This is a genomic window from Ferrovibrio sp. (assembly GCF_025869515.1).
GTDB lineage: Bacteria > Pseudomonadota > Alphaproteobacteria > Ferrovibrionales > Ferrovibrionaceae > Ferrovibrio.
Window position 1 is genome coordinate 56369 of sequence record NZ_JAOZVR010000010.1, and the last position, 41874, is coordinate 98242.

36 protein-coding genes and 1 pseudogene (1 of these 37 running past the window's edge) are annotated in these 41874 nt (G+C 65.8%); 21 read left to right on the plus strand and 16 right to left on the minus strand.

The features are described from left to right. The 3 genes from rpsA to OJJ21_RS01735 form a co-directional block, all read left to right on the plus strand. Window positions 1–852, plus strand: the final stretch of a protein-coding gene (gene rpsA / locus OJJ21_RS01725) for a 30S ribosomal protein S1 (protein ID WP_297682651.1). It extends 876 nt beyond the left edge of the window; only the last 852 of its 1728 coding nucleotides appear in the window; its start codon lies beyond the left edge, outside the window; the stop codon is at window positions 850–852. A 251-nt stretch (window positions 853–1103) separates the two neighbouring features. Continuing rightward, window positions 1104–1775 (plus strand): hypothetical protein, encoded by a 672-nt coding sequence (locus tag OJJ21_RS01730; protein ID WP_297682652.1) that lies wholly within the window; start codon window positions 1104–1106, stop codon window positions 1773–1775. A gap of 6 nt (window positions 1776–1781) precedes the next feature. Continuing rightward, window positions 1782–3734: an adenylate/guanylate cyclase domain-containing protein gene (locus tag OJJ21_RS01735; protein ID WP_297682653.1), complete on the plus strand. Its 1953-nt coding sequence runs from the start codon at window positions 1782–1784 to the stop codon at window positions 3732–3734. Between the two features lie 24 nt (window positions 3735–3758). Here OJJ21_RS01735 and OJJ21_RS01740 read toward each other — a convergent pair whose 3' ends face one another. The 3 genes from OJJ21_RS01740 to OJJ21_RS01750 form a co-directional block, all read right to left on the minus strand. After that, on the minus strand, window positions 3759–6899 hold the full coding sequence (locus tag OJJ21_RS01740; RefSeq protein ID WP_297682654.1) for a CHAT domain-containing protein: 3141 nt from the start codon (window positions 6897–6899) through the stop codon (window positions 3759–3761). 97 nt (window positions 6900–6996) lie between these two features. Next, a complete protein-coding gene (locus OJJ21_RS01745) occupies window positions 6997–8523 on the minus strand; it encodes a hypothetical protein (RefSeq protein WP_297682655.1) in 1527 nt (508 codons plus the stop codon). Window positions 8524–8669: 146 nt separating this feature from the next. Continuing rightward, on the minus strand, window positions 8670–9194 hold the full coding sequence (locus OJJ21_RS01750) for an RNA methyltransferase (protein WP_297682656.1): 525 nt from the start codon (window positions 9192–9194) through the stop codon (window positions 8670–8672). Between the two features lie 59 nt (window positions 9195–9253). Here OJJ21_RS01750 and OJJ21_RS01755 point away from each other — a divergent pair, with 59 nt between their 5' ends. Together OJJ21_RS01755 and OJJ21_RS01760 are read left to right on the plus strand one after the other, a co-directional pair. Further along, window positions 9254–10291 (plus strand): asparaginase, encoded by a 1038-nt coding sequence (locus OJJ21_RS01755; RefSeq protein WP_297682657.1) that lies wholly within the window; start codon window positions 9254–9256, stop codon window positions 10289–10291. 3 nt (window positions 10292–10294) lie between these two features. Beyond that, window positions 10295–10744, plus strand: a complete 450-nt coding sequence (locus tag OJJ21_RS01760; RefSeq protein WP_297682658.1) for a GNAT family N-acetyltransferase — start codon at window positions 10295–10297, stop codon at window positions 10742–10744. Between the two features lie 13 nt (window positions 10745–10757). On the opposite strand, the gene OJJ21_RS01765 is transcribed toward OJJ21_RS01760, so the two are convergent. The 4 genes from OJJ21_RS01765 to OJJ21_RS01780 form a co-directional block, all read right to left on the minus strand. Beyond that, the gene (locus tag OJJ21_RS01765) at window positions 10758–11567 is read right to left on the minus strand and encodes a hypothetical protein (RefSeq protein ID WP_297682659.1); all 810 of its coding nucleotides are present in this window, start codon (window positions 11565–11567) and stop codon (window positions 10758–10760) included. After that, complete coding sequence (locus tag OJJ21_RS01770) at window positions 11564–11974, minus strand: hypothetical protein (RefSeq protein WP_297682660.1); 411 nt, start codon at window positions 11972–11974, stop codon at window positions 11564–11566. The genes OJJ21_RS01765 and OJJ21_RS01770 overlap by 4 nt, the downstream gene beginning before the upstream one ends. A 5-nt stretch (window positions 11975–11979) precedes the next feature. Next, window positions 11980–13122, minus strand: coding sequence for a GTP-binding protein (locus tag OJJ21_RS01775; RefSeq protein ID WP_297682661.1), 1143 nt, complete (start codon window positions 13120–13122; stop codon window positions 11980–11982). Window positions 13123–13221: 99 nt separating this feature from the next. After that, complete coding sequence (locus tag OJJ21_RS01780) at window positions 13222–14511, minus strand: nucleotide sugar dehydrogenase (RefSeq protein ID WP_297682662.1); 1290 nt, start codon at window positions 14509–14511, stop codon at window positions 13222–13224. Between the two features lie 163 nt (window positions 14512–14674). On the opposite strand from OJJ21_RS01780, the gene OJJ21_RS01785 reads away from it, so the two are divergent. Genes OJJ21_RS01785 through OJJ21_RS01795 form a run of 3 tightly spaced genes read left to right on the plus strand, consistent with a single transcriptional unit; the run spans window position 14675 to window position 18829 of the window. After that, the gene (locus OJJ21_RS01785) at window positions 14675–15844 is read left to right on the plus strand and encodes a glycosyltransferase family 4 protein (protein WP_297682663.1); all 1170 of its coding nucleotides are present in this window, start codon (window positions 14675–14677) and stop codon (window positions 15842–15844) included. Continuing rightward, the gene (locus OJJ21_RS01790) at window positions 15841–16848 is read left to right on the plus strand and encodes a glycosyltransferase family 4 protein (protein ID WP_297682664.1); all 1008 of its coding nucleotides are present in this window, start codon (window positions 15841–15843) and stop codon (window positions 16846–16848) included. The genes OJJ21_RS01785 and OJJ21_RS01790 overlap by 4 nt, the downstream gene beginning before the upstream one ends. Window positions 16849–16873: 25 nt before the next feature. Then, complete coding sequence (locus OJJ21_RS01795; protein ID WP_297682665.1) at window positions 16874–18829, plus strand: nucleoside-diphosphate sugar epimerase/dehydratase; 1956 nt, start codon at window positions 16874–16876, stop codon at window positions 18827–18829. Window positions 18830–18836: 7 nt separating this feature from the next. On the opposite strand, the gene OJJ21_RS01800 is transcribed toward OJJ21_RS01795, so the two are convergent. The 4 genes from OJJ21_RS01800 to OJJ21_RS01815 all read right to left on the minus strand — a co-directional run bounded on the left by OJJ21_RS01800 (window position 18837) and on the right by OJJ21_RS01815 (window position 22903). Next, window positions 18837–19814, minus strand: a complete 978-nt coding sequence (locus OJJ21_RS01800; RefSeq protein WP_297682666.1) for a CoA ester lyase — start codon at window positions 19812–19814, stop codon at window positions 18837–18839. 95 nt (window positions 19815–19909) lie between these two features. Beyond that, complete coding sequence (locus OJJ21_RS01805; RefSeq protein ID WP_297682667.1) at window positions 19910–20821, minus strand: site-specific tyrosine recombinase XerD; 912 nt, start codon at window positions 20819–20821, stop codon at window positions 19910–19912. Window positions 20822–20833: 12 nt separating this feature from the next. Then, window positions 20834–22759 (minus strand): hypothetical protein, encoded by a 1926-nt coding sequence (locus OJJ21_RS01810; RefSeq protein ID WP_297682668.1) that lies wholly within the window; start codon window positions 22757–22759, stop codon window positions 20834–20836. Window positions 22760–22762: 3 nt separating this feature from the next. Beyond that, window positions 22763–22903, minus strand: a complete 141-nt coding sequence (locus OJJ21_RS01815) for a hypothetical protein (protein ID WP_297682669.1) — start codon at window positions 22901–22903, stop codon at window positions 22763–22765. 254 nt (window positions 22904–23157) lie between these two features. Here OJJ21_RS01815 and OJJ21_RS01820 point away from each other — a divergent pair, with 254 nt between their 5' ends. The 3 genes from OJJ21_RS01820 to OJJ21_RS01830 are packed head-to-tail and all read left to right on the plus strand — an operon-like array spanning window position 23158 to window position 25852. Then, window positions 23158–23817 (plus strand): shikimate kinase, encoded by a 660-nt coding sequence (locus tag OJJ21_RS01820; protein ID WP_297682670.1) that lies wholly within the window; start codon window positions 23158–23160, stop codon window positions 23815–23817. A gap of 11 nt (window positions 23818–23828) precedes the next feature. Further along, complete coding sequence (gene aroB, locus OJJ21_RS01825; RefSeq protein ID WP_297682671.1) at window positions 23829–24950, plus strand: 3-dehydroquinate synthase; 1122 nt, start codon at window positions 23829–23831, stop codon at window positions 24948–24950. Between the two features lie 11 nt (window positions 24951–24961). Next, the gene (locus tag OJJ21_RS01830; protein ID WP_297682672.1) at window positions 24962–25852 is read left to right on the plus strand and encodes an AEC family transporter; all 891 of its coding nucleotides are present in this window, start codon (window positions 24962–24964) and stop codon (window positions 25850–25852) included. On the opposite strand, the gene OJJ21_RS01835 is transcribed toward OJJ21_RS01830, so the two are convergent. Both OJJ21_RS01835 and OJJ21_RS01840 read right to left on the minus strand, forming a co-directional pair. Continuing rightward, window positions 25806–26156 (minus strand): ribbon-helix-helix domain-containing protein, encoded by a 351-nt coding sequence (locus OJJ21_RS01835; protein WP_297682673.1) that lies wholly within the window; start codon window positions 26154–26156, stop codon window positions 25806–25808. The genes OJJ21_RS01830 and OJJ21_RS01835 overlap by 47 nt on opposite strands. Before the next feature lie 141 nt (window positions 26157–26297). Next, window positions 26298–26570, minus strand: a complete 273-nt coding sequence (locus OJJ21_RS01840; protein ID WP_297682674.1) for a BolA family protein — start codon at window positions 26568–26570, stop codon at window positions 26298–26300. Window positions 26571–26675: 105 nt separating this feature from the next. On the opposite strand from OJJ21_RS01840, the gene OJJ21_RS01845 reads away from it, so the two are divergent. From OJJ21_RS01845 to cobT, 3 genes are read left to right on the plus strand one after another with little or no spacing between them, the layout of a single operon-like run. After that, window positions 26676–27287 (plus strand): DnaJ domain-containing protein, encoded by a 612-nt coding sequence (locus OJJ21_RS01845; protein ID WP_297682675.1) that lies wholly within the window; start codon window positions 26676–26678, stop codon window positions 27285–27287. Between the two features lie 53 nt (window positions 27288–27340). Next, the gene (gene cobS / locus OJJ21_RS01850; RefSeq protein WP_297682676.1) at window positions 27341–28342 is read left to right on the plus strand and encodes a cobaltochelatase subunit CobS; all 1002 of its coding nucleotides are present in this window, start codon (window positions 27341–27343) and stop codon (window positions 28340–28342) included. Window positions 28343–28384: 42 nt separating this feature from the next. After that, on the plus strand, window positions 28385–30277 hold the full coding sequence (gene cobT / locus OJJ21_RS01855; protein WP_297682677.1) for a cobaltochelatase subunit CobT: 1893 nt from the start codon (window positions 28385–28387) through the stop codon (window positions 30275–30277). A 9-nt stretch (window positions 30278–30286) separates the two neighbouring features. Here the strand turns inward: cobT and OJJ21_RS01860 are convergent, their stop codons facing one another. Next, window positions 30287–35560 carry a PAS-domain containing protein gene (locus OJJ21_RS01860; RefSeq protein ID WP_297682678.1) on the minus strand — a complete coding sequence of 1758 codons (5274 nt, stop codon included), beginning with the start codon at window positions 35558–35560 and terminating at the stop codon, window positions 30287–30289. 63 nt (window positions 35561–35623) lie between these two features. Between OJJ21_RS01860 and OJJ21_RS01865 the strand changes: the two genes are divergently transcribed. Further along, on the plus strand, window positions 35624–36595 hold the full coding sequence (locus OJJ21_RS01865) for an esterase-like activity of phytase family protein (protein ID WP_297682679.1): 972 nt from the start codon (window positions 35624–35626) through the stop codon (window positions 36593–36595). A gap of 95 nt (window positions 36596–36690) precedes the next feature. Here OJJ21_RS01865 and rpmB read toward each other — a convergent pair whose 3' ends face one another. Then, window positions 36691–36984 carry a 50S ribosomal protein L28 gene (rpmB, locus tag OJJ21_RS01870; RefSeq protein WP_297682680.1) on the minus strand — a complete coding sequence of 98 codons (294 nt, stop codon included), beginning with the start codon at window positions 36982–36984 and terminating at the stop codon, window positions 36691–36693. 316 nt (window positions 36985–37300) lie between these two features. On the opposite strand from rpmB, the gene rpmH reads away from it, so the two are divergent. The 6 genes from rpmH to argB are packed head-to-tail and all read left to right on the plus strand — an operon-like array spanning window position 37301 to window position 41587. Then, window positions 37301–37435 carry a 50S ribosomal protein L34 gene (gene rpmH / locus OJJ21_RS01875; protein ID WP_297682681.1) on the plus strand — a complete coding sequence of 45 codons (135 nt, stop codon included), beginning with the start codon at window positions 37301–37303 and terminating at the stop codon, window positions 37433–37435. 11 nt (window positions 37436–37446) lie between these two features. Next, window positions 37447–37836: a ribonuclease P protein component gene (gene rnpA, locus OJJ21_RS01880; protein WP_297682682.1), complete on the plus strand. Its 390-nt coding sequence runs from the start codon at window positions 37447–37449 to the stop codon at window positions 37834–37836. Then, complete coding sequence (gene yidD, locus OJJ21_RS01885) at window positions 37833–38120, plus strand: membrane protein insertion efficiency factor YidD (protein WP_297682683.1); 288 nt, start codon at window positions 37833–37835, stop codon at window positions 38118–38120. Before rnpA ends, yidD begins: the two co-directional genes overlap by 4 nt. Beyond that, on the plus strand, window positions 38120–39961 hold the full coding sequence (gene yidC, locus OJJ21_RS01890; protein ID WP_297682684.1) for a membrane protein insertase YidC: 1842 nt from the start codon (window positions 38120–38122) through the stop codon (window positions 39959–39961). Before yidD ends, yidC begins: the two co-directional genes overlap by 1 nt. 7 nt (window positions 39962–39968) lie before the next feature. Beyond that, window positions 39969–40619: a ribosome biogenesis GTP-binding protein YihA/YsxC gene (yihA, locus tag OJJ21_RS01895; protein ID WP_297682685.1), complete on the plus strand. Its 651-nt coding sequence runs from the start codon at window positions 39969–39971 to the stop codon at window positions 40617–40619. A gap of 53 nt (window positions 40620–40672) precedes the next feature. After that, a complete protein-coding gene (argB, locus tag OJJ21_RS01900; protein WP_297682686.1) occupies window positions 40673–41587 on the plus strand; it encodes an acetylglutamate kinase in 915 nt (304 codons plus the stop codon). A gap of 60 nt (window positions 41588–41647) precedes the next feature. Here the strand turns inward: argB and OJJ21_RS01905 are convergent. Then, window positions 41648–41874: pseudogene (locus tag OJJ21_RS01905) on the minus strand (hypothetical protein); the annotation flags it as partial.

Below are 41874 nucleotides of genomic sequence, written 5' to 3' on the forward strand. Positions count from 1 at the left end.
GCCCGCTTCATGGGTCGCGTCACCAACATCACCGACTACGGCGCCTTCGTGGAGCTGGAGCCGGGTGTGGAAGGCCTCGTCCACGTCTCCGAAATGAGCTGGACCAAGAAGAACGTCCATCCGGGCAAGATCGTTTCGACCTCGCAGGAAGTCGAAGTGATGGTGCTGGAAGTCGATCCGGCCAAGCGCCGCATCAGCCTCGGCCTGAAGCAGTGCATGTCGAATCCGTGGGATGCCTTCGCCGAGAAGCATCCGGTCGGTTCGAACATCGAAGGCGAGATCAAGAACATCACCGAATTCGGTCTGTTCATCGGTCTCGATGGCGGCGTCGACGGCATGGTCCATCTGTCGGATCTCGACTGGAACAAGCCGGGCGAGCAGGCCATCACCGAATACACCAAGGGCCAGGTGGTGCAGGCGCAGGTTCTCGACATCGACGTCGAGAAGGAGCGTATCAGCCTCGGCATCAAGCAGCTGGCGAACGATCCGTTCCAGTCGCTCGGTGACCTGAAGAAGGGCAGCGTCGTCACCTGCACGGTGACCGCGGTCGATCCGAAGGGCATCACCATCGCCGTCGGCGACGGTGTGCAGGGCTATATCCGCCGCACCGAGCTGAGCCGCGATCGCGACGAACAGCGCCCCGACCGCTTCTCGGTCGGCGACAAGCTGGACGCCAAGATCGTTACCATCGACGGCAAGGCGCGCAAGCTGACCCTGTCGGTCAAGGCGCTGGAAATGGAAGAGGACCGCAAGGCGATGGAACAGTTCGGTTCCACCGACAGTGGCGCGTCGCTCGGCGACATTCTCGGTGCCGCCATGCGCAAGAAGAAGGACGACGAGGCCGGCGAGTAAGCCGCCCCTCGTTTTCGGGACGACACGAACCCCGGCGGAGCGATCCGCCGGGGTTTTTCTTTGGGGACTGCCCCTGCAACCCGCACCGGATTGCGGCGGCCGTCACACCGGGGTTGCAGCCACCGTCACAGCCGGCACCCTGCGGCCGGGCCAGAATCGCTTGCGTCCGGCAAGGCGGCAGGGTCCGTGACGGGCCCTGTTGCCGACGCCGCGCCATGCTAGACTGCCGCGGGGGCGGCAAGGGGGGTATTATGAATCACGCGTTGAGAGTCATGCTGCTGGTCGCGGTCACGGTGCTGGCCGCCGGGGCCGTACAGGCGCAGGGCAGCAGGCAGGCCGCCGTGGTCGAGGATCTGGCCGGCAAGGTTGCCGGCGTCGAGGTCTTCGATTTCCTTGAACCGGGCAAAACCATCGCCCTGCCGGCCGGCGCCAGGCTGGTGCTCGGCTATATGCAATCCTGCATGCGCGAAACCATCACCGGAGCCGGCAGCGTCACCATCGGCGAAAGCGGCTCCAGGGTGACTGGCGCCAGGCTGCAGCAGGAACAGCTCAAATGCGCCGCCGCCAACCAGCTGGCGCAGGGCCAGGCCGGCAAGAGCGCCGCCATGGTGTTTCGCGGCCAGCCGGGCAGCGGCCGCAAAAAGGCGGAGATTCCGCAGCCCAGCGCCGTGCTGATGTATACCGCGCCGGTCTTCGCCGTGGCGCAGCCGGGCCAGCTCACCATCGAGCGGCTTGATGTCGCCGAGACCGTGCAGGTCTTCCAGGTCAGCGGCAAGTTGTTCGATTACGGCAAGACCGGCAAGAAACTGGATGCCGGCGGCTATTACCGCGTCGAGCTGAACGGCAGAACCGCCGTCTTCCACATTTCGCTGGATGCCGGCGAAGGCTCCGGCCCGCTGCTGCTGCGTCTGGTGCGTTTCTAGGCGGCAATGACCCAGGCAATGACCCCGGCGAAACTCCGCGATCTCGCGGTTGTCGCTGCGATCGCCCTGGCTGCCGCCGCCGGTTTCGCCAGCGGTCCGGCGGCGGCATGGCTGCGCGGTCCCTCGCTCGATCTGCTGATGCCGCTGCGCCATCTGCTGTTCGCCGCGCCGGCACCGTCCAGTCATGTCGCGGTGGTGGCGATCGATGAGGAAACCTATCGTCGCCCGCCCTTCAACCAGGCGCCGCAGGCGGCCTGGCCGCCGCTGCTGGCTCCGGTGCTGGCCGCGGTCGCCGGCGAGGCGCGGGTGATCGGCTTCGACGTCGTCTATTCCACCTCGCTGGACAGTATCCAGCGCGGCTTCGAGCGCGACTTCCTGATCGCCCTGCGCAATGCCGCCCGCGCCGACAAACTGGTGCTCGGCAAGGTGCAGCATTCGGCCTATCCGATCCTGCCGCATGCGGCGCAGCAGATTGCCGTCGGCGGCGCGGCCAATATCCGCCCGCTCAATGTTTTTGAGGATATCGATGGCGTGATCCGCCGTGTGCCGCTGTCGTTTGCCGCGGCAGACGACAGCCGCGAGGCAGGTTTCGCCGCCGAACTGGCGCAGCGGGCCGGCGCCAGGGCAGCACCGCCGCTCGATGCGGCGGGTAATCTGCAGCTCAATTTCAATACTGCGCCGGGCGCGATCCCGACCTATTCGCTGGCCGACCTTCATGCCTGTGCCCAGGCCGGCAATACCGACTATTTCCGTACACATTTCGCCGGCCGCACGGTGATCTTCGCCACGGTGCTGGATGTCGAGGACCGTCGCCTGACCAGCCGCCGGCTGGTTCCTGCCGTCGACGGCGCCAGGGCGCCGCCGCGCTGCGTGCATCCGGTGATGGAACTGGCCAGCGCCGCGCGCGACAGCATTGCCGGCGTCTATATCCACGCCGCCGCGATCGACAATCTCCTGGACGGCACGGCGCTGCGCGACTGGCCGCCGCCGGCCAATATTGCGGCGGCCATTGTGCTGGCGCTGCTGAGCGCGCTGGCCGCTTTCCATCTGCCGCTGGCTTTCGGTCTGGCCGGCATCGTCGCCGGCCTGCTGCTGCTGCCGCCTGTTGCCGCAGCGCTGCTGCAGGGCGGCAGCGTGGCACCCTGGCTCAGTTTCGTGGCGGCGATGGTGGCGACGGCGGCGGCCACGGTCGCTTATCGCTTTGCCGTGGCCGATCGCGACCGGCGCCTGATCGCCCGGCTGTTCTCGCTCTATCTGCCGCCCGTGGTGGTCGAGCGTATGGTGGCGGGCGGCCGCATGCCGGAACTGGGCGGCGAGGAACGCGATGTCACGGTGCTGTTCAGCGACATCGCCGGTTTCACCGCGATTTCGGAAGCCTGCGCTCCCGCCACGCTGGTGCAGGGACTGAACACCTATTTCAGTACCATGACCGGAATCATCGAGGATCATGGCGGCTTCGTCGACAAATACATCGGCGATGCCATCGTCGCCGTCTTCGGCGCCCCGGTGGAGGACAGCCGGCATGCCGAGCGGGCCATGCGCGCTGCCCTGAAAATGCAGGCCGCCCTGCGCGGCGATCCGCAGCGCTTCTCCGTTGCCGGCCATGCCATGAAAACCCGAATCGGGCTGAATACCGGCCGTGTCCTGATCGGCAATATCGGCTCGCCGCGCCGCTTCAACTACACGGCGATGGGCGATGCGGTGAATCTGGCCTCGCGGCTGGAAGGCGCCAACAAGGCTTATGGCACCTCGATCCTGGTGAGCGAGGACACGATGGCGGCGGCAGGCGATGCCATCGTCGCGCGACGGGTCGATGTCGTGCGCGTTGTCGGTCGTGCCCAGCCGGTGCGGCTGTACGAACCGCTGGCGCCGCGCGAGACGGCGGATGCGGAACAGCTGCGCCTTGCCGCCCAGCCGGACGATCCGGCGCAGGCCGTACGGAACCTGACCGAGAAGTGAGTCGGCGCCTGCTCAGGCCCGACCTTAGCCGCCGTCGCCCATCAGCGTGTAGGGCGCCCAGAAGATCGGGTGGCTGTAGCTGAACAGCGATTTGCCGTCCTCCTGGTAGCCGGGCCCGTCGAGCAGGGCGATCATCGCCTGGCGCAGGGCTTCGGCGCGGCCGAGCTTTGCATCGGTGGCCTGGCGGCGGAACAGATCGGTGACCAGGTCGCGGGCCGAGGCCGAATGCACCGACCAGTTGGTCAGCAGCAGGGCGCGTGTGCCGGCATAGAAGAAAGCGCGACCGAGGCCGGAGGCCGCTTCGGCACCCGCCCCGGCCCCGGTGCCGGTATTGCAGGCCGAGAGCACCACCCAGTCGGCATCCAGCTTGAGGCCGAGAATCTCGTCCATGGTCAGCAGTCCGTCACCATCGACATCGGCCACCAGCGGTGCGCTGAGCGCCAGTGCCGGCTGGGTCAGGCCGTTCAGCTCGCCCGGCACCAGGCCGTGGGTGGCAAAGGCAACAACCCTGTAGCCGTCGAGCTTTGCCTGCTTGACGACCGTCTCGTTGGCATTTTTGCCGAGGTAAAGCGATTTGCCGGCATCCGCCTGCATGGCGGCGGCAACCGAGCGCAGTTCGTCGGCGGTATCGGGCAGGCGCGGCAACTGGCCCAGCTCGGCGCTGTCGGCACCGTCGATCTGCGGCGCGTTGCGGCGTTTCAGCCTGGCGCCGCGCACCGCCACCGGATCGGCGGACGCAATGCGCAGCGGCGCCTCGCTGGCCGCTTCGGCGGCCTGTTCGGCATTGAAGAAGGGATCGCCGAAACCGATCAGCGGTGCGCGTTTGGCGCTGCCGGCCGGCAGGCTGCGCAACGTCTTCAGTGCGGCGGTGGATGGCAACTGGGTCACAGCATGGCTGCGCGCCAGCCAGGGCACGGATTTGTACCCCTCGAACAACGGCGCGGCCTTCAGGTCCACGGTCGCCGGCGCGGTGGGCAGCAGGGCGAGCGGCAGCAGGCCGAGCGCGCCGTTGCTCACCACGAACAGGTTCCTGGCCGGTTTCCAGCCGGCTTCCACCGGCTGCAGCAGCGTCTGGTACAGCTCATGCGCCAGCGCCAGGTCGAAGGCGGGAATATCGCCCAGTGTCTCCGCCTGCGGCTCCAGTGCGCGCCGCAAACTGTTGACCTTCTGCTCGATGGCGGCAGCACCGACCGGGCTGGCGGCAAAGGCCACCGGCCCGTCCTTCGGCACGACCCAGACGAAGCTGTTGTCCTGCGCCAGATAGAAGGAGACCAGAGCCTCGCCCGGGCGCAGCGCGCCGCGCACGTCGTCGGGCGTCGGCGGACGCGGATCGATCAGGCTGGCATATTCGGGGAACTGCTTTTCGATCTGCTGGCGCGTCCTGGCGCGGGCATCGCGCAGCTTGTCGACCTGGGTGCGTAGGCTGAGGATCGCCTTGTCATCGCGCTGTTCGGGCGGCAGCGTCAGCAGATTGCTCAGCAGGCCGAACTGGGCGGCGATCTGCTTGAGCACATCCTGCTCGTCGCGGATCAGGGTCGCCAGGGCCGGATCGCGCACGGCAGCGCGGGCAGCCGAGGCGGAGAGGGCGCGCTGCACGCTGCGGCCGCGGGCGACATCGGCCAGCCGGAAGCTCTCGATGCCGGCATCCAGTCCGCCTGCGGCCGGCGTACCCTGCACCTTGGCCAGCAGCACGATGTAGCTCTCGACGATGGTCTGGATATAGAAATCGCGCGAGGCCGAGGTGGATTCCTCGGTATCGGCCTGGCGCGAACTGCTGAGAATGACCGGCAGCGCGGCGCGGAAGGCGGCGACCGCCTCGGCATCATGGCCGGCGGCCGCCAGCGCGACGCCGGCGACGCCACGGGCCATCGCCGTGTCGAAATGGCGCTCGCCCAGTCGCGCCGTCGTTGCCGTCAGAACGGCATTGGCCACGTCCACGCTGCGGGCACCCTGGCCGGTACGGGCGAGGGCGAGAATGCGCCCGTTGGAAATGCGGCTTCCGGCGCGGGCGGGATCGCGATTGTTCTGCAGGCCGGCGAAGACTTCATCGTAAAGCGCGGCAGCTTCCTGCCAGCGCCGCTGCAGGATCAGAATACCGGCGAGCGCCCGCTTGGTGTTGATGATCTGCGCAGCGGTGTCATCGACGCCGATCTGGTGATGGATTTCCAGCACCGTGCGCGACAGCTTCTCGGCCTCGGCATAGCGGCCCTGCTCGACCAGAACGGTGGACAGGCTGGAGACAGCCTGGGCGGTCGGGCCGAAATACTTGCCGCCGCGGCGCAGGATGTTGAGCAGGGCCTGGCGGATATCGACCTCGGCCTCGACGATGCGGCCCTGCGCCAGCTTGGTTTCGCCGAGCTTGATCAGGGTCGCATCGTTACCGGTTTCCATGCCGCCGGCCGGCGGCGGATCCTGCCAATGCTTTGCCTTCTCGATCGCATCGCGGCCATTTACCAGGCTGCTGGCAAAATGCTGCTCGGCCTCGGCGTAACGTCCGCGCGTCAGTGCCACCTGCGCCTTGCCGAGATCGATATCGGCCTGCCAGCTGGTCAGGAACATGAAGACGTTGGCGTTGCGGGTATTGGTGGCGAGGTCGGTATAGGCCGACTGCGCATAGCCGACATATTTCTCGGCTACTTCCACCCTGCCCAGTTCCATCGCGACCATTGCGGCCGAGCGATAGGCGTTGATGGCGCGGCCGCGCAGGCGCGACTTGTCCATCCGTTCGGCATATCCGGCATAAATATCGAAGGCTCCCTGCAACTGGCCGGTGTTGCGGGTCATGCTGGCCTGCAGCTGAGCTATGCGATAGCTGTCGGCGCCGACCTGTTCCGCGAGGCGCACCGCCTCGGTGGCATCCTTCAGCGCCGCCTCGAGACGGCCGATCTGGGCCGCGGCCTGGGCGCGGTCGAACAGGAAGCGGCTGCGCTGGCGCGGGTCGAGTCCCGGCGGCTCGGCGATCTCGGCCTGGGCGATCAGCTGGGCGCGTTTCGCCGGATCGGGTTTTTCCTGGTCGAGGATGGCGACGATATCGGCGATGCTGCGCGGCGGCGCGGCGAGGGCAGGCGCAGCCGGGGCAGGTGCTGCTGTCTGCGCCACGGCGGACGAAACCGCGGCAACGGCACAAACCAGTCCGACAATGAATCCCGTAACGGCGCCGCGCATGACTTTCCCCCCACCCATTCTTGGTGGACAGCATAGTCCTGTATCCGGACCCGTCAAAGCAGCTTATGCGTGTGGAGCCGGTCGCGAAGGATTGGCGTCAGACCCGCGCGCCGGCCAGCGGATCGAAATACAGCGCCACCTTCTTGGCCATCTGGGCATCGAGGCAACGGTATTTCATCGCCACGAAACCGTCTTCGGTGTAGCGCACCACATCGCCCTCGGCATCGAAGGTGATCTGCAGCTTGGGATTCTTGATTTTCACTGTCAGTTTCAGCAACTCGCCTTCCAGGAAGGTCCCGGTGATCGGGCCGAACAGCAGGCCGATCGAGCTCCAGTTCTTCAACGGAATGCGGTTGCCTTCCAGCACGACATGGTCTTCCGGACCGCATTGCGTGCGGGTGGATTTGCGCTGGTCCTGACCGATGCGCTGGATCAGCGGATCGAGAATGCCGAGAAACTGCTCGCGGCGATGATCCGACAGGCCGGCGCTGATCAGCTTCTTGCGCAGCTCCTGGGCGATCTCGGTCTTTTCCTCGGTGGAATAGGCCGGATCGACGAATTCCTTTTCCAGGTCGCGATGCTCGAACAGGTAGGCGATGTATTTGAGCAGGATGTCCTTGGGGCCCTCGCCGATGCTTTCCTCAAACAGCTTGAGGCCCTGCATCAGTTTCGGCGCCGAGAAATGTCCGGGGATCAGGCGGTTCAGCTTTTCCGCCGTCACCAGCCGCACCATGCGTTTCTCGAACAGATCGGCGGCGCCGAGCTCGATGGCGAAGTCGCGGTCCTTGGTCAGCAGCGCATAGACTTCGCGCGTGGCCGGGAATTCCTCGGCCGGCTCTTCCGACAACAGCGGGACCGAGGACATCAGCAGGCGGCGCACCAGCTGGATGACGGCCTCGCGCAGGGACGGCATCGGATGCTTGGCGGCGACCGCATGCAGCCGGTTGGCGAAGTCGGTGGCATAGGCCTCGTCGTCGGCCGCGTAGCGGTTATCCAGCAGGGCCATCAGCTGGATGATGCGCAGGCGCGCATCGCGGAATTTGCCGAGCAGTTCGGGCACCGCGGTCTTGGCCTGCAGGATTTCCGCCAGGGCTTCGTCCAGCACCGCCACCGCCGGGGCCTCGATGCCGGTATCTACCAGGGCCAGCACCCGGCCGGCCTTTTCCGTCCAGGTCTTCGACAGGTTGAGATGGTGCGCGAGCGCGCAATAGGCGATGCGGGTGCCGTAAAGCGGGTCGGAGGCGGTCAGCTGGGTCAGCAGCCGGTGCGTCAGCGGTGTCGTGGGCAGCCGTTTTTCGAAGGCCTCGACCTGGGTGATCGCCGCCGTGGTGATGGCGTAGATCTTCTTCATCTTGTCGCGCACGGCGGTATTGGTCGCCTGGGCCTGTGCGATCGCGGCTTTCTGCACCAGGGCGGCGCAGAGATTCTCGGCGCCGTTCAGCAGTTTGGCATGGCCGCTGTGGTGCAGCAGTTCGAGCGGGGTGAGGATATTTTCATCGAGATAGTCGCGGCAGACCCGGCCGATCATGGCCAGCGCGCGGCGCTCCGACAGCGCATGCGCATCCTGACACAGGACAACACCGCTGCCGACTTCTGTTACCCCGGATGGTGCACTGACGTTCATTCTCGACTTCTGTCACTTCCCCACTGCCACCCACTATGACAGGAGCCTGTGGAAAAGTGAATGGCAGGTCATTGATTCTATTAGAAATCGGCCCAAATCGGGAGGCCCGTGAAACCCCAGATTGCCGGACAGTGCCGGCGGACGTGCTAAAGGCTGCGCTTGGGATGGCGGCCGCCGGGATTGGCCGGCGCCGTGGCGGCGCGGGCCAGCGGCGACAGCGGCCGTTCGGCAAATTTCCCCAGGGTAATCAGGCGGTCGTACATCACGATGGCGCCGGCGACGCCGACATTGACGCAGAAGCTGGTCGGAATCTTGATCACATGGTCGCAGCGTGCCACCAGCGCCGGACTGAGCGAGCCCATCTCGGGTCCCAGCACATAAGCCGCACGCAGCGGGTGGCGGAAGCTCGGCAGCTCAATGGCCTCGTCCAGCAGCTCGATGCCGACCAGCTGGCAGCCGGTGGGCAGGCTCAGCTCGGCCGGCGAGTCGTAGGTATACCAGGGCAGGTTATGTGGCGTCTTGCTGGTATCGGAGCGGGCGGCGTTCACCGAATAGGTGGCGGCGATGGTAAAGACGAAGCTGCCGCCGAAGGCATGTGCCGTGCGGAACAGGTTGCCGGCATTCATCGGCTTGCTCAGGCCCTCGACACCGATTCCGAAAAAGCCGCGCATCGCCAGTTCCATTCCTTACGTGTATAAGACCACCGGATTCTGGACAGGAGTATACCGCCATGGGCAAGCCTTTCGCTCCCCTGCCGGCGCCCGGTGCGCGGCCCTTTATCGTTGAAGTGAAGCGCGGCGCGCAAGTGGAAAGCCGCCACCCGGTGATCGCCACCATCGTCGATGGCGACGGCAAGACGCTGGCGGCCTGGGGCGATCCGCAGGCCTCGATTTTCCCGCGCTCCTCCAACAAGGCGATCCAGGCCCTGCCGCTGGTCGAAAGCGGCGCCGCCGATGCCTTCTCGCTCAGCCAGAGCGAACTGGCGATGGCCTGCGCCAGCCATGGCGGCGAGCTGCGCCATACCGAAACCGCCGGCGCCTGGCTCGCCCGCATCGGCCGCAGCGCCGACGACCTGGAATGCGGTGCGCACTGGCCTTATCACGACGAAACCGCGCGGCAGATCGCCCGCGACGGCAGGGCACCGACCAACCTGCACAACAACTGCTCGGGCAAGCATTCCGGCATGGTTTCGGTCGCCACGCATCTGGGCGAGGATATCCGCGGCTATGTGAAACCCGAGCATCCGGTGCAGCGCCGCGTGACGGCGGCGATCGAGGATGTCTGCGGGGTGAAAATTCCGGCGGAGCATTTCGCCACCGATGGCTGCTCGATGCCGACCATGGCGATTCCGCTGCACAATCTGGCCTGGGGCTTTGCCCGTTTCGTCACCGGCACCGGGCTGGCGCCGGAACGCGCCAGGGCGGCCAAACGGCTGGCCGCCGCCGTGGCGGCCGAACCTTTCTTCGTGGCCGGCAGCGGCCGCTTCTGCACCGTTGTCATGCAGGCGGGCAAGGGACGCTTCATCGCCAAGACCGGCGCGGAAGGCGTCTACACGGCGGCTTCGGCCGAACTCGGTCTCGGCATCGCGCTGAAGGTGCTGGATGGCACGGCGCGCGCGGCGCAGACCGCCCTGGGCGGCCTGCTGGAATATCTGAAGCTGCTGGATGAGGCCGGCCGCGAGCAGATCCGGCCGCTGGTGGAGCAGCCGTTGAACAACTGGCGCGGCATCCATGTCGGCAGCATCGGGCTCGAACCGCCCGCTTTCTGAACGATGATCGAGATCGCCCAGGAAAATCCGGACCAGCCGGATATCATCGCGCTGCTGCAGGCCGCCGATGCCTGGTATGCGACGCTCTATCCGGCCGAGAGCAATCACCTGCTCGATGTCGCCAGCTTGCGGCAGTCTGATACCGCCTTCTATGTCGCGCGGGAAAACGGCCTGCTGCTCGGTTTCGGCGCCGTGGTGGCGCGCGCGGGCTATGCCGAGATCAAGCGCATGTATCTGGCGCCGGCGGCGCGCGGCCGCCAACACGGCCGCCGCATTCTCGAAATCCTGGAAGCTCATGCAGTGCAGGCGGGCGCAGCCTGCTTCCGGCTCGAAACCGGGATTCACCAGCCCGAAGCCATCGCGCTGTACCGCAGCACCGGCTATCGCGATATCGCGCCGTTTGGCGATTACGCGCCAGATCCGCTCAGCCTGTTCATGGAAAAACGGCTCTAGTCCCGGCGCAGGTTTAGCCCAATACCGCGCGCAGGGCGTCGTCGGCTGCCACGGCCTGGCGCACGTCGCGGCCGGCATAAGGTGCGATCAGGCGGGCGAGCGCCAGCAGCCAGGCCATGCGGCGGCGCAGCCTGCGCAGGCTTGCATGCACATCGGGGCTTGCGGCGCCCAGCAGGCGCGCAGCGAGTGCCGGCAGGCGCGGTGCTTCCGGATTACGGTCGTAACGCGTGAGGGAATACAAAAACAGCAGCAGGTCGCGTGCCTGGCGCTCATGCAGGGTCATGCGGGGAAGGTCGTGGTCCTCGAAATCGAGCAGGCCGGGACCATTCTGCGTCCAGCTGAAATTGCGGATCTGCGCGCCGCCATGCCACAGTTCTGCGCCATGCAGACGGCTCAGCAGCGTGCCGGCTTCGGCGATCAGCCGCCAGCAGTCTTCCGGCTGGCGGTCGCGCAGCGAATTCAGGCGGCTTTCCAGCGCCTCGCCGGCATCGCCCAGCACCAGCCAGTCGGCGGTGCAGGCAATCACCGGCGGCACCGGAAAACCCGCAGCTGCTATTTTGCCGATCGCCGCCGCCTCGGCGGCCAGGCCTGCGGCGCCGCCGTGGTTCTGTGCCGGCTGCAGGATCGGCAGTCCGAACAGTTTTGCGATGACCTGCTGCAGCAGCACGGCCGAGCGCAGACGCGGACGCGCCACGGTCTTGATCCACAGCCGCTGCCCGCCATAGCTGGCCGAAAATACCCGGTTCCGCGCAGTGCTCTGCAGGCTGAGGATCAGAGTCTCGAGGCCGGCATCCAGCGCCGGCATGTCAGACAGCGCGTTCATAGGCGCGGCTTCAGCCTGCCGTCCTTGCCGTAGCCGGCCGCGGTGGACTGACGCTGCCGCTGCATCTGGCGCAGCATGTCCATCATCGCGGCGGCATGCAGTTGCTCGCCGGCAATCAGCTTGGCATTTTCCTGCAGGGCGGCTTCGCAATCGGCCGCCACCGCGAGCCAGCGCTCACGTTCCACCGCGCCGGCGCTGGCGCGCTGCGGCTCCAGCGCCGCGAGGCTCTGCTTGAGGCAATCGAGATATTCTGCCTTGCGTGCGGTCAGCGTCTCGAAACTGCTGCGTTCGCCCTGGCGCAAGGCGGCGGTTTCGGCGCGCACGAGCTGCGCGAAAGTGGTTCCCAGCGCGATCAGACCGGCGATGCTGGTTGCCGGGCTGGCGGATGGGAAATCACCCATACTCATGATGCTCAGCCGCCTTGTGCCGGCGGCTCGGCCTGCTGCAGGGCCTTCAGCGTCTGTTCGATCACTTCGCGGCCGAGATCGCGGGTGATGAAGACGATGCGGCTCTGGCGGCTGTCGTCCGGCCAGGCCGGGATTGTCGCCGGCGGGTGGAACAGGTGCTGCACGCCATGGATCACCACCGGCCGATCGACGCCGGTGACATTGACCAGTCCCTTCACGCGCAGCAGGTTATCGCCGCGATAGGCCGCCAGCAGGTCGAGCCAGGTCGCCAGCGTGTTCCATTCGAAAGGTTCGTCGAAGGTAAGGCAAAAGGACTGGATCGAGGCATCGTGCCGGTTGACGTCGAGTTTGCCGTCGGTGGTTTCGAAATGCTGGTGGCCGTGATCGTCATGATGATGGTGACCATGATCGCGGCCGTGGTCATGCCCATGGTCGTGCCCATGGTCGTGATGATGGTGATCCGCGCCATAGGCCTCGGCGCGCAGCCAGTTCTGCACATCGAAACTTTTGGTAGCCGGATCGTAGAGCCCGGCATTGAACAGCTGGTTGGGTGCGATATCACCGCCGATCGCAGTGAAGACCGGCGCGCCGGGATTGAGATGCTGCAGCCGGTGGCGCAGATGCTGCACCGCCTTCTGTTCGGCCAGATCGGTCTTGGTCAGCACCAGCCGATCGGCCACGGCGGCCTGTTTCACGGCCTCGGTGTGATGATCCAGTGTGCCGCTGCCGTTGACGGCATCCACCAGCGTCACCACACTTTCCAGCCGGCAGCGTTCGGCTACCACCGGATCGCTCATCAGGGTATGCAGCACCGGTGCCGGATCGGCCAGGCCGGTGGTTTCGATCACCACGCGCTTGAATGGTTTGATCTCGCCGGCATCGCGTTTCTGGGTCAGCTCGCGGAAGGTATTCACCAGATCCCCGCGTACCGTGCAGCACAGGCAGCCCGAACTGAGCAGGATGGTGTCTTCTTTGCTCGATGCGATCAGGGCGTGATCCAGGCCGATCTCGCCGAATTCATTGACGATCACCGCCGTCTCGCCCATGTCGGGGTGACGCAGCAGGCGATTGAGCAGGGTGCTCTTGCCAGCGCCAAGAAAGCCGGTGATGACGGAAACCGGAATGCGGCTGTCGATCTGTTCGGACATCATACGCTCCTGATGGGCAGGATATTTCGGTCAGCCCAGGAAATGAAGCCTGGGCGCGAAGTCCAGTGCGATAGGCCCCCCGAACCGAAGATGTTCGCCCTAAAGCGTCCAGTATTTCAGGCCGGCAGGCAGTTTGCGGGCCCGCCACATGCCCTTCAGGTCGGCGACCAGGCCGTCGGGCTTCACCAGCCGGGCCAGTTCGGCATCGGCCAAATTGCGGTAAACCTCGTGCGGCACGGCGCCCAGCACGGCATCGAAGCCGGACAACTGATCCAGCCGTGGCGCCAGCATCAGGCCATATTCGTGCTGGGCCTCGTTGGGATCGGCCAGCGGGTCATGGATCGTGACAGTGTGCCCCTGCCGTTTCAGATGCCCGACCAGATCGGCAACCTTCGAATTGCGCAGGTCCGGTACATCTTCCTTGAAGGTCATGCCGAGCAGCAGCACGTGGCCGCCGGGCGCGATACGGGCCGAAACGGCCTGGGCCACATGGGCGCTCATACCGTCGTTGATGGCGCGGCCGGACAGGATGATGCGGGCATGATGGCCCAGTTCCTCGGCGCGATGCGCCAGATAGTAGGGGTCGACGCCGATGCAGTGGCCGCCGACCAGGCCGGGCTGGAATTTCAGGAAGTTCCACTTGGTGCCGGCAGCTTCCAGCACATCGTAGGTCGAGATGTTCATCTTGCCGAAGATCATCGCGATCTCGTTGATGAATGCGATGTTGATGTCGCGCTGGGCATTTTCGATCACCTTGGCGGCTTCCGCCGTCTTGATCGTCGGTGCCAGATGGATACCGCCCGCGGTGACCTTGCCGTAAATGCCCGCCAGCGTCGCCGCCACATCGGGCGTCTGGCCAGCCACCACCTTGGTGATCTTGTCGACGGTATGCACCTTGTCGCCGGGATTGATGCGCTCGGGCGAGTAGCCGAGGAAGAAATCCCTGCCGCAGGTCAGGCCCGATATCTGCTCCAGCAGCGGGCCGCAGATATCCTCGGTGACGCCGGGATAGACCGTGCTTTCATAGACCACAATGGCGCCGGGCGCCGGCTTGCTCTTGAGCGCCTCGCCGACGGTCCGCGACGCTGATCGCACGGGGCCGAGATCGGGCGTGTTCTTGTCGTCCACCGGCGTCGGCACGGTGACGATGTAAACCGCATGGCCCGGCAGGTCGGCCGGGTCGGCGCTGAGCTTCAGGCTGGAGCTGCGCAGAATCTCGGGTTCGATTTCCCGGGTACGATCCTCGCCCCGGCCGAGCTCGTCCACCCGGCTGCGGTCGATATCGAAGCCCAGAACCGGGAAATGCTTGGCGAGTGCGATAGCAAGCGGCAAGCCGACATAGCCAAGTCCGAGGACGGCAATCGAGGGGGGCAAGGCGGGCTTGGACACGGCAGGGCTTTCACTGGAAAACTGCTAGAGGGGGGTACCCGGCCGGCCGGTCCCTGTCAATAAGCCGACCGGGAAAGCTGCAGGCGGCAGCCGGCTAGCCCCAAGGCGGGATTAAGGAATCCAGCGGCTTGACCCGCCTCCCGCCAGCCGGTAGAGCGCGGTAATGGCCCGCCGGTTACTGATCGTCGTCCAGGAAGCTTTGTTCTTCACCACCCACCGGCTGCCCGTCGGTCGGGCGATGCAGCGTCGTGGCTGGACCGTACATGTCGCTGCGCCTGACGACCCGGCCATTGCCGCCCGGCTGAAGGCCGAGGGCTTCATCTTCCATCCTATCCCGCTGACCCGCAGCCGGCAGAATCCCCTGGCCGAACTTAAATTGCTGCTGATGCTGTTCGGCCTGTTCCTGCGGTTGCGGCCGCACCTGGCGCATCTGGTTTCCATCAAGCCGGTGGTCTGGGGCGGGCTGGCGGCCCGGCTGACCAGGGTACCGGCTGTGGTGCATGCCATCACCGGCCTGGGTTATGTCTTCATCCAGGCCCAAGACCGCAAGGATGCCAGGGCGGGCCTGCTGCGTCGCCTGATCAAATCGCTCTATCGTCTGGCGTTGGCGCATTGCAACAGCATTGCCATCTTCCAGAATCCGGACGATCTCGCCGTGTTCGAGGCCCGCCAGCTGGTGCGCCCGGGCAAGTGGGTGATGATCAGAGGCTGCGGCGTCGACATGGATGTATTCGCGGCCCGGCCGGAACCTGCCATCGATGCAGCCCATCCGCCGGTGGTGATGTTTCCGGCGCGTCTGCTGGGCGACAAGGGCGTGCGCGAATTCGTCGCCGCTGCCGAGATGCTGCATGCGGAGAATGTGAAGGCGCGTTTCGTGCTGGTCGGCCGCCGCGATCCCGACAACAAGACCGATATCGGCGCCGAACAGCTGCAGCGCTGGATCGACAGCGGTGTCGTCGAATACTGGGGCTTTGCCGATGACATGCCCGCGATGCTGTCGCGGGCGCATATCATCGTGCTGCCGTCTTATCGCGAGGGCCTGCCGCGCGGCCTGATCGAGGCCGCCGCCATCGGCCGTGCTATCGTCACCACCGATGCGCCGGGCTGCCGCGAGGTGGTGCGGCATGAGGAGAACGGCCTGCTGGTGCCGGTCGGCGACAGCAAGGCCACGGCAGCGGCGATCCGCCGTCTGCTGGCCGACGAGTCCCTGCGTCATCGTCTGGCCGTGCGCGGCCGTACCGTCGCGGTCGACGAATTCTCGGTCGAGCAGTTCGTTGTGGCAAGCCTGCAGGCTTATGACCGCGTGCTGCAGATGCAGGGTAATAGACTGTGAGCGGGTTAACGCCGGACTGGCTGCTTGCCGGTGGTATTGCGGGGATCAGCGGACTTTTGGTTTTCGCGCTGTTACCACCGCTGATCGGCTGGCTCAGGCGCCGCGCCGTGCTCGACATTCCCAACCACCGCTCCAGCCACAGCGAGATCACGCCGCGTGGCGGCGGCATCGCCGTTAGTGCCTGCATCCTGCTCGGCCTGGCGGCCTGGCTGACTCTGCGCCCCGACCCGGTGATGCCGCTGGTGCTGCTTGGCATGGCGGCATTGGCGATTGTGTCCTGGCTCGACGATCGTCGCGGCGGCCTGCCGGTCGGCATCCGGCTTGGCGCGCAGATGCTGTCGGCCGGTCTCGTGCTGGCGGTGCTGCCATCCGATTACACGGTTGCTCAGGGGCTTGTCCCTGTCTGGCTGGAGCGCGTCGTGCTGTTCCTGGCCTGGATATGGTTCACCAATCTGTTCAACTTCATGGATGGCATCAACGGCATCACCGGTATCGAGATGACGAGCATCGGTGCCGGTTATACGCTGGTCTCGCTCGCACAGAATGCCGAAGGTGTTGCGCCGGCCGGCCTCATTGTTGCTGCGGCAGCGCTGGGCTTCCTGCCATGGAACTGGGGCCGGGCAAAGGTCTTTCTCGGCGATGTCGGCAGCGTCCCGGTCGGCTATCTGCTTGGTGCGCTGCTTCTGGCGCTGGCGCTTTCGGGCGCGTGGGCCGCAGCGCTGATCCTGCCGATGTATTATTGGATCGATGCCACCTATACCCTGCTGCGCCGCCTGTTGCGCGGCGAAAAGATCTGGCAGGCCCATCGCAGCCATTTCTACCAGCAGGGCGCGCGCAAGCTCGGCAGCCATGCGGCCGTCTCCGGCCGGATTGCCGCGCTGAACCTGGTGCTGATCGCTCTGGCACTGGCCAGCACCCAGTCCTGGCAGGTTGCGCTTGCAGCCCTGGTCGTCGCCCTGGCCGCTACGGCAGGCCTTTGCAGGTATTTCGCGGAGCCGGTCTAGCGGTTAAGATAGCGGTCATCCGACCATGATCGACAAGCCGCGATTCTCCCTTCCCATCCGCCTCAACCACCGCGTCCTGCTGGTGGCGCTGCATGACATTGTCATGGCGGCGGTTTCGCTGCCGCTGGCGATCTGGCTGCGCTTCTGGATCGTCGATATCGACTGGTCGCCGCTCGAAGCCTGGCAGCCGACCCTGATTTTTGCCGGCGTGGCCGGCGTGGTGTTCCAGTATACCGGGCTCTATCGCGGCATCTGGCACTTCGCCTCCCTGCGCGACATGCTGGCGATCCTGCGCGGCAGCCTGCTGTCGCTGCTGATCTTCGTGCCAATGCTGTTCGTCTTTACCCGCCTGGCAGATTATCCGCGCAGTGCCCTGGTGATGCAGTTCTTCATCCTGATGCTGCTGCTGGCCGGACCGCGTATCCTGTATCGCAGCTGGAAGGATGGCAGTCTCGCCACCGGGCTCTGGCGCGGCGAGGACAGGCGGATTCCGGTGGTGCTGATCGGCTCCAGTCTGGCGGCCGATACTTTCATCCGCGAAATGGAACGCAGCCAGGCCTCCTATCGCGTGGTCGGCATCATCGACGATTCGGCCGGCCGGCATGGCCGCGACCTGCGCGGCATTCGCGTACTCGGTCGCCTGGACGACCTGTCGACCATTGTGTCCGGCATGCGCGAAGCCGATCGGCCGCGCCGCATCATTGTGGCCGACGATCGCCTGGGGGGACGTACCATCCGCGACCTGGTCGATGTCGCCGCGCAGCTCGGCATCAGCGTGGCGCGTCTGCCGCGTATGACGGAATTCCGCAAGGAAGGCGAGGCATCGCAGGTGCAGTCGATCGACGTCGAGGACCTGCTCGGCCGGCCACAGCGCGTGCTCGACCGTGCCGCGGTGATGCGGCTGGTCGCCGGCCGGCGCATCTTGGTCACCGGCGCCGGTGGCACCATCGGCTCCGAACTGGTGCGCCAGGTGGCGGCGCTGGAGCCCGCTGCGATCGTGCTGTTCGAACAGAGCGAGCATGCGCTGTACCAGATCGACATGGAACTGTCGGAACGTTTTCCGGCCATTCCGCGCGTGCCGGTGCTCGGCGATGTACGCGACCCGGATTCGGTGGAATCGGTTTTCGCCATGCAGCGCCCGGATATCGTGCTGCATGCCGCCGCTTACAAGCATGTGCCGCTGGTTGAGGCCAATGTCGGCGAAGGTTTGCTGACCAATGTCTGCGGCACGCAGATCGTGGCGCAGGCGAGCCAGCGCCACGATGTGGCGGTCATGGTGATGATCTCGACCGACAAGGCGGTCAACCCCACCAACGTGATGGGGGCGACCAAGCGCATTGCCGAAATGATCTGCCAGAGTCTCGATCTGGAACGTGCCGCCGGGCGCAGGAACTCCACCCAGTACGTGACCGTGCGGTTCGGCAATGTGCTGGGTTCGTCAGGCTCTGTCGTGCCGCTGTTCCAGCGCCAGCTCAGCCAGGGCGGTCCGCTGACCGTGACGCATCCGGATGTGACGCGGTTCTTCATGACCACGCGCGAGGCGGTCGAGCTGATCCTGCAGGCAGCCGCCATGCCGAGCGACATGGTGCATGCCGAAGGCAAGATCTTCGTGCTCGACATGGGCGAACCGGTGCGGATCCAGGACCTGGCGCGGCAGATGATCCGCCTGGCCGGCCGGCAGCCCGACAAGGACGTCAAGATCGTCTTCACCGGGCTGCGGCCGGGCGAGAAGCTCTACGAGGAAGTGCTGCACAGCGCCGAGGCCACGGTGCCGACGCCGCAGGAAGGCGTCATGCTGGCGGCGCCGCGCACGATCGACCGCGCCGAACTCGACCGCGCCATTGCCGGCCTGATCGCTCATGCGCAGCACCGCGACACGGCGGCGCTGATCGCGGGTATCGCCGCGCTGGTGCCGGAATTCCGGCATGCACCCAACGGTCAGGCCTCCAGCCAGGCCGCCGCACCGGCCTCGGCGGCGTAAAGACGCATCAGCCCTTCGCGATCAGTTCGGCCTGTTTGACGATGCCTTCGGCCTGGCGGATCGAGGCGATGTCGATCAGCTTGCCGTCCAGCGCCACGGCGCCCTGGCCCTTGGCCTGGGCATCCTTCATCGCTTCCAGAATCCGCTTCGCCTTGGCCACTTCCGCTTCCGGCGGCGTGTAGACTTCGTTGGCGAGCGGAATCTGCGCCGGGTGGATCGCCCACTTTCCCTCGCAGCCGAGGATGGCGGCGCGATTGGCCTGCGCGCGGTAGCCTTCGTTATCCGAGAAATCGCCGAACGGGCCGTCGATCGGGCGCAGGCCGTTGGCGCGTGCCGCCACCACCATGCGCGAAATCGCGTAATGCCACATGTCGCCCCAGAAATAGTCGCGCGGCTTGTCGCCGTCCTTGTCGGTCAGCACGCCATAGAGCGCATTCGGTCCGCCGATCGAGGTGGTGCGCGCCCGCGTCGAGGCGGCGTAATCGGCCACGCCGAAATGCAGGCTCTCCATGCGCGGCGAGGCGGCGGCGATCTCGTGGATATTCTGCATGCCCAGCGCGGTCTCGATGATCGCCTCGATGCCGATGCGCTTCCTGAAGCCCTTGGCGGTCTCGATCTGCGTCAGCAGCATGTCGACGGCATAGATATCGGCGGCGGTGCCCACCTTGGGCACCATGATCAGGTCGAGCTTGTCGCCGGCACCCTCGATCACTTCGACGACGTCGCGATACATGTAATGGGTATCGAGGCCGTTGATGCGCACCGACATGGTCTTGCGGCCCCAGTCGATGTCATGCAGGGCCTGCACGATGTTCTTGCGCGCCTGCGGCTTGTCGTCCGGCGCCACGGCGTCTTCGAGGTCGAGGAAGATCATGTCGGCGGCGGATTTGGCCGCCTTCTCGAACAGCTTCACATTGCTGCCGGGCACCGCCAGTTCGCAGCGGTTCAGCCGGGCCGGGGCGGGTGTGATGGTCTTGAAGCTCATGACGCTGGCTCTCCCATGATATGCTGCATCTGCTAACTGGCCGGGAGGGGCTTGGCAAGTATGACGTTAGGGTAAGGAAATTACCTCAGCAAATACTAAGGCTTGGCCAGCGGATGATGCTGCCGCACCAGGGCCTGCTTCCGCGCTTCCAGCACATGGGTGTAGATCTGCGTCGTGCTGATATCGGCATGGCCGAGCATCTTCTGCACCGCGCGCAGGTCGGCGCCATGGGCCAGCAGGTGGCTGGCAAAGGCATGGCGCAGCACATGCGGCGAGACTTTCGACGGGCTGATGCCGGCCGCCGCCGCCAGATCCTTGAGCAGCTGGCCGAAACGCTGCCGCGTCAGGTGGCCGCTTTCGCCGCGCGAGGGAAACAGCCAGGGCGAGGTCTTGCCGGTGATGAAATCGCCGCGCCAGCCGGCCCAGTCTTCCAGCGCCTGCCGCGCCGGCTCGCTGAGCGGCACCAGCCGTTCCTTGTTGCCCTTGCCGCGCACCACCAGGAAACGCGCATCGTCGCCGAAGGGCGGCCAGCGCAGACCCACCAGTTCGCTCACCCGCAGCCCGGTGGCATACAGCACTTCCAGCAGCGCCGTGAGCCGCGCCGATTCCGCCGGATCGTCGCGCAAGCTGCGTGCCGCGAGCAGCAGTTTGTCGACCTCGTCCTCGCTCAGCAGCTTGGGCAGCGGCCTTGCGCGCTTGGGTGCATCCAGCAGGGCGGCCGGATCGTCCTGGCGGATATTCTCCTGTACCAGGAATTTGAAGAACTGCCGCAACGCCGAAAGCCGTCGTGCCGCGGTCGCCGGCGTCATGCCTTCGTCGGCGAGGCCCTGCATGTACAGCCGCAGCATATCGGTGCCGACGCTGTCCGGGGTCTCGTTGCGGCCGGTGAGGAAACCGCTGAAATCGGCGAGGTCGGTGCGATAGGCCAGCAGTGAATTCTGCGCCAGACCGCGCTCGGCAGTGAGCATCTCGAGGAAGCTGTCGATATGTCTGGAGGCGCGCGCCATCAGCGCTGCCGTTTACAGGCCGCGCAGCAGGGCTGCATCCAGCGCGATCTGCTTCGCCTCGGCCGCCAGGCCGACATCGCGCAGTGCGCCCAGTGCGGTGGCCAGACTCTGGCCATCGACATCCAGGCTGCCATTGCCGCCCAGCATGGCCAGCGCCAGCGCCACGGTTTCGGCTTTCGCCTTGGCCGCGCTGGCACGCTGCAGGTTGCGCCACACCGCGATCGACGGCGCACCCCGCCGGTCGCCGGCGGCGGCGGCCGTCAGCAGGCTGTCCCAGCGTTCGGGTGGTACCGCGATGCCGGCGGCCTCGGCCAGTGTCAGCAACTGCGCGGCGCGATTGTTACGGTCGGCCGGCGACAGGTCGGCCTGGGCGTTGAGCCAGGCTTCGTAGCGGCTGTCGCGCCATTCGCCGTCTTCGCCGGCGATCAGCAGCAGCGGCCAGGCCTCGGCGGCGATCTCCCCGGCATTGTCGCGTTCGGGCGGCAGGGCCAACAGGATGTTGCGCCACAGCCGCGCCGCGCCGGTCTCGCCGGCGGCCAGCGCCAGACGGATCACTGCCGGTGCCGCGGCAATGCTGCCCTCGTTCGGCACCAGGTTGTTCAGCAGCGGTTTGTAAACGGCGGCCGTCGCCAGCAGCAGGTCGCGCGCCAGTGCCAGGTCATAGGCACGCTTGATCAGTTCGGCGCGCGCCTTCGGCTCGGCGGTGGCTCTGGCCGACTGGTACAGCAGCGCGGCGGCGCGCACGCTCTTGTCCTTGCCGGACGCGATGCCGGCCATCAGGCCAGCACGCTGCGCTTCCGGAATCTCGGCTGCCGCATAGGCTTCCGCCAGCAGTTCGGGCGGCAGCGCGCCATAGCTTACGGCGCGTTCCGCGGCCGTCAGGCGCAGTTCGGCATCGGCCTTGTCATAGCCGACCAGCGCCACCAGCAGGGCTGGCGAAGCGGCATCCAGCGTATCCCTGGGCAGCTGGCGGTTGGTGGCGCGCAGCATGGCGAAATGCAGCGGGCCGGCACCGGCGCCCAATGTGTCGACCTTGGCGCGGGCATCGCCGCGCAGGGCGGCCGCGAGCGCGCTGAAGGCGGCATCGTTTCCAGCTCCGGCTTCTTTCGGGCCGTCGCGCCACAGGCTGAGCGCCAGGTCGCCGCCGGCAATATCCTTGTTGCTGTAGCGGCACAGCACGGCCGCCTTCTGCCAGGTGGATGTGGCCTCCTCGCGCAGTCCGGCGGCGGCGATTTCGCAGGCTTTGGGCAGATCGTTTTTCAGCAGCGCAAGCTCGAAGGGCAGTTCACGGAAGATGGGGTCTTTCAGGTCGCGCGGCGGCGGCGAACCGAGCCGCTCGGCATCGGCCAGGCGACCGAGGCGATAGAGCTGCGTCACCCGGAGGCCGAGCAGGCTGGGTGCGGCGACATTGCCGGGCGGGACTTCGGCGACGCTGAGCAGCAGGCGGCGCTGCAGGTCGCGCAGCGCCGGGCCCGACACCGGCGCCGGCAGCACGCCGAGCGCCTGCAGGGCCTGGGCCCGGCTGGATCCCTGCCACATCGCGCTGCCCAGACCGCCATTGCTGTCGTCCAGCAGGCCGGCCGAGGAGGGGTCCGGGGCTTTCAGCGGCTGGATGACGAAATCGGGGGCTTTCTGTCCGGGGCCGGTCTCGGCGGCGGGAGTCGCCGGGGATGGGGCCAGCGGGGCGGCCTGAACCGGCTGCATCGACGGCATGACAGCCGGCGGCGGGGCCGCCATGCCGGTCGGCAGGGTGTTGCTTTGGACCGGCGGGGCCAGCTGCTGGGGTGCGGGGTCGGCTGCTGCAGGCTGTTCCTTGCCCGCCTCAGTCCTGGCCGGGGGGGTCAGCCGGATCGGCTGCGCCTGGGCAGCCAGGCAGCAGAGAACCAGGCTGCCGGCCAGCAGAAAGCCGGCCTGGCGGCGGGCTGACCGGTTCGACATGGGTTATTTCCCGAGCCGGTCGGCCGGGATGATCTTTTCGACCTTGGACCGGGGTGCGGGAATGTCCCAGCTGGCCAGGAAGGCGAAACCGCCGCCCACCACCAGCACCAGGACCAGACCCAGGATCATCGACATACGGGCCATACGGTTGCACTCCGGACTTCAGCGGCAGGACCGCAGCCGGGCTGGCTGGGGCGGGCGCGCTGGAATTATGACTCAATTGCTCTATTGTACCGGCGCTGCCAGCCCCAGGCAATCGGCGGGTGGCAAAGGCGAATCCGGCTTTCGGCCCCCGCGGCCGCAAGCCATCGGGCCGCAAACCATCCGGCCGGAAACTGCGGGGCCGCAGGCAAGGCTGTCTGGCCGCAGGCTATGGGCCAAGTATTACGGGAACAAGCGTGAGCACGACCGATACCGTTTCTGCCATGGCCGCTTCGCCCGATCGGGCCGGGTTGCCGGCGGCGGCCCCCTCGGATGTTGCCGGGGGCGACCAGGCGGCGCTGCGCAGCCTGGTGCTGGTCGGCCTGATGGGCGCGGGCAAAAGCTCGGTCGGCCGCCGTCTGGCGGCCCGTCTCGGCTTCGATTTCCTCGATGCCGATGTCGAGATCGAGAAGGCCGCCGGCGCGACCATCCCGGAAATCTTCACCGAACATGGCGAGACGGCCTTTCGCGACGGCGAGCGCAAGGTGATTGCCCGCCTGCTTGAGCAGCCGCGGATCGTGCTGGCCACCGGCGGCGGCGCCTATATGAATGCCGAGACCCGCGCCCGCATCCGCGAGCGCAGCTATTCGATCTGGATCAAGGCCGCACTCGATGTGCTGGTCAAACGCTGCGCGCGCCGTTCCAACCGTCCCCTGCTGGCCAACGGCGATCTGCGCGGCACGCTGGACCGGCTGATGCGTGAACGCTACCCGGTCTATGCCGAGGCCGATTTCACGGTGACCAGCATCGACGGTCCGCATGAGGCGGTGGTCGAACAGATTCTGCAGGCCCTGCCCGAAGCCTATCGTCAGGCCGCCGGTGGCCCGACAGCCGGCGCGCCGGCCTCCAACGAATGAGCAGCCCTGCGATGACCCGCCACAAGACCGTCCGCGTCGATCTCGATAACCGCGGCTACGACATCCTGGTCGGCGGCGGCCTGCTGGAGCAGGCCGGCGAACATATTGCGCCGCTGCTGCGCCGGCCTTTTGCCGTCATCGTCACCGACCAGAATGTGGCGGCGCGGCATCTCGACACGCTGAAACGCGCGCTGGCGCTGAAGAATATCGGCTGCGAGGCGGTGATCCTGCCGCCGGGCGAGACGCAGAAATCCTATGCCGGCTTCGAGCAACTGTGCGAAGCCCTGCTGGCGCTGAAGATCGAGCGGCGCGATCACCTGATCGCGCTGGGCGGTGGCGTGGTCGGCGATCTGGTCGGTTTTGCCGCCAGCGTGCTGCGCCGGGGCATGGATTTCATCCAGGTGCCGACCTCGCTGCTGGCGCAGGTCGACTCATCCGTGGGCGGCAAGACCGCGATCAACAGCCGCCAGGGCAAGAACCTGATCGGGGCCTTCCACCAGCCGCGTCTGGTGCTGGCGGATGTGGCGCTGCTCGACACGCTGTCGCCGCGCGAGCTGCGCGCCGGCTATGCCGAAGTGGTGAAATACGGCCTGCTCGGCGATGCCGATTTCTATGCCTGGCTCGAACTGAACGGCGCGAAGCTGCTGGCAGGCGATCTGGCTTTGCGCAGCGAAGCCGTGGCGCGCTGCTGCACGCACAAGGCGCGCATCGTTGCCGCCGACGAGCGTGAGGAAGGCGAGCGCGCCCTGCTCAATCTCGGTCACACTTTCGGCCATGCACTGGAAGCCGAAACCGGCTATTCGCAGCGCCTGCTGCATGGCGAGGGCGTCGCGGTCGGCATGGCGCTGGCTTTCCGTCTGTCGGCGCAGCTCGGGTTGTGTGCTGCCGGGCTCGCACCGCGCGTCGAGGCGCATCTGGCCGGGAGCGGCCTGCCGGCCAGGCTGGCCGATGTCGATGGCGCCAGAGCATTCACACCGCCGGTCCTGCTCGAACATATGAAGCAGGACAAGAAGGTCCGCGACGGCAAGCTGGTCTTCATCCTCGCCGAAGCGATCGGCCGCGCCGTGCAGAAAAACGACGTGCTGCCGCAGGCGGTCGAGAGACTGCTTGCTGAACAGCTCGCCGCGGCCTGACCGGCCGCCACGTGTCCGTCGCACTCTTTGCGGAAATCTTTTCGGTCATCGCGCCGCTGGTGGTGCTGGCCGGCGCCGGCTGGCTGTGGGCGGCGCGCGGCAAGCCGTTCCAGATCGAGCAGATCAGCCTGCTGGTGACCAATTTCGGCACGCCATGCCTGGTCATCCATGCGCTGCTGGCCGCCGAAATCGATCATGCGATGATCGGCACCATGGCGTTTGCCACGGTGGCGGCGATAGTGACCTTCATGGCAATCAATGCCGCTGTGCTGCGCGCGATGAAGCTTTCGGTGCGCGACTATGTCTCCGGCCTGACTTTTCCCAATGCCGGCAATGCCGGGCTGTCGCTCAGCCTGTTCGCCTATGGCCAGCCCGGCCTGGCGCTCGGCATCATCTTTTTCGCCGTCAGTTCGCTGGGCAATTTCACGCTCGGTCAGTCGATCCTGGCCGGTCGCGGCAATCTCGGCACCGTGCTGCGTTCGCCGATGATCTGGGCCGTGCTGGTCGGCGTGGCCGGCAATCTGGCCGAATTGCATCCGCCGCTCTGGGTGATGCGCAGCCTGCAGACGGCCGGCGGCATCGCCATTCCGCTCATGCTGTTCACGCTCGGCGTTTCGCTGGCGACGCTGAAGGTCAACGATCTGCGGCGCGGCCTGCTGCTGTCGGCCCTGCGCCTGCTGGCGGGGCTGGCGGCCGGTTTCGGCCTGAGCTGGCTGCTCGATCTGGAGGGTATTGCGCGCGGCGTCTTCATCATCCAGTGCGCGATGCCGGTGGCGGTGGTGAATTATATCTTCGCCGTGCGCTACAACCGCGACCCGCAGACGATGGCCAGCCTGGTGGTGATTTCCACCCTGCTCAGTTTCGCGACTCTTCCCGCTCTGCTGGCCCTGGTGCTGCGCTGAGCCCGGCGGCCATCAGGCCATTGCCAAGCATCGCTACGCCGATGCCCGACCGCGTCACGAAATAGGCCAGGATGGCGCTGCGCACCCGCGAGGTCAGGGTTTTTTCCCGCCGCGTCGGGTCGCGATCCACCTGCATGGCGAAATGATGCCGGTCGACGCCCTCGGCGGTGCAGATCGCGTCCAGCGCCGCCCATTCCAGACGTTCCAGGCGGATGCTGGTGCGGCCGCGCCCGAGCCGCAGATTTCGCGTGATCAGGCTGGAGCCATGTGCGGTTGTGTGCTGGGAGCGGCGTGTCGTCGGCATACCGCAACCTATAATGGATACTTTTCGGATTCTCAAATGAAAAGGTTGTACTATCGGTAGAAATTCCACTGGTGAAGTTGCAGCATAGAATCAACTGCTCGGTGGGAAGATGATCTGCCGGCCCCTTAACTCGCCCGGCCCTTATTCGCCCGGGGCCTGGGCCGTGATCGCCAGGGCATGCACCCCGTCGGCCAGTTCCTGGGCCAGAATCTGGTAGATCAGCCGCTGGCGCTGGACCCGGGGCATGCCATGGAAGCGCTCGGCCACCACGGTGAGGCGGAAATGGGTTTCCTGCGCGGCCAGCCCCTGCATGCCGGCATGACCGGCATGGTGGGCGGATTCATCCACCAGCTCGAGCCGGGCAGGGTTCAGCGCCTCGGTCAGCTTGGCACGAATGCGGGCGGCGACGGACATGACGAAAACTCCTCGGCGGCTCAAGAAAATTGCAGCGCTGCAACAGGGTAGGGCAGGGCCTCTGGCCTTGCCAGTGCTGCCCCCGCGACCCATACTTTCACGGTCATGTCCCGCGCACGCGCCCAGCAGAAATTCTTCCTCGGAGTTGAGGCCGAAGCCGCCTTCGGACGGCACGGGCTGCGCCGCTGCGACCATCCCGAATGTACGGCAGAAGGCCGCTTTCCGGCGCCGAAAAGCCGCGAGTCGCGCGATGGCCGCTGGCTGTTCTGCCTCGATCATGTGCGGCAATACAATGCCGGCTGGGACTTTTTCCGCGGCATGACGGATGCCGATATCGAGAAATACCAGCGCGAAGATGCACTGGGCCATCGCCCGACCTGGAAGATCGGCACCAAGCCGCAGGAGGAAGACCCCAAGGTCTGGGTCAAGGACGACCTGGGCATCCTGGCCGATGTCGGGATCCGCATGGGCGAAGCGCGGCGCAAAAGCCCGGCCGAACTGCGCCTGCCGCCACGCGAGCGCGACGCCCTGCAGGCACTCGGTTTCGATCTGGCCGCACTGACCTTGCCCTTAGGGAAAGGTGTGCTGAAAAAGCAATATAAAACAATGGTGAAGCGGTATCATCCAGATGCCAATGGCGGCGATCGCGACGCTGAGGAGCGGCTGAAAAGCATCACCCAAGCCTATGCCTATCTGCAATCGCGCGGCTATACTTGAGCCCCTGATCTCCCCACGGCGTAATAAAAAGCCCAAAAGATCCGAGAGTGACGATGACGGCCCTTCAGACCAAGCCTGTTTCCCAGCCGGCCAATGACATGCCGGATATTACCATTTCCGTGCGCGACGTGTTCGGGATCGACAGCGACATGAAGGTGCCTGCCTTCAGTCAGGCGGGCGAACATGTGCCCGACCTCGACCCGACCTACCGTTTCGACCGCGAGACCACGCTCGCCATCCTGGCCGGCTTTGCCTACAACCGCCGCGTCATGGTGCAGGGCTATCACGGCACCGGCAAATCGACCCATATCGAGCAGGTCGCCGCCCGGCTGAACTGGCCCTGCGTGCGCGTCAACCTCGACAGCCATATCAGCCGCATCGATCTGGTCGGCAAGGACGCCATCGTGCTGCGCGACGGCAAGCAGGTCACCGAATTCCGCGAAGGCATCCTGCCCTGGGCGCTGCAGTCGCCGGTGGCGCTGGTATTCGACGAATACGATGCCGGCCGCCCGGACGTGATGTTCGTGATCCAGCGCGTGCTGGAAGTGGAAGGCAAGCTCACGCTGCTCGACCAGAACCGCGTGATCCGCCCGCACAAGGCCTTCCGCCTGTTCTCGACCGCCAACACGGTCGGCCTCGGCGACACCACGGGCCTCTATCACGGCACGCAGCAGATCAACCAGGGCCAGATGGACCGCTGGAGCATTGTCTGCACGCTGAACTACCTGCCGGCCGATGACGAGGTCGCCATCGTGCTGGCCAAGTCGCCGAGCTACACCGGCGACAAGGGCAAGAAGACGATCCAGAACATGGTCGCGGTGGCCGAACTGACCCGCGCCGGTTTCATCAACGGCGATATCTCCACCGTGATGAGCCCGCGCACCGTCATCACCTGGGCCGAGAATGCGCGCATCTTCGGCAGCGTCGGCTTCGCCTTCCGTCTCACCTTCCTCAACAAATGCGACGAGCTGGAGCGCCCGCTGGTGGCTGAATATTACCAGCGCTGCTTCGGTGAGGAATTGCCGGAAACCGCAGCCAAGGCCGACCTGGCGTAACGCCGGGGCGACCAGAAAGCATTCCCGGGAGCATCGCTGGCGATGGCCAACAAGCCGGAAAGCCCGACCGAGCCGTTCAAGCGCGCACTGACCGCGGCGACGCGGGCGATTTCGCGCGACCAGGATCTGCAGGTCAGCTTCGGGCCGGAGACGCCCGGCCTGCGCGGCAAGCGTGCCCGGCTGCCGGTACCCGGCCGCGATCTGCCTGCTGCCGAGGTGGCCCAGATCCGCGGCCTGGCCGATTCGATGGCATTGCGGCTGCGCCATCATGACGACAGCCTGCATTCCCGCCTGCTGCCGCAGGGCGGCACGGCGCGCGCGGTGTTCGATGCCGTCGAACAGGCGCGGGTGGAGGCGATCGGTGCCACCCGCATGGCCGGCGTGGCGCAGAATCTCAATGCCGCGCTGGACGAACGCTGTCGCTCCAAGGGCTATGCCAAGGTCAAGGACCGCTCCGAGGCACCGCTCGCCGATGTGCTCGGCCTGATCGCGCGCGAACGGCTGACCGGCGAAAAGATACCGGCCCAGGCGCAGAAGATGGTGGCGCTGTGGCGTGACTGGGTCGAGGAAAAGGCCGGGGCCGACCTCGATGGCATGCTGGCCAACCTGAACGACCAGCGCGCCTTCGCCAGGGTCACGCGCAAGCTGATCAAGGATCTCGACCTCGCCGACGAAGAAAACGGCGACATGGACGACGAGGACGAAGGCGAGGACCAGGACAGCCAGGGCCAGCAGCCGCAGAGCCAGTCGGACGGTTCCGAATCCGAACAGGGCGATGCCGCCTCCAGCGGCATGGACCAGGCCGAAGCTGCCGATGCCTCCGGCGGCGAGTCGGTGGAGATGGATGCCGAAGCCGGCATGGAAGAGCAGGTCGCCGGCTCCGGCGAAGAAGCCGGCAAGGGCCGGCGTCCGCCAGCCTCCGACATGATGGGCCATAATCGCGAAGCGACCTACAAGGCCTATACCAAGCAGTTCGATGAAGTGATCGGTGCCGACGATCTGTGCGATGCCGAGGAACTGGCGCGGCTGCGCCATCATCTCGACCAGCAGCTCAACCACCTGCAGTCGGTGGTGGGCAAGCTGGCCAACCGGTTGCAGCGCCGCCTGATGGCCAAGCAGTCGCGCTCATGGCATTTCGATCTCGAGGAAGGCATGCTCGATGCGGCGCGGCTCGCCCGCGTCGTCGCCAATCCGACCCTGCCGCTGTCCTACAAGCAGGAAAGCGATACCGATTTCCGCGACACTGTCGTGTCGCTGCTGATCGACAATTCAGGTTCCATGCGTGGCCGCCCGATCACCGTGGCGGCGATGTGCGCCGATATCCTGGCCCGCACGCTGGAGCGTTGCGCCGTGAAGGTCGAGATCCTCGGCTTCACCACGCGCGCCTGGAAGGGCGGCCAGAGCCGCGAGAAATGGCTGTCCGACAACAAGCCGGCCCAGCCCGGCCGTCTGAACGACCTGCGCCATATCGTCTACAAGGGCGCCGACGCGCCCTGGCGCCGGGCGCGGCGCAATCTTGGCCTGATGCTGCGCGAGGGCCTGCTGAAGGAAAATATCGACGGCGAGGCGCTGCTCTGGGCGCATGACCGCCTGCTGGCACGCACCGAACAGCGCCGCATCCTGATGGTGATCTCCGACGGCGCGCCGGTCGACGATTCCACCCTGTCTGTAAATCCAGGTAATTACTTGGACAGACACCTGCGCGAGACCATCGACTGGATCGAAAAGCGCTCGCCGGTCGAGCTCACCGCCATCGGCATCGGCCACGATGTCACGCGCTACTACAAACGCGCCGTCACCATCGTCGACGCCGAGCAGCTGGGCGGTGTGATGATGGAGAGGCTGGCCGATCTGTTCGACGAGACGCCGGAACAGGGCAAGGGCCAGGGCAGACGCCCGGGCCAGCAGCGCAAGGCGGGCGGTCGCGCAGCCTGAGCCGCCCGTTCAGCTCAGCTTTTTCAGTGAGGCCAGCAGGTTGCCCAGGCCGGTCTTGGCTTTCTCGTCCAGCGGCACCGGTACCGGCTTGACCACTTCACCATCCGGACCGGGCAGGTCGTTGCGGCCCATGGCGCGGTTCATCGCGGCCACCAGCATCGGCAGGGCGATCGGTTTGGCGACATAGTCGTCCATGCCGGCGGCGATATAGCGCTCGCGGTCGCCTTCCATCGCATTGGCGGTCAGCGCGATGATGGGGATATTGGCCGTGGCATGCGGCAGTTTGCGGATCGTGTTGGTGGCGGTCAGGCCATCCATTTCCGGCATCTGCATATCCATCAGCACCAGGTCGTAGGGCGCTTTCTGCACCTGCTCGCAGGCCTCGATGCCGTTGATCACGACATCGACCTGATGGCCGAGCTGGCGCAGCATCAGGCCGATCACCATCTGGTTCACCTGGTTGTCTTCAGCGACCAGAATCCGCAGGCTGCGCAGCGTTGCCGGGCCGTCGGTCGGCGTCGGCGCCTCGGTCTGCACCGGCTGGCCTTCGGCCAGCGGCAGTTCGAACCAGAAGGTGCTGCCCTGGCCTTCCGTGCTTTCGACGCCGATCCGGCCGCCCATCAGCTCCGCCAGCTGTTTGGAAATCGCCAGGCCCAGGCCGGTGCCGCCGAAGCGGCGCGCGATCGAGCTGTCGGCCTGGCTGAAGCGGCCGAACAGCCGTTCGATCTTATCCGATGCGATGCCGATGCCGGTATCGCGCACCTTGACCGACAGGATATGCCGGCCATCGGGCATTTTCGTGCTGTCGACCAGGATGCGAACCTCGCCACGGTCGGTGAATTTGATCGCGTTGCCAGTCAGGTTGAACAGGATCTGGCGCAGCCGTCCGGGATCGCCCTTGAGGTAGCGCGGCGTTTCGGGCGCAATCTGGCTCGACATCCGCAGGCCTTTCATCACGGCGCGCGGATTCATCATCGAAATGGCGCTCTCCACCAGATGCGCCAGGTCGAAATCGATGGTTTCCAGATCGATGCGGCCGGCTTCCAGCTTCGAGAAATCGAGGATGTCGTTGATCAGGGTCAGCAGATGCTCGGCGGAATCGCGCGCCGTGGTGACCAGCTTGTACTGGTGCTTCGACAGTTCGGTATTCTGTAGCAGGCCGATAGTGCCCAGCACGCCGTTCATCGGCGTGCGGATTTCATGGCTCATCATGGCAAGGAATTCCGATTTTGCGCGGCTGGCATCCTCGGCGCGTTCCTTTTCCTCGGCGTAACGATCGGCCAGTTCGCGCATCCGGAAGGACTGCTGCTCGACCTGGCGCTTGGCCGCTTCCAGATCGGCGATATTGCGCTGCAGGATGCCCTGCTGTTCCTTCAGCGCCGTGATGTCGGTGCGGATGCCCACCACGCCGCCGTCCGAAGTGCGCCGCTCGGTGTTGCGGACCCAGCGGCCGCTGGCCAGGCGGGTTTCGGTGCTGCCGCTGCCGCGGCGGAACAACGCGGCGCGTTCAGCCAGCCATTCCTCCAGGAATTCCGGGTCCATGCCGACCATGTCGCGCTGAATGCCGGCCTTCAGGATTTCGGTGAACCGCGTGCCGGGCACCAGAAGGTCCTCGATCTCGCGATAGAACTCGCGATAGCGCGAATTGCACAGGACCAGCCGCTCGTCCTTGTCGTAAAGCACGAAGCCATCGGAGATGCTTTCGATGGCGTCATACATCTGGCGCTCGGCCTGCTTGACGGCAGTGATGTCGGTGCCGGTACCGACGATGCCGCCATCGGCGGTGCGCTGCTCACGCACCAGCAGCCAGCGGCCATCCTTCAACTTGCGCTCATGCGCATCATTGGAAGTGCGATGCTGCTCCATGCGACGCTGGACCCAGGCCTCCGGATCCATGTCGCCGGTCTGGAATACACCGCGCGCCACGCCAATGCGCGTGATTTCCTCGAAGGTGATGCCGGGCTGGATGATATCGGCCAGGTCGCCGAAATGATCGCGGATGCGCTGGTTGAACAGCACGACCCGATCGTCCTTGTCGTAAAGAATGAAACCTTCGTTCACCGAGTCGATGGCGTCATACAGGCGGCGTTCGGCCTGCTTGACGGCAGTGATGTCGGTGCCGATGCCGACGATGCCGCCGTCGGCGGTATGCTGTTCATGCACCAGCAGCCAGCGGCCGTCCTGCAGCTGCCGCTCGATCGGCATGCCGGGATTGCGGTGCTGCTGAACGCGCTCGGCGATCCAGGCCTCGGTTTCCATGCCGTGCAGGTTGAGGGCGCCACCCGCGATCGCGGCGCGCAGCAGTTCCTCGAAACGCATGCCCGGCTTGAGAATGCCGGCAATACTGGGGTTGTGGTCGATGAACTGTGCGTTGTACATCACCACGCAATCATCGGGGTCGTAGAGGATAAAGCCGTCACTGATCGACTGGATGGCATCGTGCAGTCGCTGCTCGGCGCGTTTCAGGTCGCTGATGTCGTTGAAGACGGTGATCACGCCGCCATCGACCGTGCGGCGGCGCTGCATACGCAGCCAGACGCCGGGGAAAGGCTGCGCATCGACCGGCTTGCCGGTTGGCGTGTTGAATTCGCGCGTCAGGGATTCGATATACTGTTCAAGGTCGAGGCTGCTGTCGTATTCGGCCTGCCGCATCGCGGTGATGCGCATGATCTCGCTGAAATGCGTGCCCGGACGCACCACCTTCGGATCGTGCCGGGTCATTTCGTAATAGCGGTGATTGGCCATCGCCAGATGGCCGTCCTTGTCGTAGAGGATGAAGCCTTCGGTCAGCGTTTCGATGGCATCGCGCAGGCGCTGTTCGGCCAGCTTCAGGTCGGTGATGTCGCTGGCGACCAGGATCACGCCGCCATCAGCGGTGCGGTGGCGCAGATTGCGCAGCCAGCGGCCGGGCAGAAACTCTCCGTCCAACGGACGGCCCGACGGATTGTAATAGTCGGCACGGGCGGCGGTGATATAGCCCTGGTGATCGAAGTTGGCCCAGGACTGCCGGCGGCGGGCGGCGGCCAGATCGACCACCTCGTCGATGGTCGCGCCGGGCGACAGCGAATCCGGCGGCAGATCGAAGACATCGTAATAGCGCCGGTTCGCCATCACCATGCGCCGGTCCGGCCCGAACAGGATGAAGGCCTCCGACAGGGCCTCGATGGCATCGCGCAGGCGCTGCTCGGCCTGTTTCAGATCGGTGATGTCGCTGACCACCGAAATCGTACTGCCGTCGGCGGTGCGATGGCGCACGCTGCGCAGCCATTGCCCGGGCAGGAATTCGCGATCGATCGGCCGGCCGGTCGGACTGCGATGCTCGGCGCGCAGCATTGCGGCATAGCCGTCATGCTCGCTTTCCGGCCACGCCTCCTGCCGGCGTTTGATCAGGATATCGATGATCTCGTCATGGCTGACGCCGGGCTTGACCTCGGCGGGGTCGTGGCCGGTCAGTTCGTAAAGTTTGCGGTTGGCCAGTCGCAGGCGGTTGTCGGGGCCATAGAGCACGAAGCCGTCCGACAGGCTTTCGATGGCATCGCGCAGGCGCTGCTCGGCCTGCTTGAGATCTGAAATATTGGATATGATGGCAATCACATCGCCATCCAGCGTGCGATGCCGCACGGTGCGCAGCCAGTAACCCGGCCGCGCCTGGATATCGAATGGCTGGCCGGACGGATTGTCGAAGTCGGCCTTCAGTTCCGCGACATAGGCTTCGGCTTCGGCCTCGCGGCCCATCGCGCGCCCGGTCGCGACGACGCTGGCCATGATGTCGTCGTTATGCACGCCCGGTCGCACCAGGCCGATATCATGGCCGGTCAACTGGTAATAACGCTGGTTCACCTTGAGCAGGTGGCCATCGCGGCTGAACAGGGCAAAGCCTTCGGCCAGGGCCTCGATGGCATCGTTCAGACGCTGCTCGGCCTGCTTGTGCGCCGTGATGTCGGTGATGATATCGACCGCGCCGCCTTCCTGGGTCGGATTGACGGTGAAGCGCAGCCAGCGGCCGTCGGCGGTACGCCGTTCGAACTGGTAGCCGCGTTTCTCCTCGAACAGCATGCGGTGGCGATGGGCGATGCGGCGGGCGCGCCGCTCCGCCGAGGGCGGCGGCCCGAAATCGTCTTCCAGGGCCATCATCACATCGGCGAACGGCGTCGGTTCGCGGCCGGCGAAGCGTTCCAGCGCCGGCAGCATGGCGGCGGTCTGCTGGTTGAAGCGCACCAGCCGATCCTGTTCGTCGTAGAGCAGGAAGCCGTCCGACAGGCTGCCGATCGCATCGGACAGGCGTTGCTCGGCGAAGCGCCGGCGCAGCATCTGCCGCTGCAGCACCACCAGGAAAGCGACGCCGGCCGTTACAGCGACGATCAGCGCGATGATGCTGAACAGCAGATTCTGCGTCCAGTTTGCCAGCAGGCCGGCGCGCGACAGGCCGACGCCCACCACCAGCGGATAACCCGGCACGCGATTGATCGCGAGATAACGCGCCACGCCGTCGAGGCCGCCGGAGGTGAGCAGTTCGCTGCGCGCCCTGTCGCTGTGCGGCGGTTTGAACATCGCCAGATTCGCGGCCGAGCTGCCGATATCGGGGCCGGTTTCCGGAACGCGGGCAATGCGGGTGCCGGAGGCGTGGTACAGGGTCAGCGAGTTGTCTTCGCCGATGGTGACGTCGCGGTAGAAATGCAGGAAATAGTCGGGATCGACGGCGGCCAGCACAATGCCGCCGAAACTGCCATCGGCCTTGTTGATACGGCGGCTGACGCTGATCGCCCAGAGTCCGTTGATGCGGCTCTGCACCGGCTCGCCGATGAACAGCCCCTCATGCGGGCGCTCGGCATGAATGCGGAAATATTCGCGGTCGGCCCCGTTGAACGGGCGGGGCGTCACCGCCGCGCTGTCGACGATCGAGTTGCCGGCCGCATCGAGCACGAGATAGGCGCGCACCTGCGGCAGCTCGGCCAGCCGGGCATTCATGCGTTCGCGCAGCGCCGACAGGCTGCCCACCGGACTGGTGCCGGCCATGCCGCTCATGGTTTCGGCGTAATTCAGCAGGAAGATGTCGACGGCGCTGAAGCTGCGGCTGGCATGCTCTTCCAGCAGGTTGGCAACCGAGCGCGCGGTCGCCTGGCCGGTCTCGATTTCGTCATTATACTGGCGGTACAATTGCAGGCCGAGCACGGCACCGAGCAGGGCCAGCAGCATGATGACAAACAGCACCGGCGCGCGCATCACGGCACCGGACGGCTGTTCCGAAATATCCGTCTCGCCTGCAATCCTGCCGGCCATCATTACCGCCCGATCCTCAGCACATGGGAAGCATACCGAATGACTGTCGCGAGCCAAGCTAAACATTTGATTAGCTTTGCCCTGTTGGTCCTGGCCGGCCTGTTCGGCCCCTGGGACGGCGGGGACGTGCGGGCCGATCCGATCGTCCTGCGCAGCGCCGTCCTGGAGCTTGATCCCGGCGATCCCGGACAGCTCCGGCTCGGCCGGCTCGACTATCTGGGCGGCCTCATCATCGCCAGCGAGCAGGCCGGGTTCGGCGGCTATTCCGGCATCGCGGTGGATGCCGATGGCGCCGGCCTGTGGGCGATCGCCGATACCGGGCACTGGCTGCGGCTGGATTTCCAGCGCGACCCGGCCGGCCCGCCGGCCGGCATTGCCGCGGCGCAGATGCTGCCGCTGCGCGATGCCAGTGGTGAAGCGATCACCCGCAAGGTGCTGAGCGATGCCGAAAGCCTGCGTCATCTGGCTGACGGGCGCTGGCTGGTTTCCTTCGAGCGCGCGCATCGCCTGTGGTTCTATGACGCGCCGGGCGGTGTTGCGACCGGTGCCCTGACGGTGCCGCCGGCCGTGACGCAGCAGCCCGGCAATGGCGGCATCGAGGGGGTGGCGGCCCTGCCCGACGGCGACCTGCTGCTGTTCAGCGAGGACATGCCGGCTGTGAGCGGCGAGGGCAGCGCGGTCTGGCTGTGGCGCACTGGCGCCTGGCGGGATCTCGCCTGGCCGGCCCGCGACGATTTCAAGCCCACCGATGCCGTGGCGCTCGACAATGGCGACGTGATCGTGCTTGAGCGCTATTTCACGCCGCTGGTGGGTCCCAAGGCACGGCTGCAGCGGATTCCGGCCGCGGCCTTAAACACCGGGGGGCTGCTGCAGCCTGAATTGCTGGCGGAATGGGCGCGGCCGCTCTCGGTCGACAATATGGAAGCGCTGGATGCGCGCCGCCTGCCTGATGGCAGCCTGTGGCTTTATGTGATGTCGGACGACAACCAGAATCCGTTGCAGCGGACGTTGCTGATGGTGTTCCGGCTGGCCCCGTGATCGTAAACAGTCGCAGCGCAAAAACGAAAACGCCCGCCAGGCGAACCCGGCGGGCGTTTTGCGAAACGCTTTAACGAAAGATCAGGCGGCGCGGATCACGCAGCCTTGGCGGCCAGGGCCTTCTTGATCTTGCGCTTCAGGACGCGGGCCGGGCTCGACAGAAGCTCGTCCTTGGTCTTGATCAGCCAGTTGTCGATGCCGCCATTATGCTCCACCGAGCGCAGGCCATGCGAGGACACGCGCAATGTCACGTCGCGACCCAGCGCTTCGCTGATCAGCGAAACCACATGCAGGTTGGGCAGAAAGCGACGCCGGGTCTTGTTGTTGGCGTGGCTGACGTTGTTGCCGCTCTGAACGCCCTTGCCGGTCACTTCGCAACGACGAGCCATGATGAACCTCTAACTTTCCAGTGTTGTCGTAAATTTGGTGGCCGGTTATAGGGACTGGGCCCCCGTGCGTCAACCCGGTCGTCAGCCGGCAAAAGCCGGGGCCGCCGCAATCCGGCATCGTAGCGGGTGCAAAGGCACCCCAGCGCCGGAAAACCGCGCTGAATCCGGGACAAATCCCGCGTTGACTCTGCCCATGCGACCCCGTATACAGCGGGACCGATTTTCCGGGGGCCTCTGCAGGCCCCCGGCCTGTTTTGTTTAACCTTCTTTTTCGCGGTTTTCCAGGAAAAGAAGGCAAGTCAGACGGAGAGCCGCTGTGAAACGTACATTCCAACCGAGCAATCTGGTGCGCAAGCGCCGCCATGGCTTCCGCGCCCGTATGGCGACCGTCGGCGGCCGCAAGGTCATTGCCGCCCGGCGCGCCCAGGGCCGTAAGAAGCTCTCGGCCTAAGTTTACCCGCGATGGCGTCGGGCGGTGTCGAGCGACTCCGCCGCCGCGCGGATTATCTCCGGGTGCAGGCGGCCGAGCGGCGCATAGCGCTGCCGGGACTGCTGCTGCAGGCCGCGCCCGGCGAGGTCGGCTGTTGCCGGGTCGGCTTCACCGCCTCGCGCAAGGTGGGTAACGCGGTCACCCGCAATCGTGCCCGCCGCCGCCTCAAGGCGCTGGCCAGCGAAATCCTGCCCGGGCATGCGATATCCGGCCATGATTTCGTCCTGGTGGCGCGCCAGGGCACCCCGCTGCGGGACTATGCCGCCCTGCGCCGCGATCTCGAAGCTGCATTGAAAAAGCTCAAACTGTGGCAGGCGCCTGCCGAGGCGCCATCGGGTGCGTCCGCATCGGGTGCGGCATGACGCCGCTGGTCCGTCTGCTCAGCCTGCCGATCCAGGCCTACCGCCTCGTGCTCTCGCCCTGGATCGGGCATAACTGCCGCTACCAGCCGACCTGCTCCTGCTATGCGCTGGAGGCGCTGGAGACGCATGGTGCGGCGCGCGGCGGCTATCTCGCCGTGCGACGTCTGGCACGGTGCAATCCCTTCGGCGGCAGCGGCTACGACCCGGTTCCGCCAGGTATTACCAATCCAGGCATTACCAAGTCTGCCACCACCACTTCATCTGTACAGCAAGGCTCAGTCTGATGTCCGACCAGAAGAATCTCATCATCGCGATCGTGGTCTCGGTGGCGATCATGCTCGGTTTCCAGTTCTTCGTCGAAAAGCCGAAGCAGGACCAACTGCGCGAACAGCAGGCTGCCCAGCAGGCGCAGTCGGCTGCCCCGGGTGCGATTCCGGGTGCGACTCCGGGTGCGGGCGGCAGCGCGGTGCCGGATGCCAGTGGCCTGCCGGCGCTGCCCAGCCTGGCGCAGCAGATGGCCGATCAGGCGGCGACGCGCGACAAGGCGCTGGCCGAGAGCCCGCGGGTGAAGATCGAAGGCAAGCGGCTGGTCGGCTCGCTCAATCTGGTCGGTGGCCGCATCGACGATGTGGTGCTGCCGGAATACCGCGAAACCATCAAGCCCGATTCCAACCCGATCCACCTGCTGTCGCCGACCGGCGGCCCGTCGCCCTTCTATGCCGAATTCGGCTGGACCGCGTCCGGCGCCACGGTTGCCACGCCGACGGCGCAGACCCGCTGGACCGCCGACCGGGATGTGCTCAGGCCCGGCCAGCCGGTCACGCTCAGCTGGGATAACGGCCAGGGCCTGGTCTTCAGCCGCAGGATCGAGATCGACGACAACTATCTCTTCACCGTTACCCAGACGGTGGAGAACAAGACCGACAAGGCGCTGACGCTGTTCCCCTATGCGCTGGTCTCGCGTCATGGCACGCCGCACACAGATGGCCTCTACATCCTGCATGAGGGTCCGGTCGGCGTGTTCCGCGAAAAGGCCGCCGATGGCGGCACGCTGAAGGAGCTGAGCTACAAGGATTTGTCCGACGACAAGGCGCGCGAATTCGATTCGGTCGGCGGCTGGATCGGCTTCACCGACAAATACTGGCAGACCGTTCTGGTGCCCGGCGTCGACCAGGCCGTGAAGGCCCGCTTCACCCATGCCAAGCCGGCCAACGGTGGCGACCGCTATCAGGCCGATTATCTCGGCGGCGGCCAGCAGCTCGAAGCCGGCAAGACGGTGAGCAGCACCTCGCTGCTGTTTGCCGGCGCCAAGGAAGTCAAGCTGATCGATCGCTACGAAGAGCAGCACAAGATCGCCAAGTTCGAACTCTCTATCGACTGGGGCTGGTTCCACTTCCTGACCAAGCCGATGTTCTACAGCATCGACTATCTGAAGGGCGTGCTGGGCAATATCGGTCTCGCCATGCTGGCGGTCACCGTGATCGTCAAGCTGCTGTTCTTCCCGCTCGCCTACAAATCCTATGTGGCGATGAGCGCGATGAAGAAGCTGCAGCCCGAGATGCAGAAGCTGCGCGAGCGCTATGGCGAAGACCGCGCCAAGATGCAGACCGAGCTGATGCAGCTCTACAAGAAGGAAAAGGTCAATCCGGCTGCCGGCTGTCTGCCGATCCTGTTGCAGATTCCGGTCTTCTTCGCCCTCTACAAGGTGCTCTACATCGCCATCGAGATGCGTCATGCGCCCTTCTACGGCTGGATTCACGACCTTTCGGCGCCGGACCCGACCTCGTGGCTGAACGGCTTCGGTTTCCTGCCCTGGGATGTGCCGCATCTCGGTCCGCTGCACATCATCTCGATCGGCGTCTGGCCGATCATCATGGGCGTCTCGATGTTCCTGCAGATGAAGATGAATCCGCAGCCGCCGGATCCGGTGCAGCAGAAGATCTTCGCGCTGATGCCCGTGGTGTTCACCTTCATGCTGGGCAGCTTCGCCGCCGGCCTGGTGATCTACTGGAGCTGGAACAACACGCTCTCCATCCTGCAGCAATATGTGATCATGAAGCGCATGGGCGTGAAGATCGGCGGCGGGGCCGAAAAGCCCGAACCCGCCGCGAAGCCGAAGAAGTAATGTGATCATGGCCGAACTGCCGGCCGTAGATGAAAGCTTTACCCCGGCCGCGCTGGAGCGCGGCCGGCTGCTGTTTGCCGGTCCGTGCGATTTCTTCGCCGGCGCCATGACGGTGCCACAGCTGCCGCCGGCGCGCGGGCCGGAAGTCGCCTTTGCCGGCCGCTCCAACGTGGGCAAATCCTCGCTGGTCAATGCGCTCTGCGGCCGCAAGGCGCTGGCCCGCACCTCCAATACCCCGGGCCGCACCCAGCAGCTCAATTTCTTCGATCTCGGCGGTGTGCTCAGCCTCGTCGACCTGCCGGGCTACGGTTATTCCTCGGTCGGCAAGGCCAAGGCGGCGGCCTGGACCGAGACCACGCGCGCCTACCTGAAGGGCCGGGTCGAGCTGAAGCGGGTCTGCCTGCTGGTCGACAGCCGCCATGGCCTGAAGGCCGGCGACGAGGACATCATGACGCTGCTGGATAAATCGGCAGTGATTTACCAGGTGGTGCTGACCAAGGCCGACAAGACCGGGTCGCAGGAACTGGCCGCGATCAAGGCTGCCACGGCGGAGACGCTGAAACGTCATGTGGCCGCCCATCCGATCATCCGCATCACCTCCAGCGAAACCGGTGCCGGGATTCCAGAATTGCGGGCCGAGCTTGCGGCACTGACCTGACGCGCCGTATAACCGCTGAACCCATTTCATAAGAAACGCCGAGACGCAAAGCCATGAAGACCACCGGCCCGCAACCGCTGGAAACGCATCTGCAGCAGACCGCCAAGGTCCTGTCGGAGGCGCTGCCCTATATGCGCCGCTTTGCCGGCCAGACCATGGTGATCAAATACGGCGGCCATGCCATGGGCGACGAGGCGCTGGCGATGCAGTTCGCCCGCGACGTCGTGCTGATCAAGCAGGTCGGCATCAACCCGATCGTGGTGCATGGCGGCGGCCCGCAGATCGGCGCGATGCTGGAGCGGCTGAAGATCAAGAGCGAATTCGTCGACGGTCTGCGCGTCACCGATCAGGCCACGGTCGAGATCGTCGAGATGGTGCTGGCCGGTTCGATCAACAAGCAGATCGTCACCGCCATCAACGCGGCCGGCGGCACGGGCATCGGTATCTCGGGCAAGGACGGTCGCCTGATCGAGGCGCGTAAACTGCGCCGCAGCGTGCGCGATCCTGGTTCGAACATCGAGAAGCTGCTCGATCTTGGCTTCGTCGGTGAACCGACACGCATCAATCCGGAGATCCTGCGCAGCCTGCAGAATTCCAACCTGATCCCGGTGGTGGCACCGATCGGCGTCGGCGAGAACGGCGAGACCTACAATATCAACGCCGATACCTCGGCCGGCGCCGTGGCAGCCGCCATGGGTGCCACCAAGCTGCTGATGCTCACCGACGTGGCCGGCGTGCTGAACAAGGACAAGAAGCTGATCCCCTCGCTCACCGCGAAAGACGCGCTGGTGCTGATGGGCGATGGCACGATTTCCGGCGGCATGATCCCCAAGGTGGAAACCTGCCTCGATGCCGTGCGCGGCGGCGTGGCCGCGGCGCATATCCTGGACGGCCGCATCCCGCATGTGCTGCTGCTCGAACTGTTCACGGCGCATGGCGTCGGCACGATGATCGAACGCACGCCGTAAGGTTCGCCTGTCGAGTTGAAACGCCGCCGGCCCGGGATCAAATCCTGGCCGGCGGCTTTTTTATGCCCGTGCGGGGCGCCGATTGACCAGCAGGATGCCGGCAACGATCACCGCAACGGCGAGCCAGACCAGCAGCCCGTAGCGTTCGCCGAACACGAAAGTGCCGACCGCCAGGCTGGTCGCGGTCATCACATAGCCGATCTGGCTCAGGTAAACCGGCCCGGCCACGCGCTGCAGTTCGAAATAGGGAATGAAGATGAGGCAGGCGAAAAATCCGGCGGCGGCCA

Bases quoted from the DNA above. Each gene is read 5' to 3' on its own strand.
- OJJ21_RS01860 (WP_297682678.1), bottom strand. From the start codon at position 35,560: ATGATGGCCGGCAGGATTGCAGGCGAGACGGATATTTCGGAACAGCCG.
- argB (WP_297682686.1), top strand. From the start codon at position 40,673: ATGAAGACCACCGGCCCGCAACCGCTGGAAACGCATCTGCAGCAGACC.
- OJJ21_RS01845 (WP_297682675.1), top strand. From the start codon at position 26,676: ATGTCCCGCGCACGCGCCCAGCAGAAATTCTTCCTCGGAGTTGAGGCC.
- cobT (WP_297682677.1), top strand. From the start codon at position 28,385: ATGGCCAACAAGCCGGAAAGCCCGACCGAGCCGTTCAAGCGCGCACTG.
- aroB (WP_297682671.1), top strand. From the start codon at position 23,829: ATGACCCGCCACAAGACCGTCCGCGTCGATCTCGATAACCGCGGCTAC.
- yidC (WP_297682684.1), top strand. From the start codon at position 38,120: ATGTCCGACCAGAAGAATCTCATCATCGCGATCGTGGTCTCGGTGGCG.
- OJJ21_RS01815 (WP_297682669.1), bottom strand. From the start codon at position 22,903: ATGGCCCGTATGTCGATGATCCTGGGTCTGGTCCTGGTGCTGGTGGTG.
- OJJ21_RS01835 (WP_297682673.1), bottom strand. From the start codon at position 26,156: ATGCCGACGACACGCCGCTCCCAGCACACAACCGCACATGGCTCCAGC.
- OJJ21_RS01740 (WP_297682654.1), bottom strand. From the start codon at position 6,899: ATGCGCGGCGCCGTTACGGGATTCATTGTCGGACTGGTTTGTGCCGTT.
- OJJ21_RS01810 (WP_297682668.1), bottom strand. From the start codon at position 22,759: ATGTCGAACCGGTCAGCCCGCCGCCAGGCCGGCTTTCTGCTGGCCGGC.
- OJJ21_RS01775 (WP_297682661.1), bottom strand. From the start codon at position 13,122: ATGTCCGAACAGATCGACAGCCGCATTCCGGTTTCCGTCATCACCGGC.
- OJJ21_RS01795 (WP_297682665.1), top strand. From the start codon at position 16,874: ATGATCGACAAGCCGCGATTCTCCCTTCCCATCCGCCTCAACCACCGC.
- OJJ21_RS01770 (WP_297682660.1), bottom strand. From the start codon at position 11,974: ATGAGTATGGGTGATTTCCCATCCGCCAGCCCGGCAACCAGCATCGCC.
- yidD (WP_297682683.1), top strand. From the start codon at position 37,833: ATGACGCCGCTGGTCCGTCTGCTCAGCCTGCCGATCCAGGCCTACCGC.
- rpmB (WP_297682680.1), bottom strand. From the start codon at position 36,984: ATGGCTCGTCGTTGCGAAGTGACCGGCAAGGGCGTTCAGAGCGGCAAC.
- OJJ21_RS01800 (WP_297682666.1), bottom strand. From the start codon at position 19,814: ATGAGCTTCAAGACCATCACACCCGCCCCGGCCCGGCTGAACCGCTGC.
- OJJ21_RS01745 (WP_297682655.1), bottom strand. From the start codon at position 8,523: ATGAACGTCAGTGCACCATCCGGGGTAACAGAAGTCGGCAGCGGTGTT.
- OJJ21_RS01765 (WP_297682659.1), bottom strand. From the start codon at position 11,567: ATGAACGCGCTGTCTGACATGCCGGCGCTGGATGCCGGCCTCGAGACT.
- rnpA (WP_297682682.1), top strand. From the start codon at position 37,447: ATGGCGTCGGGCGGTGTCGAGCGACTCCGCCGCCGCGCGGATTATCTC.
- OJJ21_RS01805 (WP_297682667.1), bottom strand. From the start codon at position 20,821: ATGGCGCGCGCCTCCAGACATATCGACAGCTTCCTCGAGATGCTCACT.
- OJJ21_RS01755 (WP_297682657.1), top strand. From the start codon at position 9,254: ATGGGCAAGCCTTTCGCTCCCCTGCCGGCGCCCGGTGCGCGGCCCTTT.
- OJJ21_RS01785 (WP_297682663.1), top strand. From the start codon at position 14,675: ATGGCCCGCCGGTTACTGATCGTCGTCCAGGAAGCTTTGTTCTTCACC.
- cobS (WP_297682676.1), top strand. From the start codon at position 27,341: ATGACGGCCCTTCAGACCAAGCCTGTTTCCCAGCCGGCCAATGACATG.
- yihA (WP_297682685.1), top strand. From the start codon at position 39,969: ATGGCCGAACTGCCGGCCGTAGATGAAAGCTTTACCCCGGCCGCGCTG.
- OJJ21_RS01730 (WP_297682652.1), top strand. From the start codon at position 1,104: ATGAATCACGCGTTGAGAGTCATGCTGCTGGTCGCGGTCACGGTGCTG.
- OJJ21_RS01750 (WP_297682656.1), bottom strand. From the start codon at position 9,194: ATGCGCGGCTTTTTCGGAATCGGTGTCGAGGGCCTGAGCAAGCCGATG.
- OJJ21_RS01760 (WP_297682658.1), top strand. From the start codon at position 10,295: ATGATCGAGATCGCCCAGGAAAATCCGGACCAGCCGGATATCATCGCG.
- OJJ21_RS01840 (WP_297682674.1), bottom strand. From the start codon at position 26,570: ATGTCCGTCGCCGCCCGCATTCGTGCCAAGCTGACCGAGGCGCTGAAC.
- OJJ21_RS01735 (WP_297682653.1), top strand. From the start codon at position 1,782: ATGACCCAGGCAATGACCCCGGCGAAACTCCGCGATCTCGCGGTTGTC.